Origin of the sequence: Nonomuraea sp. NPDC047529, assembly GCF_040642995.1 — a bacterium.
Lineage (GTDB): Bacteria > Actinomycetota > Actinomycetes > Streptosporangiales > Streptosporangiaceae > Nonomuraea.
The window spans coordinates 76,994-131,813 of sequence record NZ_JBEYTJ010000011.1 but is presented as its reverse complement, the minus strand read 5'-3'; the positions used below and the strand labels follow the sequence as shown (position 1 = coordinate 131,813).

Below are 54,820 nucleotides of genomic sequence, written 5' to 3'. Positions count from 1 at the left end.
CCACAGCAGGCAGTCCTCGCTCTTGAGGCGGCGCAGGGTGGAGGTGATGTGCATGGTGGTGGCCGGGGTCGTGGCGGTGGCCGGAGCCGGGGTGGTCCAGCGCCACGACGACCCGGCGCGCAGCGGGCCGTGGTCGAGGCGCTTGCTGGACAGGACGGGCTTCTGCCAGTCGGGCCACCCCTCCACCCGGGTCTGCAGCCGGAAGATCCTGCTCAGCGGAGCCTTGATCACGATGTCGGCGTGGTAGCGGATGCGGGCCGAGGCGTCCACGCCCTCCCCGCGGCACCGGGACCCGTGAGTGGTGGCCTGGGCGGCCGGGACGTTGCCCGCCAGGACGCCGGCGACGGCCAGCGGGATCAGGAACGAGGCGATACGGATGTTGCTGAACATGGTGGTGTTCCTCTCGTTGAGGGATCGAGATCGAAGGGGGACGCCTCAGCGGCGGCCGGCCCGCAGGACGGCCGCGACCAGGGCGGCGCAGGCGGCGACGATCAGCACGGCGAAGGCGGGGTGCATGTCCTTCGACAGGCTCGGCGCCGCGTCGGACCGGACCAGCCACACGGCCAGCGGCGCCGCGTAGGTGAGGGCGACCAGCACGGCCGCCCATCGCACCACCCGGTCCCGGGCGTGACGCAGGGCGCCGACCAGCACGACCGCGACCGGAACGGCCGCCAGCAGCGCGAACTGGCCGACGACCATGACGGGGACCGCCCAGGCGGCGACGCTCACCGCCACCGGCGTGCCGCGGCCGGTACGGGCGGGCGGTTGGTACGTGCTGGTCATGACGTTTCCCCTTCACCTGGACGGCCACGGGCGGCTAGAAGCTCGTGCGTTCGTTAGAAGTTATAACGGTGCGACGAGAGGAGTGTCAACAACGTTCGTGATAGCCTCTAACTAAATTTCTGAGGTGTAGCGGAAGGCGGCATGACCATGGCCGACACCGGCACGGCGACCCCGCGCGAGCGCTACCGCGCCCAGGTCCGCGCCGAGATCAAGGAACACGCCTGGCGGCAGATCGCCACCACCGGAGCCTCCGCGCTGTCCCTCAACGCGATCGCCAAACAGATGGGCATGAGCGGCCCCGCGCTCTACCGCTACTACGCCAACCGCGACGAGCTGATCACCGAACTCATCCGCGACGCCTACCGCAGCCTCGCCGACACCCTCCGAACAGCCGCAGAAGAAGCCGCCGGGAAAAACGGCGGGACAAGCAGCGAGGAAGGCGGTGGCCTGGCCGTGCTTGCTCACGCCGTACGCGGCTGGGCTCTGCGTGACCCCCAGCGGTACCTGCTCATCTACGGCACCCCCGTCCCCGGCTACCACGCCCCCGACGACATCACCGCCATCTCATCCCAGATCATGACGCTCCTGCTCGACGCCGGCTCGGCCACCCCGCCCGAGCAGCCAGAGCAGCCCGCCAGCCTGCTTGAACGCCACCTGGCCGACCATGGCGACTGGGCCGCCGGCCACCCCGCCCCGCCCGCCGTCCTGCACCAGGCGCTCAGCTTCTGGACCCGGGTCCACGGCGTGCTGTCCCTGGAACTGGCCGGCCACTTCACCGGCATGGGCTTCGACCCCGCCCTGCTCTTCGCCGCCGAAGTGGACGACCTGCTGGCACGCTGACCCGGCACACACCACAGACCCGGCCCGGGCTGGAGCGGCCCGGCCCGAGGCGGGACCGGACACGCCACAGGCCCGATCCCGCCCGAGACGCGCCACAGGCCCGGCCCCGCGCGAGGCGGGACCGGACCTGTGCGACGCGCGTTACCGAGCGTTACCGGACGTCCTGGGGCAGATGGGCCTTGGCGTCGTCGTAGGAGCCCTCGCCCACGGCCGCGGCGGGACGGTAGACCAGGTACAACACGCCCGTGGTGAACGTCTGGGAGCTGACCAGCTCCAGCGGGATCGGGGTGTCCCCCTCGTCGAACAGCCGCTCGCCCTTGCGCACCGCGATCGGGTGCACGAGCAGGTGCAGCTCGTCCAGCAGCCCGGCGGCCAGGAGCCGGCGGACCACCGAGACCGAGCCGCTCATCGCGATCCGGCCGCCCGGCTCGGACTTCAGCTCGGTCACGGCCTTGACCAGGTCGCCCTGCAGCAGCTCGGAGTTGCGCCAGGTGAACTCCAGCGGCTGACGGGACACCACGATCTTGCGCGCGTCGCCGATCGTCCTGGCGAAATCGGCGTCCTCGCCGCCCGCCTCCTCGCGCTGCGGCCACGCCCCGGCGAAGCTGTCGTAGGTCTTGCGGCCCAGCAGCATCGTGTCGGCCATCTGCGACGTCACCGCCGCGCCCATCTCATCGTTGAAGTACGGGAAGTGCCAGTCGGCCGGGTCCTGGATGACACCGTCGAGCGAGATGAACAGGTTTGCGCTGATCGTCCTCATGATGACCCTCCATGCGGGGGCGGGGCCGTCCGGCCACGCCGTGTCGTGATGTGCCCGAAGTCTCGCGGGTCCGGCTTACGGTTCTCCTACGGTCACCCTTTCACCGGCCCAGCCCCGCCACGAGGAACCCGACCAGGCGGCGGGCGTCGTAGCGGGGGTCGGCGCCGGCCCCGATGCACAGGTTCCCCACCCCGCGCATGAGCTCGAAGGCGTCCAGGCCGGCGCGGATCTCACCGGCGGCCGCCGCGGCCTCCAGCAGGCGCGCGCACACCGGCACCAGCCGGTCCAGGAAGTAGGCGTGCAACGTCTGGAAGCCGGTGTTGTCCGGCTGCAGCACCGCGGCCAGCCCGTGCTTGGTGACCAGGAAGTCGACGAACAGGTCGATCCACTGCCCCAGCGCCGCGTACGGGCTCGCGGAGGAGGCCAGCAGCGCCGGACCGGCCTCGGCGCAGGACTCGACCTGGTGACGGTAGACGGCGATGACCAGGTCGGCCCGGGTCGGGAAATGGCGGTAGATCGTGGCGGTCCCGACCCCGGCCTCGGCCGCGATGTCACGGATCGGCGCCTCCACGCCCGAGGTGAGGAACACCGCGGCGGCCGCGCGGAGCAGGTTCTCCTCGTTACGCCGGGCATCAGCCCGTTTCGGACGCGAGTGGTCCACGCCGTTCCCTCCGGATTGCTAAACGGGACACGGTCCCGTATCGTCAAAACGGGACACAGTCCCGCTTGCTCATGATGTCAGAGCGGAGCGCCGGCGGCAAAGCCCTGCCCTCCGCCACGCCCACCTGCCACCACCCACCCGGAAGGCACACCCATGCCCACATCGCCCAGCACCCCGGTCGTCTCGGTCAGGCCGGTCGTCCTGCCCGCACCCGGACGGGGCGAGGACCTCCAGGTCCGCGTCTCGGCCCCCGCCACCGGCGACCGCCTGCCCGTCATCGTCCTGTCCCACGGCCACGGCTGGTCCATGGACGGCTACGCCCCCCTGGCCGACTTCTGGGCCGCCCACGGCTTCGCCGTCGTGCAACCCACCCACCTCGACTCCCGCACCCTCGCCCTGCCCGCCGACGACCCCCGCACCCCCACGATCTGGCGCGTCAGGGTCGAGGACCTCAGGCGCGTCATCGACGACCTGGACGTCCTGGAAGCCGCCCTCCCCGGCCTGGCCGGACGCCTGGACCACGACCGCCTGGCCGTCGCCGGCCACTCCTGGGGAGCCCAGAGCGCCGGCATGCTCCTCGGCGCCCGCGTCCTGGACGCCGACGGCACGCCAGGACAGGACCTGTCCGACCCCCGCGTCAAGGCAGGCGTGCTGCTCGCCCTCCCCGGCCTGGGCGGCCGTGACCTGTCAACGTTCGCCGCCGAGCACTTCCCCTTCATGAACCCCGCCTTCGACGGCATGACCACCCCCGCCCTGCTGGTCGCCGGCGACAAGGACGACTCCCCGCTGTCGAGGCGAGGGCCGGACTGGTTCACCGACGGCTACCACCTCAGCCCCGGCGACAAGAGCCTGCTGACCCTGTTCGGCGCCGAGCACACCCTCGGCGGCGTCGCCGGACACCAAGTCGCCGAGACCACCGACGAGAGCCCCGAACGCCTGGCCCTGCTGCAGCGGCTGACCACGGCCTACCTGCGCACCGCCCTCGACCCCGGCGACACCGCCTGGCCCGACGCCCGCGCCGCCCTGAGAGCCGCCCCCCACCCCCTGGGCCAGATCCAGAGCAAGTAGGCCGCTCAGCCCACCGGGCGGCGGAAGCCGAACGTCTCGTGCCGCCGGACGAAACCCAGCGAACGGTAGAGCTCGCGGGCGGCCACGTTGGTCGCGTCGTGGTTCACCGTCACCACCCCCACGCCCAGCGCCCGCATGCGGCGCATCGCGTGCAGCATCGCCGCCCGCGCCAGGCCCCGCCGCCAGAACGCCGGATGGGTGCCGACCGGCTCGAAATGACCGATCGCGTTGCGCTCGTCGATCCAGCCGACCGCGAAGGCCGCGATCCGCCCGTCCGGCGCCTGGACCACGATCTCGTCGGCCGGGTCGTAGCCGGGCCGCTCCATCACCGCCGCGCGGTAGAGCGGCCCGGTCCAGTCGTCGCCGAACGCCGCGTTGCGCGCCTCGGCCAGCCCATGGGCGTCCTCGGCGACGGCGTGCCGCACCACGAACCCGGCCGGCACGCCCGGCTCGGGCACCGGGTCGCGCAGATCGCGCTCGTTGACGTGGTCCCAGACCCGGAACCGCTCGAAACCGGCCCGTCCCAGCAGGCCGATCCGCGCGGCGTCGCAGTCGAAGACGTCGGTCAGCACGTACGGCTCACCCGGGTCCATCATCCGCGCGGTCGCCCCGGCCGCCTCCTCCAGCATGTCCAGCTCCCGCGGCCCGCCACGCAGCCGCGGCGCGGCGAAGACGTCGAAGGCGCAGCCGAACCGCAGCAGGATCGCGATCCCGGCCAGGCCGTCGCCGTCCTCCCACAGCCGTACCAGCTCGGCGGCCGGACGGCGGTCGCGCAGATTGTCATAGACGCGGTGCGGCAGCTCGCCGACGTGGTCGTAACCGCACCGCCCCGCCTGGCCGATCCACCCCGCCATGACCGACCGCAGGGACGGCAGATCCTCATGACGGAAGACACGCACGCGCACAACGGACCCCTTCAGGACTTCAGGAAGTGCAGGACGGCCAGCACCCGGCGGCTGTACCCGCTGGCGTGCGACAGGCCCAGCTTGTCGAACAGCGAGTTGACGTGCTTTTCCACCGCGCTCTGCGAGACGTGCAACTGCGCGGCGATCGAGGCGTTGGTCATGCCCTGGGCCATGCGCTCCAGCACCTCCCGCTCCCGCGCGGTCAGCCGGGCCAGCGGATCGACCTGCGTGGTACGGGCCAGCAGCTGCCGCACCACCTCCGGATCGAAGGCCGCGCCGCCGGCCGCCACCCGCTCCAGCGCGTCCAGGAAGTCGCCGACCTGCGCCACCCGGTCCTTCAGCAGGTAGCCCACGCCTTCGACGTCGGCGCTCATCAGCTCGGTGGCGTACCGCTTCTCCACGTACTGCGACAGCACCAGAACCTTGACGTGCGGCCAGCGCCGACGGATCTCCAGCGCCGCCCGCAGCCCCTCGTCGGTGTGGGTCGGCGGCATGCGCACGTCGACCACCACGACGTCCGGGGCGTGCTCGGCCACCGCCGCCACCAGGGCCTCGCCGTCGCTCACGGCGGCCGGCACCTGGTGGCCCTCCTCGCCCAGCAGGCGTACCAGGCCCTCGCGCAGCAGCGTGGAGTCCTCGGCCAGGATCACCCGCACGGCAGCACCGCCGACACCGTCGTCGGGCCGCCGGGCGGGCTGACCACCTCGAAGGCGCCGTCGAGCGCCGCCACCCGCCTGGCCAGCCCGGAAAGGCCGCCCCCCGAGGGCCGCGCGCCGCCCGTCCCGTCGTCGCCCACCCGTACGAGCACCCTGTCGTCCTCCTGCCTGACCTCGACCGTCACCAGCGTGGCGGCCGCGTGCTTGGCGGCGTTGGTCACCGCCTCGCTGACCACGAAGTACGCCGCCGTCTCCACCGCCATCGGCGGCCGCAGCGGCAGCTCGCACACCACCGTGACCGGCACGCCCGCGCGCTCGGCCACCCCGGCCAGCGCCTCGCCCAGCCCGAGGGAGTCCAGCCCGCTGGGATAGACCCGCCAGGCCACCTCGCGCAGTTCGGCCAGCGCCTGCTGGGCCTGCTCGTGCGCCTGCCCCAGCAGCTCCGGACGCCCCCGCCGGGACCGCCCGATGAGCATCGACAACGCCACCAGGCGCTGCTGGAGCCCGTCGTGCAGGTCACGCTCGATCCGGCGGCGCTCGGAGTCGACCGCGGCCACGATCCCGGCCCGGCTCTCGGCCAGCTCGGCGATCCTGCGTTCCAGCGCCTCGGTACGGTCGGGCCCCAGCATGCGCCCGGCCAGCCGCCGCTCCAGCGCGTGCACCCCCGCCAGCCCCGACAGGGCGATGAACAGCAGCACGCACCCGCCGACCACGAAGTAGAGCACCAGCGGCGGCGTCGGCGTCATCCCGTCGTAGGGCTCGCCCCGGGCCCAGGCCCCCAGCAGCAGCACCCCGGCGCGCGCGCCCAGCACCAGCAGCGCCACCACCAGCCCGCCCAGCACCCCGGCCGGGATCCTGGCGGCCAGGTAGCGCGCCGGCCGCGTGTCCCACCCGGACAGGGCGTCGAGCGCGGCGGTGTCCAGGCGCAGGCGGCGCGCCTCGAACGCGGCCAGCCGCGCCGCCCGCTCCCGCACCCGCGGCCGGCCCAGCACGGGCAGGGTGAGCAGCAGGAACAGCGCGCCGGCCGGCGCGGTGAGCCCGCCCAGGACCACCGCGCCCAGCACCTTCAGCCCTTCAGCGGCGGTTCGCATGCCGTCCTTTGCGCCGTTCCGTCAGCCGTACCGTGACGAAGACCACGATCGCCAGCGCCACCAGGCCGATCACCACGTTGGTGCCGATGCCCACGTAGGCCTCCACCAGCGACCAGTTCTCGCCGAGAAAGTATCCCGCAAGCACGAAGATGGTGTTCCAGATGGCGCTGCCGGCCGTCGTGAGCAGCGTGAACGTCACCAGCGGCATACGTTCCACACCCGCCGGCACCGAGATCAGGCTGCGGAAGACGGGGATCATCCGGCCGAAGAAGACGCTCTTGCGGCCGTGCCGCAGGAACCACGCCTCGGTCTTCTCGATGTCGGACACCTTGACCAGCGGCAGCTTGGCGGCGATGGCCAGCGTGCGCTCGCGGCCGAGCATCGCGCCCACCCCGTACAGCGCCAGCGCCCCGGCGACGGAGCCGAGCGTCGTCCACACCAGCACCTCCAGCAGGGCCAGCTCGCCCCTGGCGGCGGTGAAGCCGGACAAGGGCAGGATGACCTCGCTGGGCAGCGGCGGGAACAGGTTCTCCAGCATGATCGCCAGCCCGGCCCCGAAGGCGCCGAGGTTCTCCATCAACGCAATCAACCAATCCGTCATGTCCCCCAGGCTACGAATGATCGGGTAGACCGGTAATGAGGCGGACTGCCGGATGTGCTCTGTGGTAAACCACACCCCCACGTACCGTACACTGTACGGTCTATGAGTCCTCTTCCGGATCTGGCACGACACCCAGCGATCTTCCGACCCGGCGATCCCCCCAGGTCCGGTCATTTGGTCTTCCTCGACGACGAAGGCGACGGCACGGCCACTGTGCTCGAAACAGTGATCGAACAGGACGGTGACGGCTCGCCCCGCCCCCGCGAGCGCGCCGTCACCGAGATCCCCGTCGCCGACGCCGTCGCCGTGCTGGCCAGGGCGCGCGCCGACGCCGCCGCCCACCCGGCCACCCGCTTCTGGGGCGCGGTCGCGCTGGTCGCCCTCCAGCTCGTCACCCGCGGCCGCATCCTGCCCGCCGTCTCACCCGACGGCCACGACTCCTGGCGCGCCGGCCCCCTCGACGCCGCCGACGCCCGCCGGGTGCGCGAACTGGCCGAGGCCATGCCCGCCGCCGCCCGCGCCCTCCCCGTGGGCGACCTGCTGCTGCCCGACGCCGAGCCGCTCGTGCGCGCCTTCCTCGACGCCGTGGCCGACGCCATGCCCCGCTCGCCCGGAGCCGTACGCGCCACCGGCACCACCGCCTTCGCCGCCGTCAAACCCGTCAAGGTGCCCCACCTGCGGCCCTGGGCCCAGGAGGTCTCGGCGGGGCTCGACTCCGGCGTCCGGCTCTCGCTCCGGCTGGAGACCGACGACCTGGCCCAAGCCGACTTCCGGGCCGTCGTCCAGGTGCACGGCCTGGCCGACCCCTCGCTCGTCGTGGACGCCGCCGACCTGTGGCAAGGACACGACCCCGGGTTCGGCCCCGGCGCCAGGATCGAGGTCACCCTCGCCCTGCGCCGCGCCGCCCGCGCCTGGCCCCGCCTGGAACGGCTGCTCGACCACGCCGTCCCCGACGAGCTCGCCCTCACCGACGGCGACGTGGAGGACCTGCTGACCGGCGCGGCCGACCGGCTCACCGCCGCCGGCGTCGAGGTCCACTGGCCGCGCTCCCTCGTCCGCGGCCTGAGCGCCCACGCCGTCGTCGGCGAACGCGACAGCGCGCCCTCCGACCTGCCCTCCTTCCTGGGCGGCCGCCACCTGACCAGCTTCAACTGGCGGCTCGCCCTCGGCGGCGCCCCGCTGAGCGCCGCCGAGATGGACCTGCTGGCCGAGTCCCACCGGCCCGTCGTACGGCTGCGCGACCAATGGGTGCTCATCGAACCCGGCCTGGCCCGCAAGGCCCGCCTGCGCGACCTCAAACCCCTCACCGGCCTCCAGGCGCTCGGCGCCGCGCTCACCGGCACGGTCGAGATCGACGCCGAAGGCGAACCGGAACAGATCGCCGTCGAGCCCACCGCCTGGCTCGCCGACCTGCGCGACCGGCTCACCGACCCCGACCCCGTCGACCCGCCGCCTGGCCTGGCCGCCACCCTGCGCGACTACCAGCTCCAAGGGCTGCGCTGGCTGGCCAGGATGACCTCGCTCGGCCTGGGCGGCTGCCTGGCCGACGACATGGGCCTGGGCAAGACCATCACCCTGATCGCGCTCCACCTGCACCGCGCCGGCACCGGGCCCACCCTCGTCGTCTGCCCGGCCTCGCTGCTGGGCAACTGGGAACGCGAGATCACCAGGTTCGCCCCCGGCGTCCCGGTCCGCCGCTACCACGGCGCCGCCCGCACCCTGGCCGACGACGGGTTCGTGCTCACCACGTACGGCACCATGCGCCTGGACGCCGCCACCCTCGGCGCCCACCCCTGGGGCCTGCTGGTCGCCGACGAGGCCCAGCACGTCAAGAACCCCGCCTCCGGCACCGCCAAGGCGCTGCGCGAGATCCCCGCCGCCGCCCGCGTCGCCCTCACCGGCACGCCCGTGGAGAACAACCTGTCCGAACTGTGGGCCGTCCTCGACTGGACCACCCCCGGCCTGCTCGGCCCCCTGACCCGCTTCAGGGCCCGCTGGGCCAAACCGGTCGAGTCCGGCGACGCCGACACCGCCGCCCGGCTGGCCAGGCTCGTCGGCCCGTTCCTGCTGCGCCGCCGCAAGAGCGACCCCGGCATCGCCCCCGAACTGCCGCCCAAGACCGAGACCGACCGGCCCGTCCCCCTCACCACCGAACAGGCCGCCCTGTACGAGGCCGTCGTCCGCGAGAGCATGACCCAGATCGAGAACGCCAAGGGCATGGCCAGACGCGGCCTGATCGTCAAACTGCTGACCGGGCTCAAGCAGATCTGCAACCACCCCGCCCACTACCTGCACGAATCGTCCCCCCGGCTGACCGGCCGCTCCGGCAAGCTCGAACTCCTCGACGAGCTCGTCGACACGATCGTCGCCGAGGACGGCGCCGTGCTGGTCTTCACCCAGTACGTCGCCATGGCCCGGCTCCTGGACAAGCACCTGACCGGCCGCGGCGTCGGCACCCAGCTCCTGCACGGCGGCACCCCGGTCGCCCGCCGCGAGGAGATGGTCGCCCGCTTCCAGGACGGCCACGCCCCCGTCTTCCTGCTCTCCCTCAAGGCCGCCGGCACCGGCCTCAACCTCACCCGCGCCGACCACGTCATCCACTACGACCGCTGGTGGAACCCCGCCGTGGAGGACCAGGCCACCGACCGCGCCTACCGCATCGGCCAGACCCGGCCCGTCCAGGTGCACCGCCTCATCGCCGAAGGCACGATCGAGGACCGCATCGCCGCCATGCTGAGCGCCAAGCGCTCGCTCGCCGACGCCGTCCTGGCCTCCGGCGAGGCCGCCTTCACCGAGCTGACCGACGCCGAACTCGCCGCACTCGTGGAGCTCAGATGACCGCCGTACGCGGATTCGCCGCCTTCCCCCCGCAACGCGCCGGCGCCCGCTTCGCCACCACCTGGTGGGGCCAGGCGTGGATCAAGGCCCTGGAGGACACCTCGCTCGACCAGACCCTGCTGCGCAAGGGCCGCGCCTACGCCAAGACCGGCCAGGTCGGCCCGATCACCGTCAGCCCCGGCAGGCTCGCCGCCGTCATCGAGCACGAGTACGACACCGTCGTCCGCGTCGAACAGCTCACCGACGCCGCCTGGGAACGCTTCCTGGACCAGGTCGCCGCCAAGGCCGGGCACATCGCCGCCCTGCTCGACCGCGACGTCCCGCACGACCTGGTCGAGGCCGCCGAGGACGCCGCCGTGCCGCTGCTGCCCACCGTCGGCGACCTGGAACCCGAATGCTCCTGCCCCGACTGGGGACACCCGTGCAAGCACGCCGCCGCCCTGTGCTACCAGGCGTCCTGGCTGCTGGACGGCGACCCGTTCGTCCTGCTGCTGCTGCGCGGACGCGGCGAGCGGGACCTGATCGAGGCCCTGCAGACCCGCCACCTGCCCCTGGCCCAGCCCCCCGCCGCCGGCGCGGGGACCACTGCCGCGGCCGGTGGCGTGCCCGCGGCGCAGGCGTTCGCGGCCGGCCGGCCGCCGCTGCCCGAACCGCCGCCGCACGAGAGCGCCTTCACCCCCCTGGCCCTGGACCCCGCACCCGGCGTGGACGTGGCCGCCCTGGCCGTGCTGGCCGCCTCCGCCGCCGGCCGCGCCCGCCAGATCCTGCAGCGCGGCCGCCTGGAACCGCTGACCGAACACCAGGACCGCGTCCGCCTGGCCGCCGAGCACGACCTCGACCTCGGCCTGGAACCCGCCGTCCAGGCCTGGCGCTACGGCGGCGCCCCCGGCCTCGACGCCCTCGAAACCCCCTGGACGCCGCCCCGCCAGGACCTGGCCAGAGCGCAGGCGCTGCTGGAGTCCGGCTGGGACGGCGAACCCCCGCCCGGCCTGGAGACCTGGCGCAACCGCTGGACCCTCGGCCCCCGCCAGGTCCGCTACGGCCGCGACGGCCGCTGGTACCCCTTCACCCGGCACGACGGCCACTGGTGGCCCGCGGGCCCCCCGGAACGCGACCCCTCCACCCTCCTCCACTGACTGCGCCGGGGGCGGGCCGGGGTGGGGGCCGGGGTGGGGCCGGTCAGGGGGCGAGCTCCTCGGCCTCGCCCGCCGCCGCCACCGTCGCCACCAGCCGGTCGAGGTCGGCCGGCGTGGCGTACGGGTTGAGCAGAGTCAGCTTGAGCCGCACCCGCCCCGGCCCCGCCCCCGGCAGCTCGGTACGCCCCACCACCGCCCGCCCCTCCCGCAGCAGCCTGCGCCGCAACCCCGCGTTCACCTCATCCGAGCGCGCCGGATCGGCCGGCACGTACCGGAACAGGAACGCGGTCAGCACCGGATCGGCGTGCAGCTCCAGCCGCCGATGGGCGCGCACCGCCGCCGCGCCGTGCCGGGCCAGGTCATGGCAGGCCTCCACCAGGCGGCCCAGCCCCGCCCGGCCCAGCGTGCGCAACGTCACCACGATCTTGAACGCGTCGGCCCGCCGCGTGGTGCGCAGCGAGTACCCCAGCAGGCTCGGATAACCGGCCTCCTCGTCGTCGGCCGGGTTGAGGTAGGCCGCCCGCCGGGCCAGCGACGCGTACGTCTCGGCCCGGCGCACCAGGAAGACCCCCGCCGCGGCCGGCTGCCAGCCGAGCTTGTGCCAGTCCAGCGACACCGAGTCGGCCAGCGCGAGACCGTCCAGGAGCGGCGCGAGCCGGTCCGACAGCAGCGCGCCACCACCGTAGGCGGCATCGACGTGCAGCCAGGCGCCGTGCTCGGCGGCCAGCGCCGCGCACGCCCGCAACGGATCGATCGCCCCGGTGTCCGTCGTGCCCGCCGTGGCCACCACCGCCACCGGCAGCTCCCCACGCCGCACGCTCGCCCCCAGCGCCCCCGCCAGCGTGCCGGCGTCCATCCGCAGCTCCCGGTCGGCCGGGACGGCCACCACCGCCTCCTCCCCGAGCCCGAGCAGCGCCGCGGCCCGCCGGACGGAGAAGTGCGCCGCCTCGGAGGCGAAGATCCGCGGCCGGGCCGAGCCGGCGGGCCCTCGCCCCGGCAGGCCCGCCAGCTCGACCCTGTCGCCCGCCGCCCGGCCCACCACCGCGTCCCTGGCCAGCATCAGGCCCATCAGGTTGGACTCGGTGCCGCCCGAGGTCAGCACGCCGGCCGCCGCCGACCCGAACCCCACCAGATCGGCCAGCTCGGCCAGCAGCGACGTCTCCAGCGCGGTCGCGGCCGGCGCCTGGTCCCAGGAGTCCAGCGACGGGTTGAGCGCCGAGACCGCCAGATCGGCCGCCACCGCCACGGCCAGCGGCGGACAGTGCAGATGCGCCGCGCAGAACGGATCGGCCGGATCGGCGCTCCCGTAGGCCAGCAGCTCGGTCAGCGCCGTCAGGCCGCCGCCCTCCGACGCGAACGCCCGCGCCACCTCGGCGGCCAGCTCACCGGGCGTGCCGGCGGGCAGCGGACCGGCCCGCCGTCGCGCGCCCTCGGCCAGGGCGGCCAGCACGTCACGCAGCAGCGGCTCCAGCGCGGCCGCCCCGCCCACGCCGCCGGACAGGGCCTGATCCGTCGTCACATCGCTCACCCGGCCACTGTGCGGCACCGGCGGCCCCGCGGCCAACACGCACCTCGATGGAACGCCATGGAACGCCCAGACAGATGGACACCCGCAACGACCAGAAGGAGACCCCCATGAGACACCTGCGCCGGATCGGGTACGCGCTGGGCGCCGCGCTCGCCCTCGGCCTGATCCCCGCCACCGCCCACGCCGCGACGCCCGTCCACGTCAAGGAGGCCGAACAGAGCAAATGCCTCGACATCCGGACCGAGGACGACATCTTCGTCCCCGGCGCCCGGCTGCAGCGCTTCACCTGCCACAGCGTCAACGAGCAGCAGTGGGAGATCCTCCCGCTGGCCGGGGACGCGTTCCTGCTGCGCAACCCGCTGACCCGGATGTGCGTGGCGGCCGAATCGGCCGGGTTCGGCGCGCAGGTGGTGGAACGGGCCTGCGGCGAGTCCGACCCCGCCGTCAGATGGTTCACGCTGGGCGGGGTGCCGTTCGTCAAGGGCTCGGGGTTCAACCAGATCCGTTCGGCCCTGGCGTCGGGAAGCTGCCTGGACACCCTGGACACCTTCGTCAAGATCTTCCCGTGCTCGCCGGGGCTGACCAACAAGGCCCAGCTGTGGGCGGCCGTCTGAGCCCGGTTCTCAGGTCGGTTCTCAGGCCGGGGGCCAGTTCCGCAGGACGGCGTCCAGGGCGTCCAGCGTCCTGGACCAGGAGGACTCCACGTCGCGGGGATGACGGCGGAACCCGCCGGCCGTCTCCAGCGTCACGTAACCGTGCAGCGTGCTGCTCATCATGCGCAGCGCGTCGGTCTGGTCGGGCTCGGACAGGCCGTAGGCGCGCAGGACGGCCCGCGTCAGCTCCGCGTGGCGGCGGCCCGCGCTGACGTCCAGCGACTCGGAGTCGAGCTCCAGCTGGGTGGCGGCGTAGCGGCCCGGATGTTCCTTGGCGTAGCCGCGGTAGGCGTTGGCGAAGGGCACCAGCGCCTCCTTGCCCGACCGGCCGGCCAGCGCGGCGGCGGCCCGGTCGGCCATCTCGCCCAAGGCCAGCTCCGCCACCCTGAGCCGCAGCTCCTGGAGGTCCTTGACGTGCGCGTACAGGGCGGCGGGCTTGACGCCGAAGCCGCGGGCGAGCGCGGAGACGGTCACGTTCTGGAAGCCGACCTCGTCGGCCAGGTCCGCGGCCGCCCTGGTCAGACGGTCGACGGTCACTCCGGCGCGGGCCACCACGGCACTCCTTCTTAAAGGCTTTAAGTATTTGCATACTACCGTTAAGAACGGCTAGCCTCCACAACCATGAGACCGCTGACCGAACCCGACATCCGCACATCGTTCATCAACTGCACCAAAGGCGAGGCCAAACGCGTCGGCCTGCCCAGGGAACTGGCCGACCTGCCCTGGGACGACCTCGACTTCCTCGGCTGGCGAGATCCCGGCGCCCCCGAGCGCGCCTACCTGGTCGCCGAACGCGACGACACCCTCGTGGGCGTCGCCCTGCGCGTGACCTCCGGCGCCCCGCGGGCCTTCACCTCGCGCAGCATGTGCTCCTTCTGCCTGACCACCCACACCAGCGGCGGCGTCGCCCTGATGACCGCCCGCCGCACCGGCGAGCCCGGCCGCCAGGGCAACACCGTCGGCCAGTACCTGTGCGCCGACCTGGCCTGCCCCCTCTACCTGCGCGGCAGGAAGCAGGCCGCGGGCGCCGGCGTCGTGGACGAGTCGCTGACGCCGGCGGAGAAGATCGCCCGCACGCACGCCAACGTGCGTTCCTTCCTGGACAAGGTGGCCGCCTGACCCGGCCTCACTCGTCGTCCCAGGCCATCGAGCTCATCCGCCACCCGGCGGGCGTCCGGACGAACTGGGTGGTCTTGCGGCCCCCGCCCTCGAACGGCACCCCGTCCCGTACACCGGACTTGCGGTAGTCGCTGAACCGGTGCGCCACCGACCCGAAGATCTCGGTGCGCTCGGCGACCTCCCACTCGCGGAACTCGGTCAGCGTCCCGTCGGTGAGGATGCGCTGCCGGGGCTCGACGAAGCCGTCCAGGTCGTGGACCACGGGCTCGGGCCCGGTGTTGTTGACGATCATCGCCTGCGGGACGAACAGGTCGCGCACGACGCCGACGTCGGGGCGGCGTCCGCCGGTGTTGGTGAAGGCGCCCATGAACGCCGCCATCAGCCCGTCGAGCTCGGCCTTGACGCCGCAGGGCGGCCCGTCGTCGGCCAGCAGCGACCAGACCTCGCTGTCCTGCCGCTCGCCCCGGTACGGGAAACGCTTGCGCAGCACGCCGTCGCGGGTCATCCCGAGCCGGCGCGCCACCTCGACGCTGCGCGTGTTGCCCGGCGAGACCCACCATTCCACGCGCGCCATGCCGCGCTCGGCGAACGCCCAGTCGATCAGCAGCCGGCAGGCCCGGGTCACCAGCCCACGGCCCGTCCCGGCCGCCTCCAGCCAGCAGCCGATCTCGCACACCCCCGAGACCGCGTCGAACCGGGTGAACATGACGCCGCCGACCAGCGTGCCGGCCAGCCAGATCCCGTAGATGCGGGCGCCGTCGCCGGCCTGGTCGTCGGCATAGCGCTGCAGGACGGCCGTGGCCGAGGCCAGGTCGGTGCTGCGCTCGGCCCACGGGATCCACGGGTCCACCAAGGGGCGGGCGCGGTCGATGTGGTCCAGGAACTCCTGGGCCTGCCAGGGCTCCAGCGGGCGGAGCTCGGCGTCGTCGCCGAGCGGCAGTGTGAACACGGACACCGTCCAAAGGTACGTAACGAGCGTTCGGTATGTAAGGTAGCAGCATGCCACCCGCAGCCGGAGACCGTGAAGCCCGCCGCGAGGACGTCTCACAGGCGGTCTGGCAGGTGCTGGCCGACAAGGGGTTCGGCGGGCTCACCCTGCGCGCCGTCGCCGCCGCCATGGGCGTCTCGACCGGCCTGCTCATGCACTACTTCCCCACCAAGCGGGCCCTGGTCGGGCACGCGCTCGACCTGCTGGAGCGGCGCACGGCCGGCCGCCCCCGGCGCCGGGCCCCCGCCGCCGGCCTGGCCGCCCTGCGGGCCGCGCTGCTCGACATCCTGCCGCTGGCCCCCGCCGACGTCGCCCGCAACCGCATCTGGGTCAGCTCATGGGACCTGGCCCTGGCCGACGACGACCTCGGCGCCGGCCAGGCCGCCCGCTACACCCGGCTGCGCTCGGCGCTGCGCGCCCATCTGGAGGCCGCCCGCGACCTCGGCGAACTGCCTCCGGCGGCCGACCCCGAACGGCTGGCGGCCAGTGCCGTGGCCTTCGTCCACGGGCTCGTCGTCCAGGCGCTGTTCGACCCCGGACGCTTCCCCGAAGAGACCCAGACGGCCCTGCTCGACGACTTCCTGGCCTCGATCGCGGCCTGAAGCCCTGCTACGTGGCCACCGACACGACGTGCCCCGCCGAGGCCGGGTCGGCGGCCAGCTTCAGCATGCAGTCGGCCAGGTCGGCGCGGGTGGTGGAGCGGCCCCCGCGCAGGTTGAGATCCCTGGCCGTGCGGTAACGGCCGGTGAGCCCGCCGTCGAGCAGGCGCGACGGGCGCACGATCGTCCAGTCCAGGCCCGTGGCGCGCAGCAGGCGCTCGGACTCGGCCAGGTCGGTGTAGGAGTTCTTGAGCAGCGGCTGCAGGATGAGGGGCTTGAGCACGTACCGGGTGACCGCGCCGTCACCGGCGTCGGCGACCAGGCCCGCGGCGCTCACCAGCAGCACCCGCCGGGCCGAGACCCGCGCCATCGCCTGGGTGATCGAGCGCATGCTCGACGAGTGCACGGTGGTCGGGCCGCGCCCGCGCGGGCCGAGCGCGATCAGGACGGCGTCCCGGCCCTTGATCGCCGGGGCGATGGCCTGCGGGTCGGCCAGGTCGGCGGTCACGGTCTCGACGCGGCCGCGCAGCCCGTCCGGCAGCCGGGCGGGATCACGGACGACGGCGGTGACCTCGTGGCCCAGGTCGAGCGCCTGACGGACGAGTTCGAGCCCGGTGCGGCCGGTCGCGCCGAAGATGACGAGCCTCATGTCGTGCCCTTCGCGAGAGGGTGGGTGAACACTTACTCACCCTACTCGCCCCACCCTCAGCCGGCGGGGACGGGGACGTGGGCCGCCGCCAGGGCGCGCGCCGCCTCCACGACCGCCGCGCGGCGGCGGGCCAGCGCCCGGTCGGGATCGGGCTCGTCGAGGATGAGCCGGCGCATCTGCGGGGCCGCGAAGTTCCATGCCACCAGACCCAGCACGGTGAACAGCCAGTCCTGGGCGGTGGCCCGGTCGCGCAGGCCGGCCGCCGTCAGGCCCTCGACGTGCCCGACGTAGGACTCCCGGCGCTCACGTTCGCCCTCCACCGGCGCGTCGCCGACCTCCAGCGCCTCCCACATCAGCAACCGGACCAGCTCCGGATGCTCCTGGTACCAGTCGAACAGCTGGCCGACGGCCTCGGGCAGCGTGCGCGGGTCGAGGCTCACGGCGTGGCAGATCTCCTCCAGCTTGGCCCGCACGACCGTGCCGAACAGCTTGTCCTTGCCGCCGAAGTAGAGGTAGATGGCCTGCTTGTTGGCCTGGGCGGCGGTCGCGATGCGGTCGATCCTGGAGCCGGCCAGGCCGTGCTCGGCGTACTCGGCCGTGGCGGCCGCGAGGATCCGCCGCCTGGTCGCTTCGGCGTCGTAGGTCATACCGGCAATTAAACCATCCAGTTGACATTTGGGCGGAAGCGCGCCAGGGTTCTGCCTAAACCAACTGTATGGTTTATTTCTGGAGGAGAGATCGATGACCGTGAACACCCTTGCCCCCGTCCCCATGAGCCCGCCCCTGCCCACCGCGCTGGCCGGCCGCGGCGTGGTGGTCGTCGGAGGCAGCTCCGGCATCGGGCTGGCGGCCGGCGCGCTGCTGGCCTCCGTCGGAGCGCGCGTGACGCTGGTGGCCCGCGACCGCGACCGCCTGGCCGCCGCCGTGGACCGAGTCCGCACCTCCGCCGCCGCGACAGGCACCGTGACGGGCACCGTGACGGGCACCGCCGCGGACGGCAGCGACGAACACGACCTGCGACGCGTGCTGGACGAGGCCGGCCCCGTGGACCACGTCCTGGTCACCGCGGGCGACCTGGCCGGCGGCCCGTTCCTCGACACCCCCGTCGAGCAGCTCCGCCAGGCCGTGGACGGACGCTTCTGGGGCGCCTACGGCGCGGCCCGCGCCGCGGCCCGCGTCCTGCCCCCCGGCGGCTCCATCACCTTCAGCTCCGGCCTCTACCTCCAGCGGCCCATCCCCGGCGCGGCCGCCGCCATCGCGATCCTCGGCGCCGTCGAAGGGCTCACCAGGACCCTGGCCGTCGAGCTCGCGCCGCTGCGGCTGCGCGTCAACACCGTCAGGTACGGCATCGTGGACACCCCGCTCTCGCGCGGCACCTTCGGCCTCGACGGCGAGGAGGCGGTCGCCGCGGCCGGCTCGGGCACGCCGCTGGGCCGGTTCGGCACCGCCCAGGAGGCGGCCTCGGCCTCGCTGTTCCTCATGGCCAACAACTTCGTGACCGGGACCGTCCTGACCGTCGACGGAGGCCAGAGCCTGGCCTGACCTCCGTCGCGGCCGTCAGGCCAGGTTGAGCTGCCAGGACACGCCGAAGCGGTCGTTGACCCAGCCGAACTTGGTGCTGAAGCCGTACGAGCCGATCGGCATCAGCGGCCGGCCGCCCTCCAGCAGCGCCGCGTACAGCCGGTCGATCTCCTCCTCGGTGTCGCACGCGACCCAGATCGACATCGAGGGGGTGAAGCCGAACGCGTGCTGCTCACTGCTGTCGATGCACATGTACTCCTGGCCGGCCAGGGTGAACGTGGCATGCATGACGGTGCCCTCGGGCCCCGGCCCGCCGGGGCCGTAGTGGGAGACGGCCACCACCTTGGAGTCCTCGAACAGCGACACGTAGAAGTTCATCGCCTCCTCGGCGTCGCGGTTCTGGAACATCAGGAACGTCGTGGTCTTCTGGCTCATGACTGGTCCTCCGTCGGTAGGTAGAAGTCGGTGGTGGCGGCGACCGCGGTGGCGGCGGACTCGGGCGAGGCCCCCGCCTGCTCGAACGCCTCGCCCCACGCCCTGCTGCTGGCCGTGATGTAGCTCCGGCCCTCGCCGGTCAGCTCGAAACCGGCCTTGTCGGGCAGCGGCGCACCCGAGAGGTGCAGCCCCAGGCCCAGAAGCGCGAGGTCCCAGCCCACGCCCACCGCCCCGGGCCCGTACCTGCCCCACATCTCCGGCGGCACCTCGGCGGTGTGGCGCAGCTCGAACAGGGTGCCCCCGCCCTCGGGCGACAGGCGCACCTCGACCTCGGAGAAGCCGGGGTCGGGCCCGAACAGCCAGCTCACCCTGAGGTAGGAGGGCGGCTCGCAGTCGAGGATCTCCCCGCCCGCGTTGCCCTCCAGCTGGTACGTGCCCCCCAGCCGCAGGTCGCCCGAGACGGGCATGAACCAGCGGGCGATGCGCTCGCCGTCGGTGCAGGCGTCCCAGACGTCCTCCACCTCCGCGTCGTAGCGGCGGGTCAGTGACACGGTCTTGCGCTCGCCGTCCTTCAGCTCGCGCCTGATCCGGGATATCTCGTCAAGGCTGTCCATCGTGCTTCTTTCTTCTGCCCCGCGCCAGCTCGGTGGCCAGCGCGTCGAGGCGCTGGTCCCAGAACCCGCGGAAACGATCGAGCCAGAGGTCGACCTCGCGCAGCGGCGCGGCCTGCACGGCGTAGAGCCGTCGCGTGCCCTCGGCCCGCACGCTGGCGAACCCGTTGTCGCGCAGCACCTTCAGATGCTGGGAGACCGCCGGCTGCGAGATGCCGAACTCTCGCTGGATGACTGAGGTGACCTCGCCGGAACTCTGCTCGCCGCCGGCCAGCAGCTCCAGGATCCGGCGGCGGACCGGATCCCCGAGGACGTCGAACGCGTGCACGACCTCAGTGTTTCAGGACAGCCTTATATAAGTCAAACCTGGGATAGATGGTGGCGCAGGAACTCCAGCTCCAGCAGCAGCAGGCTCTCGGCCACGTCCTCCTGGGGGGTCATGTGCGTCACGCCGCTCAGCGGCAGAACGGTGTGCGGGCGGCCCGCGGCCAGCAGCGCCGCCGACAGGCGCAGCGTGTGGGCGGCGAAGACGTTGTCGTCGGCCAGCCCGTGCACCAGCATCAGCGGACGGGTCAGCCGGGGCGCGTCGGGCAGCAGCGAGCAGCGGTCGTAGGCCTCGGGATGCTCGTCGGGATGGCCCAGGTAACGCTCCTGCCAGTGGGTGTCGTACAGGCGGGGATCGGTCACCGGCGCGCCCGCCACGGCCACGTGGAAGACGTCGGGATGGCGCAGCACGGCCGCCGCCGACAGATAACCGCCGTAGGACCAGCCGCGGATCGCCACCCGGCCCAGGTCCAGGTCGGGATGGCGGGCGCCGGCGGCCAGCAGCGCGTCGGCCTGGTCCTCCAGCGCGGCGCTCAGCTTGTCGAAGCGCACCGCGCGCTCCCAGGCCGGCCCCCGCCCCGGCGTGCCCCGCCCGTCGGTCACCAGCACGGCGAAGCCCTGCTCGGCGAACCACTGCTCGATCGCGAAGCCGTCCAGGCCGCGCAGCACCCGCGCGGCCATCGGCCCGGCGTACGGCGACAGCAGCACCGGCAGCCGCCCCGACCCCGGCACGTGCCCGGACGGGAACAGCACCGCCGTACGCAGGTCGCGCTTGCCCAGCGACACCAGCTCCACCCGCGGCCGCAGCACCGGCACCGCGCCGTGGGAGGCGATCACCCGATCACCCACGCTCACCCGCACGCCGTGCTCCTCCAGGGCGCGGCGCACCACGACCGTCGCCCCGCCGGCGCGCGTGCCGGTGTGCACGCCCGGCTCGGCGGTCACCCTGACCAGGCCCTCGGCCCTGGACCAGGTGCACAGGTGCCGCTCGGTCGGCTCCTCGCAGCACTGGAAGAGCACGGTGTCGCCGTCGACGGCCAGGATCTGCAGCACCTGGAGGCCGGGCGGGGTCACCACGTCCTGGCCCACCATCAGGCGGCGGGTGTCGTCGCGGTCGACCGTCCAGACCAGCTCGCCCGAGGCCGTGCGTGACGGCACGCCGCCCACCAGCTCCAGCCAGGCGTCGTCGGTGTCCTCGCGCACCAGGGTGGTCGCGCCGGTGGCCGGATCGACCTCCAGGACGCGGGTGGTGCGCTGGTCACGGCTCTGCACCAGCACCAGCAGGCCCTGACCGGTCCACGACACCGCCGCCACGTACTCGAAGGCCGCGCGGTCCCACACCACCCGGGTGCGCCGGCCCTCCAGTGTGACCAGCCACAACGACACGTCGGCGTTGGCCGTGCCGGCCGGCGGGTAGGCCATGGTCCGCGGCGGCCTGCCGGGCTCGGCCGGCTCGGCCAGGCACCACTTCTGCACCGCCGCGTTGTCCACCCGGGCGGCCAGCAGCCTGCTCCCGTCGGGCGCCCACCAGTAGCCGCGGTGGCGGCCCATCGACTCGCCGGCCACGTGCTCGGGCAGCCCCCACGTCACGTCGGTGCCGTCGGGGACGAGCAGCGGCCGCTCACCGACGTGCAGCGCGCCGCCGGAGACGAACGCGACGTGCTCGCCGGTCGGGTCGAGCCGCGGGTCGGAGCCGCTCAGGCCGAGCGCCGTCACCTCGCCGGTCAGCAGGTCGACGGTGTGCAGCGCGCCCTCGGCCGCGTAGACGGCCTTGGTGACGGCCGCGTCGGTGGCGTAGGCCACGATGCCGGAGGCCTGCTCGCGGGTGCGTTCCCTGCGGGCCCGCTCGGCCTCCGACGGCCGCGCGCCGGGCGTCGGCGTGCCCGGGTCGGCCAGCAGGCGCTCCTCCCCCGTGGCCACGCTGAACGACCACAGCCGGTGCACCGGGTCCTCGCCCGAGGAGGACCGCAGGAAGATCACGCGCGCGCCGTCCGGGGAGATCGTGAAGTTCCGCGGGACGCCGTAGGTGAAGCGGGCCGTCCGGGCGTGCTGGCGGGGAAGCGTCAGGGGAGGCATGGCGCGATCATAGACACGGCCCGTCGAGGCGGCGCAAGGCAGGCCAAGGTGGCGGCGCGGGCACGCTCCCGCGCCGCCACGCGAGGTCAGCGATCCTCGAAGTCCGACGGCCGCGGCGACTCCTGGACGCAGCAGCGCGTGACGTACCACAACCGCGACGGCGTCTACGACACGCACGGCTCGTCCGGTTACACCGCGCTGGCCCCCGTCGGCACGAACCGGCTGGTGCAGATCTTCGACAACTGCAAGCTGCCCGGCGTCAACGCCGGCGGGACGCTGAACGAGACCGCCTGCCCGGCGAGCGGCACGTTCGAGAACGGCGGCTGGTACGGCGTCAGGCGCCGCCACCTGGACGTCCTGGCGCCCGGCGCGGGCCGGATCGACCTGGCCGCCAAGCAGCGTGCCAACCACGTCCGCCGCCACCCTGTACGCCGGTGACCGCCAGATCGCCACGCTGCCCCGCACCGCCGCCGTGACCTCGATGGACGGCTACGCCTTCAGCAGCGCGGGCACCGCCCCCACCGGCGACGAGGCGCTGTTCGACGACGTGCGGGAGATCGCCAGCCAGTTGTCCGGACGGCCCGCGCTGAGCACCAGCACGCCGTTGGGCATGAGCAGCAGGCGCGGGGCCACGCCGCGCACCGTGCAGCTCTGCCCGGAAAGCTGCAGATCGCGCACCGCCGACCAGGTGCGGCCCTCGTCGGTGGAGCGGCTCCAGGCCAGCGTGGAGTAGGTGCCGCCGTCCTTGCGCATGACGGCCAGCAGGCTGCCGTCGGCGGTCTGCTCGACGGCCGTCTCGTTGTAGGTCGTCTCCCCGGCCGGGCGGGCGATGACGCCGCGGCGGGCGAAGGTCCTGCCCCGCCGTCGGCACTGGCGTACAGCTCGGCCTGGTTCTTGCCGCCGGTGGCGGTGTAACGGGCGTAGACGGTCACCAGGACGGTCCCGTCGGCGAGCTGCACCGGCACGCCGTGCGCCACGCCGCCGCCGACCAGCTCGTCGGGGCTGGTGAAGGTGGACCTGGCGGTGTCCCAGGTCTGGCCGAGGTCGGTGGAGGTGTGGACGTCCAGCTCGGTGGTGCGGGCGTCGACCTTCGTCAGGTAGTAGGCGGTGCCGAACAGGCGGCCGTCGTGCAGCTGCACCGGGGCCTCGCGCAGCGGGGTGGCGCGCGGCGGGCCGAAGGTCAGGCCGCCGTCGTCGGAGACGGCCATGCCGCTGGTCTGGGCCATGACCGCGTCCACATTGGTGGACCAGGTGGCGATCAGCTTCTGGCCGGGCGTGCCGTCGGGCCTGACGACGTCGACGGCGGTGAGGTTGGGAAGCCGGCGTAGTCGCGGCGCTGGGCCGCCGTCGGCTCCTTGGCCGCCGGGCGCGGGCTTGGGTAGATCCAGTCCACGAAGGCGTCGCTGCCCGATCCGGCCAGGTAGCCCTCACGCGGCCCCGACTCCTGGGCGGTGAGGGCGGGGGTGTCGGGGATCGAGCAGTACGCGGCCGCGTGCGCCGTGCCCGGCAGGACGGCGGGAAGGGGGCCAGCAGGCAGGCGGCGAGCAGTGCTCTTGTGGGCAGCACGGGGGAAGGACTACTTGCGCAACGAACGATCGACGTCCGCTTTGTCGTTTATTTACGCAAGAAGGCTATATTTGCCCAAAAGTGCAGATATAAGTTGCAACTGCCTTATGTCCGCTTTGCGATGAAGTGCGGGCTCAGTCGTCGAGGCCACGGGCCGACAGGGCCTCGCCCAGCGCGTCCGCGTGCCGCAGCGCGCCCACCACCAGCGGCACCGCGAACGCCCGCACGCTGCGCTCCACCCCCCGCGCCCGCTGCGCCTCCCGCACCCGCGTCGCCAGCGACGCCACCACCGGCACGCTGCGCACGGTGAGCGAGAGCAGCAACGACAGCCGGAACGGGTCCAGCCCCACCAACCGGACCGGCGACAGGCCGCGCTCCAGCGTCGCCAGCATGTCGGCCGTCCGCGTGGTCAGCGTCACCAGCCCCGCCAGCGCCACGGCCAGCACCACCCGCAACGTCGAGGACACCGCCGCGTCCAGGTCCGCGAACACCAGCTGCACGACGAACAGCACCACCGCGAACCAGCGCACCGGCCTGACCTGCGCCCACGCCGCCCGGCCCCCCACCCGCGCCGACGCGTACAGCGCCGCCGCCACGACCGCCGCCCCCGCCAGCGCCACAGGCGGCCGCAGCAGCACCAGCGCCGTGCACGACAACGCCAGCCCCGCCAGCTTGACCCCGGCCGGCAGCCGGTGCAGCCACGAACCGCCCGGCACGTACGCGCCGGTGAGCCCGTTCACGCCATCAGCTCGGTGTAGTGGCCGATCGCCTCGGCCGGTGAGCCGTCGGCGACCACCCGGCCCTCGTCCAGCACCAGCACCCGGTCGAACCCGGCCAGCAGCGGCAGATCATGCGTGACCGCCACCACCTGCTGCGGCATCTCCCGCAACAGCTCGGCCACCTGCCGCGAATGGCGCAGGTCGAGCAGCGTCGTGGGCTCGTCCATGACCAGGATGTCGGGTTCGAGCACCATGACCGCGCACAGGGCCAGCAACTGCTTCTGGCCGCCGGACAACTGGTGCGCGGGATGGTCGGCGTGCCCGCCCAGGCCGTGCCGGGCCAGCACGTCGTGCACGCGGCGCTCGACCTCCTCGCGCCGCAGGCCCTTGCTGCGCAGGGAGAAGGCGACGTCCTCGGCCACGGTCGGCATGACGATCTGCGCGTCGGGGTCGGTGAACAGGAACCCCACCCGCCGCCTGATCCGCGCGGCCTGACGACGGGTGTCCAGGCCGAGCACGGTGACCTCGCCCGAGGTGGGCACCGCCAGGCCGTTGATCAGCCGGGCCAGTGTGCTCTTGCCCGAGCCGTTCGCGCCCACCACGCCCACCCGGCGCTCGCTCAGGCTGGCGGTGACGCCGCGCAGCACGTCACGCCCGCCCAGCCGGACGTGCACGTCGGCGAACTCGATCACGCGACCACCTCGAACAGCGCGGCCACGCCCAGCCCGCCGCCCACCGCCGCGGCCGCCAGCCCCAGCGTGCCCGCCGGCGCCCCGGCGCGCACCAGCCTGGAGAAGAGCCTGGTCACCACCACCGCGCCGGTCGCGCCCCACGGATGGCCGAGCGCCAGCGCGCCCCCGCCGGCGCACACCCGCTCACGGTCGGCCTCCAGCGGGTCGAGGCCGAGCGCGTCGGTGACGGCCAGCACCTGCGCCGCGAACGCCTCCACGATCTCCACCGCCGCCACCCGTCCCATGTCCACTCCCGCACGTGCCAGCACCCGGCGGACCGCGGGCACCGGACCCCACCCGGGCAGCGCCGGATCACACCCGACGACGGACCCGGCCACCAGCCGCAACCCCGGCAGGCCGGCCCGCTCATGAACCAGCGCCACGGCGGCCGCGCCGTCGCTGACCGGGGAGGAATTACCGGCCGTCACTGTACCGCCCGGCACGAACGCCGCAGGCAGCCGGGCCAGCGAGGCCGCACGCAGCACCCTGGGCCGCTGGTCCTCCGCCCGCCCGCCGATCGGCACGATCTCCTGGTCGAAGGCGCCCGCGGCGCGGGCGGCCAGCGCCTTGGCGTGGCTGAGGCGGGCGTAGTCGTCCTGGCGGTCGCGGCTGATGCCGTACGCGGCCGCCAGGGCGTCGGCGGCCGGGCCCATGTCGGGGTCGGGATGACCGTCGGGGGCGAAGGGCGCCCGCTCGTAGGGGCGGTCGGCGCCGCGCGGCGTACGCAGCGGCGCGGTCGAGGCGCTCTCGGCTCCCCCGGCGATCACCAGGTCCATCTCGCCCGCGGCCACCGCCTGCCCGGCCACCAGGATCGCCGCCAGCCCGCTGCCGCACTGCCGGTCGACCGTCAGGCCGGGCACGCCGTGGCCGAGCCCGGCCGCCAGCGCCGACACCCGGGCCACGTTGCCGCCGGGGCCCATGCAGTTGCCGAGCACGACGTCGTCCACCGGCCGGCCGGCCTCACCGGTCACGGACTCGGTCACGGCCTGGATCACGGGGGCGGCCAGCCGGTCGACGGTCACGTCCTTGAAGGCGTGCCCGGCCGTGCCGATCGGCGTACGGCGGGCCGCCACGACGACGGGTCGTCCGCCCACGTCAGACCAGCCGCCGGATCTCGGGGTCGCCGCCGGCCAGCCGGTCGGCCACCAGGCCGCGCGCGGGCTTGCCCGACCCGGTGCGCGGCAGCGCGGGGACGGCGTACCAGCGGCGGGGCCGCTGCGCCACGTCCAGCCCGCCGCGGGCGACGGCCTCCAGCAGCGCGCGCGGCGGCGGGCAGGCGCCCTCGACCACCGCGGTCACCACCGAGCCGAGCGACGGGTGCGGCGAGCCGATCACCACGATGTCCCCCACGCCCGGCACCTTCCGCAGCACCGCCTCGACGTCCTCGGGGACGACGGTCGCGCCGCCGGTCTGGATCGCGCCGTCGCCGCGCCCGCGCACCCGCAGCACCTGCCCCGCCCGGTACGGCTCGGCCAGGTCGCCCACCGTCATCCAGCCCTGGCCGTCGCGGCGCAGCGGACCCTTCGCGCCGCCCAGATAGCCTTCGGCCAGCCACGGCGAACGCGCCCACACCTCGCCCAGCGCGCGCCCCGGCTCGGCCCTGACCTCGATCTCGACGCCCGGAAAGGGACGCATCCCGCCCCCGTCGGCGTCGAAGGCCACGAACGACAGCTCGGTCGCGCCGTAGTAGGACACCACGCGCACCCCCGCCCGCCCGGCCAGGTCCCGCGCCCGCGGGCTCAGGGCCGCGCCGCCGACGACGGCCGTACGCAGGCCGGGAGCCTGCTCCAGCACCTCGGGCAGCCGGTGCGGCACCAGGTGGATCGCGGTCGCCACCCGCAGCTCCGCCGACGCCGGCCGCCCGCCCGGCACCAGGGCGGTCGCGCCGACGGCCAGCGTGTGCACCGCGGCGAAGGCGTACAGGGAGGAGACCAGCGGGCCGGGCACCAGGACGACGTCGGCCGGGCCGATCCCGGTCAGCTCGCACAGGTGCGGGAAGGAACGCGTCCAGGAGGCGCGGCTGCGGACGACCGCGCGCGGCCGGCCCGTGCTGCCGGAGGTGAAGCACGCCCACGCCCGGTCATCGGGACGGGGATCGGGCGTCAGCGGCGCGCCCGGAACGCACGGCAGCGGCTCGCCGACCCGCAGGTCGGCCCCGGCCGCCGCCGCCACGCGCGCCCACCGCTCCGGGCTCCAGCCCGGGTCGCCCACCAGCGGCGTCACGCCCGCCAGATCGGCCGCCAGCACGGCGGCCAGCAGCTCGACCGGGTCCTCCAGGGCGATGGCGACCAGCGCGCCCCGCCCTTGAAGCCGCCCCCGCAGATGCCGCGCGCCGCCCTGGACGCGCTCGGCCAGCTCGGCGTAGGTCAGGCTGCCGCGCGGACCGCGCAGCGCGACCCGCGACGGGCTCTCGGCGGCGTGCCGTAGGACGTGCTCGGCGACGGGCATCAGCGCACCCGCTCGCGGTGCACGGCGGGAACGGCGTCGGGATAGGCGCGTTGCGTGCCTCGGGCCACCAGCGCGGCCACCACCGCCTTGAGCGCGTCGCCCGGCAGGAAGAGGGCGGTCAGGCCCATCACCTTGGTCAGCGGCAGCCCGGTCACCAGCGCCTGCACCGGCACCCCGACCAGGTAGACCACCCCGATCCCGCCCACCGCGCAGGCCACCAGCAGGCGCAGGAGGCCCGGCGTCCGGCCCGCCCGCTCCACCAGCAGCCCGGTGACCGCGGCCCCGGGAACCCAGCCGATCAGGAATCCGGCGGAGGCGGCGGTGAACACGCCCAGCCCGCCGCGCCCGCCCGCCAGCAGCGGCAGCCCGGCCGCGACCAGGACCAGCAGCACGACCACCGCCAGCGCCGCCCGCCAGCCCCCGAGCACGGCCCCGGCCAGCATGACGCCGAGCGTCTGCAGCGTGATCGGCACCCCGTTGCCGAAGACGTTGACCGCGCCCGGCGCGCCCAGCACCGCGATCAGCGCGGCGAACACCGCGATCCTGGCCAGGTCGCCGGTGGGGAACCGTCGCTGTCTTCCTGCGTTCGTCATGAGGACGATCCCACACCAGAACGGGTCGATCCCGCATGCAGGGTTCCCACAACGCCGGTGGCTACGCCTTGTCAGAGCCGCTCATGCAGTGCGCCGCCCGGAACGCGTTGCCGATCTTCGTGTGCCAGGAGTCCAGGTCGCCGGCCGACAGGGTGGCGTTCGGGAAGGTCACGTTGACCTGCCGGGACACCCCGCCGATCTTCGCGGCCATCGAGACGTGGATGCGGTCGGGGATTACCGTCGTGCCGTCGGGATAGTGCACCTGGACCCGGTAGTCGGCCACCGCGCCGCCCTTGGCCGCCAGGCAGGCGCGGGCGCCGTTCTCGACGCGCAGCATCAGGCCCTGGTTGATCTGCCTGCCGCGCATCGGGACCAGGTTGTAGCGCATGCTGGAGCCGGAGAAGGAGGAGGCGATGAGATGGCCGCCCTGCCAGTCGCCGCTGCCGCCCCAGTTGCCGACGGTGGCCTCGCACCCGCTGCGCGCGGCCGCCTTCCTGGCCAGTCGTGGGGCCAGGGCCTGGGCGGGCCGTCCGGCGCCGTCGGTGGTGTAGGTGCGGGGGCCGTCCTTGTAGGTGTGGTTCTTGGCCAGTTGCCGGACGCAGGAGGCGGTGTCGGTGTCGGCCGCCTGCGCGGGGCCGGTCAGGGTGGCCAGCGCCAGGGCGGCGGCGCACAGGACAGGGGGAAGCCGGGTCAGGGGCATGAGAAGGGTTTCCTCTCGCGGGGAACGCACGACGGGCCCGCTTTGACGGGTTGCTTCGCGCTATCGGCGACCACGTCGGCTTTGTCGCGAGATTCATGCCCGGAGAAGTTAGTAGCGGAACGTTGCTAGAACGCTACTTTTCGTAGTGATTGCAGGTAGGTCGCCCTGTTCAGGGTTCGACGACGGCCCAGCCGTGCGGGGGCAGGGTCAGCAGCGCGCCGTCCAGCTCGCCGTCCCCGGCGGCGATGCTTCCGGGGAAGGGCAGCGTGACCTGCGACGGCTCGTCGGCGGTGCTCAGCGCGACCGCCAGCGCGTGGTCGCCGGAGCGGCTCTCGTAGGCGTAGAGCTGGTTGGACAGGGTCAGGTCGGTGGTGCGGGCGCGCGACAACCACGGATGGCGGCGGCGCACGGCGACGATCCGCCGGTGCAGGCCGAGGACCGGCAGGCCGTCCGGCGGCATCTCGCGCGGGGAGGCGGGGAAAGCCGGGCGTACGGCGTCGTCGCCGCCCTCGCGCTCCTCCTTGACGCCGCGCAGGGCGTACTCGTCGCCGGCGTACAGCGACGGCGTGCCGGCGACCGTCATCAGCACGGCCAGGGCGTGGGGCAGGTGGCGTTCGTCGGTCAGGCGGCTGGCCAGGCGGGTGACGTCGTGGTTGCCCACGAACGTCATCGGCGTGAAGGACTCGGCGAAGGCGGCGTGCCGCTTGAGCGCCCAGGCCAGCTCGAAGGCGTTGCGGTCGTTGAGCGAGCTCCAGATCGCCTTCCACAGCTCGTACTGGGTGACGGCGTCCATGCCGGTCTCGGCCACGAACGCGGCGTAGTCGCCGTGGATGACCTCCCCCACCACGTACGCCTGCGGCCGCCCGAGGCGCACCCGCGGCAGCACCCGCGCCCAGAACGACGGCGGCACGGCGTAGGCGGCGTCCAGCCGCCAGCCGTCGGCGCCGCGGTCGAGCCAGTGGGCCATCACCGCCGCGACGTGCTCGGCCACCGCCGGCTCGGCGTGGTTCAGCGCGACGAGCGACTGGTGCCCCTCGAAGTCGTCGTGCGCGGGAGCGCCGCCGCCGGCGGGCCAGCGCAGCCGGAACCAGCGCGCGGCCGGCGAGTCCGGCCCCTCGCGCAGGGCCTCCTGGAAGCGCGGGAAGCCCTGGCCCACATGGTTGAAGACGCCGTCGAGGAGCACCCGCAGGCCGCGGTCGTGCGCGGCCGACACCAGCGCGTCGAAGTCGCCGTCGTCGCCCAGGCGCGGATCGACGCGGAAGTGGTCGAGGGTGTCGTAGCCGTGGGTCTCGGCGGCGAAGATCGGGCCGAGCTGCAGCCCGTCGGCGCCCAGGGCGGCGGCGTGGTCCAGCCACGGCACCAGGCCCCCGAGCCGATGGGTGACCTGCGGCACGGCGGCGCGCTCGGCGCCCAGGAAGCCCAGCGGATAGACGTGCCAGAAGATCGCCTGCTCTGCCCAGGACGGCACGTCAACCCCCCGACGAAGATCCGAAGCCCATTCTAGGCGCGGCCCCTCGACGGGCTCAGGCGGGGGTGGTGAGGCGCTTGTAGAAGAAGCTGCAGTCGAGCAGGGTGCCGTCGGGGGCGCCGGCGTAGGCGGGCACGACGCCGTACCGGGTCCAGCCGCCGGTGAGGTAGACGTGCTCGGCGGTGCTGCCGGTCTCGGTGTCGAGCACCAGCAGCCCGGCCCCGGCCGCGACGGCGCCCTCCTCGGCGGCGGCCAGCAGCAGGCGGGACAGGCCGCGCCCGCGCGCCTGGCGGTGCACCAGCAGCTTGACGAGCTCGGCGCGGTGACGCGAGTTGGGCTTGCGGGCCATGACCAGGCTGACCGTGCCGGCCAGGAAGCCGTCCGGGTCGCGGCAGGCCCACACCGCCATGCCGCCCTCGGCCACCGCCACCGCCTGCTCCCGCCACCACGCCGCGGCCTGCGCCGGGCCGAACGGCTTCAGGAAGCCGACCGAGGCGCCGCCGTTCACGGCGTCGGCCAGCAGCGCGGCCAGCTCCTCGACGCAGGCGGCGAACTCCTGCGGCGACATGCGGGTGACGGTGTGCACGAGGGGGCTCCTTCCGAGTTCAGGGCAGGACGACGAACAGGGCGTAACGGACCGGCGAGGGGCCGGGGCAGCGGAACCGCGACCGCCCCCACAGGCGGAAACGCAGGCAGTCGCCCGCCTCCAGCCGGTGGGCCAGGCCGTCGGCGGTGATCTCCACGACGCCTTCCAGCACCCAGACGTGCTGTTCGAGCCCGGGAACCGGCGGCTCGTCGTAGGCGATGTCCGCGCCCGGCCGCAGCCGCCCCTCGACGACCTCGCCGCGCAGCCCGGGATGCGGCGGCGAGACCGAACGGCGCTCGAAGCCCGAGTCCTCGTCCCGCCACGCCGCCTGGGCCGCGGCCCGCACCACCTGCGCCGGCTCGGACTCCACCTCGGCCAGCAGGCGCGACATCGTGCGCCCGTAGACGGCGCAGAGCTTGTTGAGCAGGGCGGCGGTCGGGCTGATCTCCCCGCGCTCCAGCCGGGACAGCGTCGAACGGCTGATCCCGGCGCGCCGCGCCAGGTCGTCGAGCGACCAGTCGCGCTCGACCCGCAGCTCGGCGAGCCGGGCGGCCAGGCGGTCGTCCAAATCATGTCCCATATTTGGGACTATATCCCAGATCCGGGACACGGTAGGATCAGGCGCGGCCCTTGCGGCGGATCTTGATGTCCCGCATGTCCGTCACCGCGACCTGCAACACCTGGTACGGCACCCCGTACGCCTCCAGCGCCGCCACCGCCCGCCCGGTCGCCTCGTGCTCGCCGTCGCCCGGCCCGGCGGCCACCTGGCACCGGAAGGTGAACGCCGACAGGGTCCCGTCGTGGGTGAACGTGCCCGCCTCGGTGAACGCCGTGTCGTGCGCCCCCAGCACCGCGGCCCGTCCCTCCTCGTCGAGTCCGTCGAACTTCCCGCGGATGGTCACCCGGAACAACGCTCAGCCCTCCCGTACGGCATAGGTCAGGAACCGCTCGGCGAGCAGCCCCTCGGTCACATCCAGCAGCTCCAGCACGGCCTCGGCGATGTCGTCGGGCCGCTGCCCGGCCGACACCCGCCTGCCGACCTCGGCGTACACCAGCGAGTGCAGGCAGCCGATCTGCCAGGCGACGGCCCGCGGCAGCGGATCGCCCGGCGCGGCCCCCGTCTCCTGGGCCAGCGCCTCGGCCAGCGCGTCGGTCATCTGCCGGCCCAGCTCCTCCAGGCGCGCCCGCAGCGTGGGGGCGGCGAGCATCATCTCCAGCACCTGGCCGAACCCGGCCGTCAGGCCCAGCCTGCGCTCACGCGCGTGCACCTCCTCGCGCAGCCGGGCCAGCACCGCCCCCGCCGCCGACTCGCCCGGCGCCCGCTCGCGCACGATGTCGGCGAGCCGCTGCGGCGAGGCGTCCTCGGGCGGCAGCACGAGGTCCTCCTTGGAGGTGAAGTAGTTGTAGAGCGTGTTCACCGACACCTCGGCCGCCGCGGCGATCTCGGCGATCGTGACCTGGTCGAACCCGCGGTCCACGAACAGGCCGATCGCCACGTCGGCGAGGTGCCGGCGGGTCTTGCGCTTCTTCCGCTCGCGAAGCCCTTCGGTCATGACAGGACTCTACTGCAAATTTGAAGTGGATTACTGTTTTCCGGCCGTCACCGGGACTCGATGTCGGCGGCGAACCGGTCCCACGCCGCCTGGCGCGTGATGCCGAGGGCCTCGCCGATCCTGGCCCACGTCACGTTGCGGTCGCGCAGGATGCCCACCCAGGCGCGCAGGTCGCGCTCGGCCAGCTCGACGGTGAGCGCCTGGCGCGGCAGCGCGGCCAGCACGTCCTCGTCGGACATGCCGGTCACGTACTGGTCGGACGCATCGGGGCCCCAGTGGGCACGGGGCTCGCGGTCGCCCTCCTGCTCGGCCTTGTCGAGCTCGCCGGTGACGATGTCCTGGCTGAGCTGGATGCAGGCGTCGCAGATGTAGACGCCGGGCCCGGCGACGAGCTTCCTGACCTCCTCGTGCGGCTTGCCGCAGAACGAACACCGCGTCGCCAGCTGGTCGACGGGCGTCACCTCTCGGGTGCTCTTGCTGCGTGTCATCATGCTGTCAGCCTGACCTTGACGGCCCCCCGTGTCAAGGGCAGGCTGACAGCTACAGGGGCCCGGCGGAGAACGCGCGGCGGGCGTGGGGCAGCAGCGCCCGCACCGCCGGGCCGCCGCCCTCCCGCCAGACCAGGGCGAGCAGCGCGGGCGCCGGCACGTCGTCCAGGAGCAGCGCGGTGAGCCGGTCGCGGTGGCGCTCGGCCATCGACTCGCTGAGTATCGCCACCCCGAGGCCGCGCACGGCCAGGTCGGCGATGGCGTCGGCGGCGCCGGCCTGCAACGCGATCCGCGGCCGCAGCCCCCGCGCCGCGCACGCCTCGTCGAACACCGCGCGCAGCCCCGTGCCGCGCGGCATGCACACGATCGAGTGGTCGGCGAGGTCGTCCAGGGCGATCCGCGGCCGGGCGGCCAGCCGATGTCCGGGCGGGACCGCCGCGACCAGCCGCTCGCTGACGACCGTCAACGCCTCCAGCCCCTCGGGGACGGCGTTCGCGGTGCCGATGAGCGCCAGGTCGAGCGCACCACCGCGGACCCCTTCGACGAGCTTGTCGGAGTTGTCCTCCAGCAGGGACAGTTCGACGCCCGGATGCGCCCGGTGGAAGGCGGCCAGCGCGTCGAACAGCGGCGTGACCGTGCAGCCGAGCACCATGCCGACCGTCAGCGTGCCGCGGATCAGGTCGGTCACCTCGCCCACCGCCTGGCCCACCGCCCCGGCGGCGGCCAGCGCCGCACGGGCGTGTTCGAGCGCCGCCTTGCCCGCGACGGTGAGCGTGGCCACCCGGGCCGAACGGTCGAACAGCTCGGCCCCTAGCTCGCGTTCGAGCTGCCGGATCTGGGCGCTGACGCCCGACTGGCTGATGTGCACCCGTTCGGCCGCCCGGGTGAAGCTCCGCTCCTCGGCCACCGCGACGAAGTACTCCAGCTGCCTCAGTTCCATAACCACAGATTCTAGAAGCCATCACAACCATCTGTTGGACTTCTGGAAAGGAGGGCGGCAGGCTGGAACCATGACCACATACGAGAAGGCCATGCGCCCCGAGGACATCACCCGCCTGTTCGTCGAACGGTCCAACGCCGGCGACGCGGCCGGCGTCGCCGCGCTCTACGAGGAGGACGCCGTGCTGGCCTACCCGCCCGGCAGCCAGACCGTCGGGCGGGCCGCCATCCAGGCCCTGTGGGAGAAGGTGCTGGCGGGCCGGCCGCACTTCGAGCCGGAGCAGCCGCTGCCGACGCTGGTCAGCGGGGACCTCGCCCTCACCTCCACCCCGCCCAAGGACGGCTCGGGCGCCCGCGCCCAGGTCGTACGCCGCCAGCCCGACGGAAGCTGGCTGCGCATCCTCGACCAGCCCGAGTTCGTCAACCCGGCGCAGTGAGGGCCCGGAACGGTGGGGTCAGACCGGGACGGTGCCGCTGACGGTCGTGCCCTCACCGGGCACGCCGCGCACCGACAGGCGCCCGCCCAGCTCGGCGAACGCCGCGCGCATGCGGGCCGTGCCGCCGCCCGGGGCCGTGGAGGCGAAGCCGCGGCCGTTGTCGCTGACCGTCAGGCGCAGGCCGTCCGCCCCGGCGGTCACGGCCAGCGAGGCGGTGCTCGCGCCGCTGTGGGCCTCGACGTTGTCCAGCGCCTCGCCCACGACGGCCAGCACGGCCCGCCGCAACGCCGCCGCCACGGGACCGGCGGGCAGCGCCCAGATCTCCACGGCGACGCCCGTGCGCTCGGACCACCGGCCGCAGACGCTCTCCAGCTCCCCGGCCAGAGCCGGCCCGGCCTTGTCCATGATGCCCGTCATCGCATCTCCTCCCGGCCGCCCTCCCCTTGAACGGGTGGGACTGCCCTGAGTATGGAAATCGGGGCGTTGAGCCTGTGTTGAGCCGCTGTTGAGCCCTCACCGGGGCACGGTCGTCGAAGCGTAGCACCGGGATGTCGTGTCAGCGCTTGCGTCGGGAAACCGGGCGCGGCCCGCCGGAAGCGTCCGCGAACGGGTCGAGCCCGGTCAGAGCGGCGCTCACCGCCCACAGACGGCCCGCCAGCTCGGCGTCGGCCATCTGCCCGCGCAGCGGTTCGAGGACCGGCCGGCCGCGCATCCCCAGCACCCGGGGCCCCCAGAGCTGCCCCCCGCGCACGGACGGATCCAGCACGGCCCGCACCGCCGGCCACGCCGCGGCCTCCTTGCCCTGCAACAGCAGCCCGGCGGGCAGGCCGCGCAGCCGCTCGCCCGCGGTGCGCGGACGGACCGGCCGCGAGGGCGTCAGGCAGTCCAGGGCCCCGCCGGGATGCGTGACCACGCTCGCCGTCGTGGCCCCGGCGGCGCGCAGGCGGCGGTCCAGCTCGAAGCCGAAGAGCATCTGCGCCAGCTTCGAGCGTGCGTAGGCGCGCTTGGGCCGGTAGTCGCCGACGCTGTGGAGGTCGTCCAGGTCCAGGGTCTCCGACCGGGCGGTGAGGCTGCCCGTGGTCACCACCCGGGCGGCCGGAGCGGCGGCCAGCAGCGGCGCCAGCCGCGCGACCAGCGCGAAGTGCCCGAGGTGGTTGGTGGCGAACATCAGCTCGTGGCCGTCCGGCGTCTCGCACCGCGGCGGGTGGTCGAGCAGCACGCCGGCGTTGCACACGACCGCGTCCAGGCTCTCCAGCCGCAGCGCCCGGACGCCGGCCTCGACCGAGGCGGGATCGGCCAGGTCCAGCGGCACGTGCCGGACGCGCGCGCCGGGGACCCGGCCGCGGATGGAGAGCGCGGCCGTCTCGGCCTTGGCGGGGTCGCGGCTGCCGAGGATCACGGTGGCGCCGGTGCCGGCGAGTTGCTCGGCCACGAAGTAACCGATGCCCGCGTTGCCGCCGGTGACCAGGAAGTGTTTGCCCGGGGCGGCCGGCAGGCGTCCGACGTCCCAGGGGGCAGGGTGGGAGGACATGTCGTCTCCTTCTGTAATGACTATGAAATCAGAATCATTCTAGTTTTCCGCTACGCTGGAAGCATGACGACAGGACGCCGCGAACGCAAGAAGGCCCAGACCCGCAGGTCCCTGGCCGAGGCCGCCGTCCGGCTGTTCGCCGAGCACGGCTACGACAGCGTCACCGTCGCCCGCATCGCCGAGGAGGCCGACGTCTCCATCGCCACCCTGTTCGCGCACGTGCCCGACGGGAAGGACGCGCTGATCTTCGACGACGGCGACGAGCGGCACGTCTGGCTGGCCGACGCCGTCCGCGAGCGGCCCCCGGGGCAGAGCGTGCTGGAGGCCCTGCGCCGCTGCCTGGCCGAGCGGGGGCCGTTCGCCGGCGACCTGCCGCCCGAGCAGCGGCGCAAGCGCGACCTGATCGTCGGCACGCCCGCTCTGCGGGAGTACTCGCGCCGCCTGTGGATCGCCGCCGAGGGCCCGCTGGCCGAGGCGATCGCGGCCGCCACCGGGCGCGAGCCCGCCGACATGACCGTGCGCGCCCTGGTTCGCTACGTGCTGGAGATCCCCGAGCTGGCCGGCGCCGAGCCCGACCCCCGTGCCGCCCTGGACGCCGTCTTCGACCTCCTGGAATCCGGCTGGAACGAGCGCGCCTGACGCCCGCGGGCGGTTGACGCGACGGCCCCGGCTCTGGTCCGCTGGACCCTCCTGATCATCGACTCCCGGAGCGTGCCCCGTGTGGTTCCCCAGGCGCCTGGCCGCCGCGATCGTCTCATCGGTTCTGGTGGCGTCGGCCGTGCCCGGCGCGGCCCGAGCCGCCACGCCCGCCGTCGTCTGGCATTGGAACGCGGCCGGCAACACCCTGAACCACGGCTCGACCGGCAACGGCATGGTCCGGGCCGCCGTGAGCTCGATCGTGGCGCGCGGCGCGACCCTCGTCTCGTTCAACGAGCTGTGCGCGAGCCAGTACCAGGCGCTGGTCACCGGCCTGCGGGACGCCGGCTGGCCCGCTGACCGGAGCAACTTCGCCCGGTTCGTCGCCACGTACCCCGCCCAGTCCGGCGGCCCGTGCGGCGGCGGCGAGTACGGCAACGCCCTGTTCAGCAAGCAGCCCCTGGGCGCCGCGGAGAGGATCACCCTGCCCGACGACGGCAAGACCGAGAAGCGGAAGATGCTCTGCGCCCCCATGCAGGCCCGTCCCGGCCTCCGGTTCTGCGTCACGCACACCACGTACGTCGACGCCTACCGCGCCGCCCAGCTCAACGCCGTCCTGGCCAAGCTGGAGGCCTACCACGCGGCCGGCGACACCGTGGTCGTCGCGGGCGACCTCAACCTCCCGCCCGACGCCGCCCGGCTGAACGGCTACTACTCCACCACCGTGGACACCGCCAACAACCGCGGCAACACCGGCCGCTACCACGAGCTGGACGACGCCGACGCGGGCAACTGCCCCGGCTACGGCGAGCTGACCGTCAGCACCCCGGACGGCAAGGGCCCCTGCGCCTCCGGGACGAAACTCGACATGATCTTCGCCAGGGAGGACAGGATCAGCGGCGCCTACTCGGCCGACTCGCTCGCCCCCGCGACCACGTGCACGGGCAACCCCGGCGGCCTGTGCTCCGACCACCGCGTGCTGGTCGGGACCGTCACCCTGTCCTGAGCCCGGCCGCCGGCCAGTCGGCGAAGGTGGGCAGGTGGACGTGGACGGGTGGCGTGCACACGCCCTTCACGGAAGCCGCCGCCCGAAGATCACATGAACGTCTCCGGCCCGCTGACAAGGGCATGTCAAACAGCGGCCATCCACCTTGTCGGGCAGGGCGCGCGGGCGCACAGTCAAGGCACGATCGCCCAGCCCAGGAGGATGGATGAACGCAAGACCCGCCCCCCACCGCTACGCGACGACCGCGGTAAGACGTCTCTTATCCGCTGGTCTCGCGGTGTTCGCCGCCGCCTTCCTCGTCGCGACCCCCGCGGGGGCCCTGGCACTGCCGACGGCCAAGGAGTTCGTGTCGAACCTCGACCTGGACTGCTACAAGACCACGACGTACCAGCCGCCCGCCGTCACGCTGTCGCTGCGGCACATCAACCCGGTGCTCGCCAACCAGCCGCCCGTGCAGGTCACGCTCGGCCAGCGCACGCAGGTGTGCGTGCCGGTGGCCAAGAACAACGTCATCCCGCCGGCGTCCGTGCTCGACTACGTCCGGTACGTCGACCTGTCCTGCTACCAGGTGACCGGGCCGCAGATCAACCAGCCGCTGGGGCTGCGTCACCTCAACCCCGTCCTGCAGGGCCTGCCGGGCTTCGACGTCACCCTGAACACGCCCCAGCAGCTGTGCGTGCCGGTGGCCAAGAACGGCGTCGTCCCACCGGCTGACGTGCTGCGCGTCGTCTCGCACATCGACCTGCTGTGCTACGGCCACACGCCGAACCCGTTGATGAACAAGGCGCTCAACCTGACCCAGCTCAACCCGGTGCTGGTCAACCAGATCCCGCCCAGGACCGTGCAGGTCGGCGCCGCCCGTCAGCTCTGCGTCCCGGTGCAGAAGGGCGGCGACCAGATCCCGTCGGACGTGTTCGACATCGTCCGCTGGGTCGACCTGGAGAAGTTCGACGTCACCGGCCCGGCGACGCCCATCGTGGGGCTGAACCTCAAGCACCTGAACCCGGTGCTGGCGAACCTGCCCGCCGAGGACGTGAGGCTCACCGGCGCCACGCAGCTCGCCGTACCCATGTCCAAGAACGGCGCGGTGCCACCCGCCTGACGCCACCGGCGGCTCCGAGGACGGCTCAGCCGAAGAAGTCGCTCAGCCGCCTGACGACGAACTCGGGCTGCTCCTCGGGGATGTAGTGGCCGCTGCCGGGCACGAGCACCACCTCGACGTCGGTGCCCGTGCCCGGCAGCACCGCCCGCAGGCCGAGCCGCCCATGGCGCGCGGATCCACGGCGATCACCCCTTGGCCGTCCCCGCGGGGCTCGCGGCAGTTGACGACGCGCCCGCGCGAGCTGGCCCGTGCGACCCTGCGCGGTCCGAGATTGTCGGTCCGGCCAGGCAGGATGTGACTATGAGCGACGCCCCTCCCTTCACCGCACTCGCCGACGAGACGGCCTACGCCGAGGCCGTGCAACTGGCCGTGGACTCCGCCGCCGCCTACTACGCCGACGGCACCTCCACCCTCGACGACGACGCCTACGACCGGCTGGTGCGCGGCATCCAGGCCTACGAGGAGGCCCATCCCGAGCAGGTGCTGCCGGCCTCGCCGACGGGCAAGGTCGCAGGCGGCGCGGTCGTGGGCGACGTGCCGCACACCGTGCCGATGCTCAGCCTCGACAACGTGTTCGGCGCCGAGCAGCTCACCGACTGGGCCGCCTCGGTCGAGCGCAGGCTCGGCCGTCCGGTCACCGCGTGGAGCGTCGAGCCCAAGCTCGACGGCCTGGCCATCTCCGCCCGCTACCGCGGCGGCCGGCTGGCCCAGCTCGTCACCCGGGGTGACGGCACGGCGGGCGAAGACGTCTCGCACGCCGTCGGCACCATCGTCGGCCTGCCCGAGCGGCTGGCCGAGCCGGTCACCGTCGAGCTGCGCGGCGAGGTGATGATGACGACGTCGCAGTTCGAGGAGGCGTGCGCCAAGCGTTCGGCGCACGACGGCACCACGTTCGCCAACCCGCGCAGCGCCGCCGCCGGCACGCTGCGCGCCCAGGACCGGCCCTACGTGTGCGAGCTGACGTTCTTCGGCTACGGCGCGCTGCCCGCCCCCGGCGACGACTCCGACCTCGCGACGCGGCTGCGCGAGCTGCCGCACAGCCAGGTCATGGAGTGGGTGGCCGGGCAGGGCGTGCAGACCACCGCCGTCACCGCGGTCGCCGGCATCGTCACCGACAGCCTGGAGCGGGTGCAGGAGCGCGTGGGCGAGATCGCCGCGGCCCGCGCCGGGCTGCCGTTCGGCATCGACGGCATCGTGATCAAGTGTGACCTGGCCTCCGACCAGGCCGAGGCCGGGTTCAGCTCGCGCGCGCCGCGCTGGGCGATCGCCTACAAGCTGCCCGCCACGGAGAAGATCACCAAGCTGGTCGGCGTGGAGTGGAACACCGGCCGCACCGGCGTCATAGCCCCGCGCGCCGTGCTGGAGCCGGTCGAGCTCGACGGCAGCGTCGTCACCTACGCCACCCTCCACAACGTCGCCGACATCACCCGCCGCGGCCTGATGCTGGGCGACAGCGTGGTGGTCTACAAGGCGGGCGACGTGATCCCGCGTGTGGAGTCCCCGGTGGTGCACCTGCGCACCGGGGAGGAGCGGCCGATCCCGATCCCGCAGGTCTGTCCGTCCTGCGGCGACGCCATCGACAGCTCGCAGGAGCGGTGGCGGTGCGTGCGCGGCCGCGCCTGCCGGGCGATCGCCTCCATCGTCTACGCCGCCGGACGCGACCAGCTCGACATCGAGGGCCTGGCCGAGAACCGTATCAAGCAGATGCTCGACGCCGGTCTGATCGCCGACTTCGCCGACCTGTTCTACCTGACCCGTGAGCAGCTGCTCGGCCTGGAGCGCATGGGCGAGACCAGCACCGACAACCTGCTGGCCGCCATCGAGCAGGCCAAGACCAAGCCCCTGAGCCGGACCTTCGCCGCGCTCGGGGTGAGGGGCACGGGCCGCTCGATGAGCCGGCGGATCGCCGGCCACTTCGCCACGATGGACGCCGTCCGCGCGGCCGACGCCGAGGCCATCCAGGAGGTGGAGGGCATCGGGCCGGAGAAGGCCCCGGTCGTGGTGGCCGAGTTGATCGAGCTCGCCCCCCTCATCGACAAACTCGTCCAGGCCGGCGTCAACATGGTCGAGCCCGGCGCTCGGCCGCCCGCCCAGGGAACGTCGGAGGAGCACGTGGCGATGGAGCTGCCGCTGGCCTCGATGTCGGTGGTGGTCACCGGCGCGATGTCGGGGCCGTTGGCGGCCCTGACGCGCAACGAGGTCAACGAACTCATCGAGCGGGCGGGCGGGAAGGCGTCCTCCAGCGTGTCCGCCAAGACTTCGCTGCTGGTGGCAGGCGAAAAGGCGGGTTCCAAGCGAGTCAAGGCGGAAAGCCTCGGCGTACGCATCGCCACGCCGGAGGAGTTCGCCGAGCTCGTCGCCGCCCTGCTTTAGCCCAAGGCAGGGGGCGACTGGTGGCCTTCGCGCACAGTCCCTGGGCGACACAGGGGTCGCCCTGGACCATCGGGGTGTCGCGGACCCAGACGCTGTGCAGGCCCAACTCCTCGGCCTGTACGGCGAGATCCTCCACACCGGGGCTTGCGGTGACCACGACGCCTGCACGCATCAAAATCTCCGAGGCCCAAAGGATCGAATCGAACGTACCCAGCCTGACATCAGACGCTCGGCGCCGACGCGGAGCTCACCCTCCGCTCCGAACGTGGCTCCAGGCGGCCCTCGCAGCCCTCCACGCCGAATGCATCGCGCGAGGTCCGTGTTCGTGGTGGCCTGGTGAGTCAGCTTCAGGGCGGGTCGGCGGCGAAGGCCGCGGCTCGGTCCTGCACGGGCGACCCGACCCTCGTGGAGGACGAACAGCGGCTGCCGCTGGTGACCGGGCCGTAGACGATCGTCACCAACCCCGCGGTGACCAGGAGCGGCGCCGGTCACGTCGAGACCCCGTACCTCATGGAGGACGGCCACCACGCGACTCGCGTGGTGGCCGTCAGGGGCGTGTCAGTACACCTCGATCTTGTTGGCGTTGACGTCGTCGAGCACCCCGATGATGTCGCTGTAGCGAGCCGAGGTGCCGGAGTCGATCGGCAGCGCCATCGTCTCCTGGGCGTAGATCATCGCGGCGCGTACGGTGCCCAGGCCCAGCCGCCTGGTCGTCGCCGAGTCGATCGCCGTCCCGGCGTTGACGCGCCTGGTCGCCAGGTTGAAGTACGTGCCCAGGGCGTGCTCGCGGAGCACGGTCTTGGGCCCCTTGGTGTCGTGGAAGGCGGAGTCGATCTCGGCCGCCGACAGGGCGCCGCTCTGGTCGCCGTCGTAGCGCTGGTCGGTGGCCTGGATGCGGGCCAGGTACTCGGCCGTCCACTGTCCTGAATGGTTCGTCCAGTAGCCCTTGGACAGCGGATCCCTGGTGGGCGGAACGGCCGTGACCGTGGTCGTGGCCGAGTCCGAGACCGGGTCGAAGGTGCACGCCCCGCCGGTGTTCTTGTAGGTCACGGACACCTCGCTCGCGTACGCCGTGCCCGCCGTCGCCAGCAGTGTCGGCCGCGCGGTGAAGACGATGTTCCGTTCGCCGGACTTGGCGGGCAGGGCGCCCACGTTCCAGACCAGCGTTCTGGTGCCGTCGGCGTTGAGCGTCACCGAGTCCGGCTTCGGCCCGGCGCCCAGGTCGAGCGCCTTGCTGTAGTAGACGCCGGCGGGCAGCGTGCCGGTGATGACGGCGTCGGAGGCGCCGCCACCGCCGGTGTTCGCGTAGGCGATGGTGTACGTGATCGCCTCACCGGCGTTGACCGTGGCCGTCGCCGTCTCGTTCACCGTCAGCACCGGGGCGCGCACCGTGGTCGTGGCGCGGGCGGTGTTGTCGCTGGTGTACGGGTCGGGCACGCCGTTCGTGTCCTTGCCGGTCACCGTGACGGTGTTGGTGAGCACCGTGCCGTCGGTCGTGTCGCACGGCACCCGGTAGGTGAACTTCGGCGTGACGGTGTGCACGTCGTCCTTGTTCAGGTCGGGCACTGGGCGTTGCCGGGTGGTGCCGTCGGGCAGAGTGTCGGTGAGCGAGACGGCGGTGGCCTTGCCGGGCCCGAGGTCGGTGACGTCGACGGTGTAGGTCACGGTGTCCCCGCCGTCGGCTTCGGCCTGGTCGGCGGACTTGGTGACCTTCAGGTCGGCCTGCTGCGACAGGGCCAGAACCATCTCCTCCGTCATCTCGTCGGGCATGCTCCGCGGCACCCCGTCGTTGAAGCCGTCGGCGTTGAGCCTGGGGTTGTACTGCAGGTGGGCCCAGTCGTCGTAGCCGTGCAGCGTCTGGGTGTCATCGGTGATGTTGCATCCCTTGCCCGGGAGGCCGATGGACTCGATGTAGTTGATGTCGGCGGGGATGTCGCCTTCTGTGTTGCCCTTTTCTCCGTTCCAGTCGATCGGGCCGCTGTTGGCGGGCTCGACGTGGGGTTTGCCCTTGATCCCGTACACGGTGTGGCGGTCGGGGTGCGGCGTTCCGCGCACGCCGAGGTTCTCGTTGAGATGTCTCTCCACGAGCCGGGTGGCGTCGGTGGTGCCGAGCGCGGTGCCGGTGGCCGTGCTGCTGTAGTCCATGGGCCGGGTGAAGTTGATGTCGGGGAACTGGAGCGCGTAGTTCATCACGCTCAGATAATTGGGTTTGCAGTTGACCGCGTCGTCGCCGCCGTGGCCCAGGCTGAGCGTGTGCCCGAGCTCGTGCATGAAGGTCGACGCCTGGGCGACCCTCAGTCCGCCGACGTCGTTGATCGCCTTGGCGCCCCACGTGCCGAGCGTCACGATGAAGTCGTTGCCGCCCTGGGGGCCGACGGCGTACCACTCGGAGTTGCCCGAGGAGTCGGGATCTTCGAGGTAGCTCTCGGCGAAGATCATGTAGCGGTACACGTCACGTTTGGCCTTCAGGATGTTCGCGCAGTTCCCGTCGTTGCGGTCGGCGAGGGTGCCGAAGTGTCCTGTGCAGGGGCCGGCCGGTTCGCCGTTCTTCAGCTCGTTGAAGTCCACGAGTACCGGATCGGACCTCTCGAACCGGATGTTGGACGTCTTCGGCAGTTCCTCATCCTTCAGCACGTGGAGAGTGACGCCCAGATATTTGGTCGCCGCCGGATGGGCCGGGTCGGGGTGATAGGGGTCGACCGGTGCTCTGGCGAAGGCGTCCACGACGTCGCCGAGCCCGAACCAGTCGGGCTCGTTGTCCTTCATGTAGTCCGCTTCGACGAACAGGTCCTTGCGGTAGGGCAGCGCGTTGTACGGCGGGTCGCCCAGGGCCAGATCGACGTGATTGTCGTTGTTGACGTCGTAGCCCACGCCCGGCGTCTCCCAGGCGTTCATGATGCCGTCGCCGTCGCTGTCGGCGGCGCCGCCCGCGGTCCTGGCCAGCGTGATGCAGGCGGGTGTGGTGATGGTGAAGAAGCCGCGGGCCGAGTCGGGGCCGGTGGTCTCGCTCTCCCCCGACAGGGTCAGGGCGCCGGCGCCCTGCTCGGCGGTCAGGCCGCCGCCGGTGAAGACGCACGTGTCCAGGTCGAACTTGAGATCCAGGTAATCGCCGTTCTTGGCCCAGTGAATGACGTTGTTCTGGCTCAGGTCGTCCTGGTCCCACAGTTCCAGGTGGATGTCGACGGGATTCTGGCTGGTGTCGACCGTGGCCTTGTGGACCCAGTTGGTCCGGAAGTCGGGACCGTGGGCACAGCAGTAATCGTCCTCACCGTCGTACAGGTCCTCGTTCCCGATCTTGAATTTGGGGTAGTAGTCGTTGCCGCAGGACTCGCCCGCGCCCTCGTCGCACGACAGCTCGACCACCCGGTACAGGCTGACGGTGACCTCCACGGTCGCCGCCTGGGCCGGGCTCGGACCGAGATACGCCAACCACGCCAGCACCAGTAACGATGCGGCTAACGCACGAATGCTCCTCATGCCGCGTCCCCTCCAGACTGTGTATCCAGCTCAGTATGCGAAGGCGCGAAACAATGCGCGTGAGTAACCGGGTACTCAAAGCCGCGCGTCTTTATCATCGTGAACGTGCCTGGCATCCGCGGGACTTCGACGCCGATTCCGTACGACTCCTTCATCTCCTACAGCCGGGCCGCCGACGGGCTGCTCGGCCCAGCTCTGCGTGATGGGCTGCACCAGTTCGCCCGTCCCTGGTACAAACTGCGGGCGTTACGGGTCTTCTGCGACGCCCGCAGCCTGTCGGCGTCACCGGGACTGTGGACGACGATCGAGGCCGCGCTCGATGCCTCGCGTTGTTTCGTCCTGCTGGCCTCCCCCGAGTCGGCGCGTTCGGTGTGGGTGCGGCGGGAGATCGAGCACTGGAGCTCGCTCGAACCGGGACGGCCCATCTTCCTCATGCTCACCGGCGGCGACCTCGTCTGGGACCACGCGGCCGGGCACTTCGACCAGACCCTGACCACGGCGCTGCCCGAGTCGCTGCTCACGTCGTTCACCGAGGTCCCCCTGTGGGCGGACCTGCGCTCGATCCGCAGCCAGAGCGACCTCTCGCTCAGCAACCCGGCCTTCCTCGACGCCGTCGCGACGCTCGCCGCCACCCTGCACGGCCGGGCCAAGGACGAACTCGTCGGCGAAGACGTCCGGCAGCACCGGCTGGTCCGGCGCTTCCGGCGGCTCTCCTGGACCGGGCTGTCCGTCCTCACCACGGCGGCGGTCGTCGCGGCCGCTGTGGCCGTCCACGCGGCCGACGTCGCCGACGCCCAACGCGTCAGAGCCGACGCCGAGCGCGATCAGGCCCTGTCGTACCTGGCCAGTGATCGCGGCATCCAGATCGGCGAGAGTGATCCGGTCGTCTCCGGCCTGTTGTCGGCCACCGCCTGGCACTTCGCCAGGACCCCCGAGGCCCGCTACGGCATGGTGGCCGCCCTGGCCTCCCCGGTGCGCGCCATCCTGGACAGTGGCTCCTACCACGGCGGCGCGGTGGCCTTCAGCCCGGACGGCCGGACCCTGGCCACCGGCGGCACGGACGGCGCCACCCGCCTCTGGGATCCGGCGACCGGCCGGCCCGCCGGGAATCCGATCAAGGACGGCGGCCTCGCCCTGGCCTTCAGCCCGGACGGCCGGACCCTCGCCGTGGCCGGCCTCGACGGGACGATCAGGCTGTGGGACCTCTCGACCAGGACAGCGGTCCCGCTCACGGGTCATCGGTCCGTCGTGTGGGCCCTGGCCTTCAGCCCGGACGGCCGGACCCTGGCCAGCGCGGGCCAGGATCACACCGCCCGGTTGTGGGACCCCGCCACCGGGAAACCCGTCGGACGACCTCTCAAGGGCCACACCGACCAGGTCAGCGGGGTGGCGTTCAGCCCGGACGGCAGAGTCCTCGCCACCGCCGGCCGCGACAAGATCGCCCGCTTGTGGAACCCCGCCACGGGAAGACCCGTCGGAAAGCCCCTCAAGGGCCACACCGACGAGATCTGGGCCGTCGCGTTCAGCCCGGACGGCCGGACGCTGGCCACCGGCGGCTTCGAAGGAGACATCCGGCTGTGGGACCCCGCCACCGGGAAACCCGTCGGACGACCTGTCACAGGTCACACCGACGCCGTCACCGGACTCGCGTTCAGCAAGGACGGCCGGACTCTGGCCTCCGGCAGCCGGGACGGGACCGCCCGGCTGTGGAACCTGGTGACCCGGCGCCCGGCCGGCGACGCGTTCACCGGCCACAGCGGCTACGTCTTCGGCGTGGCTCTCAGCCCTGACGGCGGAACCCTGGCCACCGTCAGCGGGGACGGGACCACCCGGCTCTGGCGCGCCGCCGCCCGGCGGCCGGTCACCGACCCGCTCACCGGTCACGAGGACGAAGTCTCGCAGCTGGCGTACAGCAAGAACGGCAACATCCTGGTCAGCAGCGGAGCGGACGGAACCATCCGCGTCTGGGACCGGCTGACCGGCAGGCAACTCGGCCCGCCGATCCGCGGCAGGTACCCGTACACATGGCCGGTGGCCATCAGCCCGGACGACAGGACGCTGGCCGTCGGTGACGACGAGGGCGGTCTTCACCTGTGGGACCTGGCCACCCGGCAGCGGATCGGCGCCCCCGTCAAGGTCGCGGCCGGCACCATCGACGTGCTGACGTTCAGTCCGGACGGCAGGACCCTGGCCATCGCCTCCGGCCAGGGACTCCTCCAGTTATGGGACCCCGCCACCCGCCGTCCGGTCACCGGTCCGACCAGGGCACACAGCGACATCCTCCACCGGATCGTCTTCAGCCGGGACGGCAGGATCATGGCCACCACGGGAGGCGGCACGGCCAGGCTCTGGGACACCGCCACCTGGCGGCCGATCGGTGCCCCGATCGGGGGCTCCAGCGTCACCTGGCTGGCGTTGAGCCCGGACAGCAAGCTCCTGGCCACCGTGGGAGAGCAGGGAACGGTCAGGATCTGGGACACGGCGGGCCGCCGCCCCATGGGCGCCTTCAAGGACCGCACGGGCACGATCTCCACGGTCGAGTTCAGCCCGGACGGCAGAACGCTGGCCACCGACGCCGCCGCAGGCGTCCAGCTCTGGGACGCGGCCACGGCGAAGCCGATCGGGAATCCGTTCCAGCGCGACGAGGGAGCTGTCTCGTCGCTGGCCTTCAGCCCGGACGGCCGGACGCTGGCCGGCTCCTACGACAAGGGAACGATCCTGCAATGGAAGGTGAACGTCCCGGCGGATCCGTTCCCCTCGCTCTGCGCGGCGGCCGGTCGCTCACTCACCGAGCAGGAGTGGGGCCGTTACCTGCCGTCCGGCACCCCCTTCGAGAAGGTCTGCTGAAACCACGGCCGACCCCCTACAGCCGGAGGGCGGATCACACGTAAAGTCTGATCGTCGCAGTCGGCCGAGGAATGGACCCCCCGGATGAAGGCACGTGTCGTCGCGATCATGCAGGTTCGGTGGGTGCGGCTGCTCGCGTCGGCGCTCGTCGGCGCCGTCGTGGGTCTGGCGATCTTCGAGATGACCGAGGCGGGCGGCCGGTGGATCTTCGTCGTCACCGGTGCGGTCGCCGGCATGGCCGCCGTGATCATGGTCCAGTTCTATGCCAGGACGGCCAGGCTGACCGAGGTGAAGGTCACCGTGCCGCAGCTCAGCGAGCTCACCTTCCTGGTGAACAACGAGAGCCGCCAAGTGGCCTGGCACCTGTTCGTCGAGACCGTCACCCGGGTCTCCGTTCAGTCGCTCGACGACGAGGAGGGCCTGGTCAGGGAGGCCATGAACTCTCTGTATGGCCTGTTCGCCACCACCCGCGACGCCCTCAAGACCAGCCGCCCCTCAGCCCCCGTGCCAGGCGGGCAGACCGTGGAGTACTTCGCGATCTCGATGCTCAACAAGGAACTGCGCCCGTTCCTGTCCAAGTGGCACCCGCTGCTGACCGCCTGGGAACGGGCGCATCCAAGCGAACCGGAGTCGGCCTGGCCCGGCGACCAGGAGTGCCGCGCCCATCTGCGCCTGCTCCAGTCCGCCATCTCCGCGTACGCGGAGGGCTTCGGCCACCTCGCCGGCATCCGTGACCCCCAGACGCTGATCGTGGGCATGATGCCCGCCGGGTCGCAGGTCCCTCCGACTGCCGGATGACCTGAACCCCACGGCCTCATGCCCAAAGCTCAGGTCCATGAAGTTGAGGACGGGGTCTTCGACGGCAAGACCGTCTCGGTGAGCGGACTGCTGTGGAACGAAGAAGCGGAACTCCGGTAGATGGGCTTTCGACCAAGATCGCTCTTCGTGCGGAGTTCCGCTGTCTGAGCAGTGTGTCATCACCCGGCAGATCACGGTGGCCCGGGGCCTGTTCACGCCCGGCCATCTGGGTGCGCTGACCTGGCTAGCCGCGGGAGCGGGGCATCCGCTGAGGTTGTGCGGGAATCGTCGTGATTCTGTGCATCTCGGAGTTGTGGCGTCGCGGGGCTGTCATGATCCTTCGTGGCACCTCTACCGATGGGATCCCATGTCGCCTGTCCGCTCGCTCGTACTGGTGGGCGCCTCGCTCTGCGCGGGAGGCCTCGCCGCCCTGGTGTACTTCCAGGAGTCCGACCTGGTGCTTCTGAGGGAACATCTGAACCATCCGTTCGCGCTCGGTGCGCTGGCCTGCCTCCTGATGGCGTGGGCCGCCGCCGGGCTGCGATGGAGGTGGCTGCGCCTCCTCATCGGCATCGTCGCCGGGCTGGTCGCGACCGTCGCGATGCTCGGGGGGCTGTTGATCCTGTCGTTCACCTCCACCGAGGAGGCCGGCTTCGTCGACGGGCCGGATCCGTACCGGATCAGGCTGCAGAAGTCGATGGCGGGGCTCGGGCCCGACACGGTGACATGGCTCAGCGTGCGCAGGGACGGCGGGTTGCTGAGCAGGGAGTGGGATCTCGGCTGCCTCAACGACGACGACGACCCCGACGACGGCTTCGACTCGGTCAGCTGGACGGGGCCGAATTCGATCGAGATCCGGGTGGGCGACGGGCGCACGTTCCCCGTGGCCCTGGATCCCGGCTCGGGCAGGCCCCGGTCCACCGTCGCCCTCAACTGCTGACGCAGGCGCCGCGTCCTCGACAGCTCACACGGGCGCGTCGCCGCCAGGGTGTCCGGCACCCTGGCAGCAAGATCATCGGCTCATGGCATCACGGTCAGGGTGACGGTGGCCGTGTGGTCGACGGCGACGCCGTCGGCCAGCACCGTGATCGTGTAGGTTCCGGGCGCGGTGCTCGCGGCGACCGTGAAGGTCAGCGTGGACGTCGCGCCGGTGGTGATGCTCGCCGGGCTGAAGGAGGCCGTCATACCTGCCGGAAGCCCCTTGGCGACCAGTGAGATCTGCTGCGGAGCGCGCGAGACGGTGCTGCTGCTGACGGTGACGCTCACCTGCTGGCCGGGCTGTACGGTCACCGTATCGGGGGCGACCCCGACCGAGAACTCGCACGTGTACGGCTCGCCGCCGTGGGCGGGCACGCGCACGGCGTTCCACGCGGCCTTGACCGTGTTGTACTCCAGGCACGAGCCGGGGAACAGGTCCAGCGCCGCCTGCATCGAGGCTCGGCGGGCCGCGGTGTGCGGCCAGGAAGTGGTCTTGCGCAGCAGCGTGCCCATGTAGATCTGGCCGGCCTTGCGCGCGCCGAGCCCGACGATGGTGGAGGAGTTGCAGGTCGGGCTGGGCGGCTGGCCGTTGGTCGGGTTGGTGCCCTCGGCCAGGAGGTAGAACCAGTGGTTCTGGACCCCGGCCCCGATCTGGGGAAGCATCGTCGGCACCGCGCTGGTGAAGCAGTCGGGGTCACCGGGCATCAGCGACGGCTTGTACATGTAGCGGAGCGGGCCGCTTCCCGTGATGTTGATCTCCTCGCCGACGATGTAGTCGGGCGGGTCGAAGGCGGCGGGCTCGTTGGCGTACTGCTCGGTCAGCGCGGCGAGAATGTCGCCGGTGGACTCGTTGAGTATGGCCTTCTCGTTGTCGCCTAGGTCGATGCCGGGCGTGGTGGCGAAGACGATGTGTCCGTACTCGTGCGCCACGACGTCCATCGAGGTGAGCTGGCGCTGGTAGTCGGAGGTGTGGCCGAAGGAGGCGTAGGAGCCGGTCCAATAGGCGTTGACGTCGTTCAGGCCGACGCGGGCGGGGTAGCCGTCGCCGAGGCCGTTGAAGCCGACGCGTCCCAGCCAGTTCTTCAGCATGTCCCACTCGGTGTCGATCGCGAAGAGCACGTCGACACAGGCGGTCTCGAAGCTGGTGCCGGAGCCGTTGCCCCAGAAGTCGTCGGGCCCGGTGTAGGCGGCGCCGTTCTGGCCGCCGCAGCGCACGCCCCGCCGTACCGGATCCACCATGGAGAAGGTGGCGCCGGACCCGGTGGTGCCGATGGTGACCGGGTTGCCGTTGTAGTAGCTGTTGCCCACCCCCGCCCGGACCTCGTCGGACTTCTCGGCGACCGCGCCGGTCAGCGCGTCGACGAAGACGTGCAGCTTGCTCTCCCTGCCGTTGGCGGCGCCCTGGACGACCACCTCGTAGGCCAGCCGGCCGCGTCCTTGGGCCATGACCAGCAGCCGGGGCGTGGTGACCGAGGAGACTTGGGGCAGCTGGCTCCGGGCCACCCGGATCGCGTCGGCGGGGCCGAGCCTGGGCGTGGTGGCCAGGTCCAGGGGGCTGTCCTGGGAGACGGAGGTGCTCAGGACCTCGCCGGTGGCGCCGCTGACCACGACGAAGTCGCCGCCGTAGACGGGCAGCCCCGCGTACGTGCGGGTGTAGGTCGTGTAGCGCAGGCCGCCCTGCCCCTCGATCACACCCTGCCGTACGTAGGTGTCCTTGGGTGAGCTGTGGAGCAGCGCGGGCCTGGCCTTCACCAGGAGGTCGGCGGGATCGCTCCTGGAGGCGTTCGCCGGGACGGGGACCGAAGTGGCCACGAGCACACATACGGCACTCGTGACCAGGGCTAACGCGGCGTTGCGTCTCATCTGGTCGCTCCTTTGCGCAGGCGGGCGGTGAATGGGGTCACCTGCATTTGAGTTGATGAACCACAAGAGGTCAATAACGTGGTAAACAGCAGAAAGTCAGTATTTATCGCCATAGGGCAGGCGGCCGGCCGAGCCGCTGCGGCAGGCGGCACAGGGCGTGCGTCCGGCAGGGAACGGCGGCCGCGACGCCGTCGCGGCCGCCGTTCCCCGTACCGGGTCAGTAGCGTGGGCTGAGGTTGAGGTTGATCGAGGTCAGCAGAGCCTCGGCCGTGGCGTGGGCGGGCAGGCTGCGCGGGGTGACTCCGTCGGGCGCGTCCAGGGTGAGGATCACGCCGGTCGCCGGGGCGGAGCCGGTGTTGCGGTAGGTGACGGTGTAGGTGAGCGTCTCACCCGCGCCGGCCGACGGCGTGCCCTCCACGGCGAGCGACAGGCGGGGGGTGTGGGCGGTGGTGACCGCGCACGGCACGGTGTAGGTCACCTTCTGCTCGGCTGAGTAGGCCGATGCTCAAATGTCAGGCCATGTCCAGGCGCTACTCCTGGAGTCTCATGAGCTGCCACTGCGCGAACGAGCTGACCTCCTCGTCACCCACCCTGGCGGCGAGACGCAGCAGCGCCGCGTCGTCCTCGGCCATGCGCGTCGCGATCGCCGCGGCGAACAGGCGGGCCATCGGGTCGTCGCCCTCCAGCGCGGCGACGACCTCGCCCGGGTCGGGATCCTCGATGTCGGACGCGATCAGCCCGGCCGTGAGCCGCCCGACCTCGGGGTCGGCCAGCCGGGACAGCCCCGCCATGAGCTGATCGGTCGAGGCCGCCGCCAGGAAGCTCAGGAGCTTCCAGCGGATGGAGGTGTCGGAGGCCCGGCTCAGGGTGAGGGTCTGGGCGATGAGGTCGGCGTGCCGCTCGTCCGCGGCCAGCAGCACGAACTCCACGGCGTGGAAGCGCACCTGGTGCCGCGGGTGGGCCAGCAGGCGGGGGACCTCGTCCAGCAGCGGCGCGGCCTGCTCGCCCAGCTCCGACAGCAGCCAGGCCCCGGTCTGCACGGCGTCGTCGTCGCCGCTGCGCAGCAGGATGCGCAGGTTCTCGACGGGATAGCCGCCGAACAGCTCGTCGAGCAGGTCGTTGGCGGCCTGGCCGAGAGCCTCGTCGTCGATGGGGCGGGCGAGGATGCGCGCCATCAGGTCGTCGCCCGTCTGTGTCTGCATCTCGCGTTATTTCCCCTCGTTGGCCTTGCGCTCAAGGTCGTTCAGGAGCTTCTGCTCGTTCTCCAGCCGGGCGGCGTGGCCGGGGTCCCGGCCGAGCCGGGCCTCGTTCATCTTCCGCGTCAGGATGCTGTCCTTGACCTCCGCCGCCGCCTGCCTGGCCTGCTCCGGTGTCATCTTGCTGACGTCGCTGCTGTCGGGCAACCTGCCGTGCATGCGCTGCGCGGCCGAGTCGTAGCTCGCCGAGGCGTTCGGGTCGTAGCCGCCGCCCTTCCCGCCCTTGTTGCCACCGCCACCGCCGCCGCGTCTGCGCCGGATCTGGAGCATGCCGTCGCGGGCGTGCGGCCGCCTCTCCATCTCCTTCATGATGCGGCGCATCTTCTCGGTCACCCGGCCACTCAGCACCGGGGCCAGCCCCCTGGCGGTGCCCTCGGCGCCTTCGATCGCCACCTTGCCCACGGCGTGGCGGGTCATCTGCATGCGTGCCAGGGCGAGCATGCCGCCCGCCGCGCCGCCGAACAGCAACGCCTGGGTGGCGACGGTCAGTCCGTAGGCGGCCTGCGTGCCCACGGCCAGCTTGACCGCGCTGACCACGTTCGCGGTGCCGTCGAGGACGGCCGGAGCGACCTTCGCCGCGGAGGCGGCCTGGGAGATGTGGCCGCCGCCGTCGCCGACCTGGTTCCAGTGGCTCGCCAGGTGTGTGGCCGAGTCGCCCTGGTAGACCTGTTGCGCGCTGCGCATCGTCTCGCCGGCCGCCGCCCCCTGGCTGTCCGACGCGGCGATGACGACGCGCCAGTCGTCCGCCTCAAGACGCCACTCGTCCTCGTTGTCGTTCGGCCAGGGGAAACCGATGAGGTTGAGGAAGCCCGCCACCTGCGGGTCGAGAGTCACCGCCATGCAGGGCTCTCGAGGCTCTCGATGGTGGCGCTCTCCGCCGCCTGGGTGTTCCTCGACACCGTACGCAGTCCTTCGCCCGTCTCGGCGATCTGCCCGCCGATCCCCGTCAGCGCGTCGAGCGAGGTCTGCAGGCATTCGTTGTAGGAGGCGATGATGGTGGCGAACAGCCCGTCGCCGCCGAAGGTGCGGGCGCCGCTCCCCCGCTGCCGCAGCCGCATGACCGCGGCGTCGTAGTTCGCCCCATGACCGGTGACGTACGTGCCGTCCCGTCCCAGCGCCCCCGTGGCGATCTCAAATCCCGTCATGTCCAGAAAGCATATCCAGTCAATTCCGTCACAGACGTTTACCTCTACACTGAACGTTCACTCGATTGGCTGTCGGAGGTCGACATGCGTTCACCAGCGCCGGAGGACGACGCCGAGTACCTGCACCAGTACGTCGCCCAGAGCCGCCGCGCCATCCAGGCGCTGCACGACGCCCGCGCGTCCATCGATCAGGTGGAGGGCCGCGCGGAGAGCGACGACGGCCTGGTCGAGGCGTCCGCCGACGGCCACGGCGTCCCCACCCGCCTGCGCATCGACCCGCGGGCGCTGCGGCTCGACGAGGCCGCGCTCGGCAGGAAGACCGCCGAGGTGCTGCGGGCCGCGCAGGACGACGCCGCGCGGCAGGCACGGCAGATCGCCGACGGGGTGCGGGACACCACCGTCGCCGTGCCGGCGCCTCTGGACGAGACCTTCGTACGTGCGCGGGTCGAGCAGGCAATCAACGACCTTTACTAGGAGGCCGAGCGTGTTCGGGCCGGAGATCGACCCCGCCAACATCAGCGAACGCGAGCTGGACGAGGCCGCCCGACGAGGCGAGCGCATGCTGGCCTGGCTGGAGTCGGCGCAGGAGGAGTTGCGGGCCGTCATCGGCACCGGCGAGGGGCCGTCGGGCCATGTGCGGGTGACCGTCGACGCGGACGGACGCGTCCTCGACGTGCGCTACGACCAGCGCGCCCTGCGGCTGGGCGGCCACGACCTGGCCGAGGAGACGCTCGCGGCGGTACGGGCGGCGGCCGCCGACGGCCGGCGGCGCACCCACGACCTCATGCGCGAGGCCGTCCCCGGCTACGACCCGGGCCGGACGCAGGCCGAGCTGGAACGGCTGCTCGGCAGCGAGTGGGCGTGAACAGCCGGTCCTGAGCGCGGCGGAGCAGGTCAGGGTGCGAGGGCGGCCGCGACCCGACTGTCCTCCCGGCGCAGAGCGAACGCCGGGATCCCGTCGACTCCGGACCGGCCGTCTCGGCACGAAGCCGGAGTGCTCAGCGGACGGTCCCGGCTTCCACCGCACCCTGCGGGCGGCGACCGGCACGAGCCCGATGACGTGGCTGCCGCACCGCGCCTTCCCCTGCCCTTCCACGGAACCGGCACCGCCGACACCTCACCCCGAACTGCCCACGCCTCACCTGAGCCTGCGCCAGTCCGGACGGGTCAGCGGGTGAGGGTGATCTCCGCCAGTTCGCGGAGGTCTCGTCGGCGGCCGTCGAGGGTGGCCTCGGCGAACGCGGTCTCGCCGAGGTGTTCGCGTGTCTCCTCGGCGATGCGGGCGGCGTCCGGCAGGGAGCGGTCCGGGGTGCCGCGTACCGCGTCGCTCGCCGCGATCAGCCGCGCGGCCTGCTCGTACCGGCCTTCGCGCAGCGCGACGTCGGCGATCCCGACCAGCGACTCGGCGATCGTGGGCGGGTACATGTTCTCCATCGCCGCCTCGAACGCCTGCCGCCGGTGCGCGCGGGCCTGCTCGACGTCGTCGGTGAGGTAGCCGTACAGGTCCATGATCTTGGCGCGTACCGAGCTGACCATCTCCGTGCCCCCCAGCAGCTCCTGCACCGAGGCCAGGTGCTCGCGCACCTTGTCCGGCTCGCCGCGCCAGTGGGCGAGCTGCGCCTGCTTGAGCGCCAGCTCGGCCAGGGAGTCCGGCCAGACGATCCCGTCGGCGTGCCGCTGCGCCGCGGCCCTGGGCCCGGCGCAGCGGCGCGCGGCGCCGAGCATCCACGGGGGCAGG

The 54,820-nt window shown here is 72.7% G+C and carries 59 protein-coding genes and 2 pseudogenes (1 of these 61 only partly in view); 20 read left to right on the top strand and 41 right to left on the bottom strand.

The genetic code is table 11. From position 1 onward, the window contains the following. Together ABZ815_RS19710 and ABZ815_RS19705 are read right to left on the bottom strand one after the other, a co-directional pair. Positions 1-390, bottom strand: the 5' portion of a protein-coding gene (locus ABZ815_RS19710; protein ID WP_357699731.1) for an SRPBCC family protein. It extends 210 nt beyond the left edge of the window; only the first 390 of its 600 coding nucleotides appear in the window; it begins with the start codon at positions 388-390; the stop codon falls past the left edge of the window. A 45-nt stretch (positions 391-435) separates the two neighbouring features. Next, positions 436-783: a hypothetical protein gene (locus ABZ815_RS19705; RefSeq protein ID WP_357699729.1), complete on the bottom strand. Its 348-nt coding sequence runs from the start codon at positions 781-783 to the stop codon at positions 436-438. Positions 784-924: 141 nt separating this feature from the next. Between ABZ815_RS19705 and ABZ815_RS19700 the strand changes: the two genes are divergently transcribed. Continuing rightward, positions 925-1,623: a TetR/AcrR family transcriptional regulator gene (locus tag ABZ815_RS19700; RefSeq protein WP_357699727.1), complete on the top strand. Its 699-nt coding sequence runs from the start codon at positions 925-927 to the stop codon at positions 1,621-1,623. A gap of 151 nt (positions 1,624-1,774) precedes the next feature. On the opposite strand, the gene ABZ815_RS19695 is transcribed toward ABZ815_RS19700, so the two are convergent. Both ABZ815_RS19695 and ABZ815_RS19690 read right to left on the bottom strand, forming a co-directional pair. Continuing rightward, complete coding sequence (locus ABZ815_RS19695) at positions 1,775-2,383, bottom strand: dihydrofolate reductase family protein (protein ID WP_357699725.1); 609 nt, start codon at positions 2,381-2,383, stop codon at positions 1,775-1,777. 100 nt (positions 2,384-2,483) lie between these two features. Next, positions 2,484-3,044 carry a TetR/AcrR family transcriptional regulator gene (locus ABZ815_RS19690; RefSeq protein WP_357699724.1) on the bottom strand — a complete coding sequence of 187 codons (561 nt, stop codon included), beginning with the start codon at positions 3,042-3,044 and terminating at the stop codon, positions 2,484-2,486. Positions 3,045-3,197: 153 nt separating this feature from the next. Here ABZ815_RS19690 and ABZ815_RS19685 point away from each other — a divergent pair, with 153 nt between their 5' ends. Continuing rightward, a complete protein-coding gene (locus tag ABZ815_RS19685) occupies positions 3,198-4,112 on the top strand; it encodes a chlorophyllase (RefSeq protein ID WP_357699722.1) in 915 nt (304 codons plus the stop codon). Positions 4,113-4,117: 5 nt separating this feature from the next. Here the strand turns inward: ABZ815_RS19685 and ABZ815_RS19680 are convergent, their stop codons facing one another. Genes ABZ815_RS19680 through ABZ815_RS19665 form a run of 4 tightly spaced genes read right to left on the bottom strand, consistent with a single transcriptional unit; the run spans position 4,118 to position 7,365 of the window. Next, a complete protein-coding gene (locus tag ABZ815_RS19680; protein ID WP_357699720.1) occupies positions 4,118-5,017 on the bottom strand; it encodes a GNAT family N-acetyltransferase in 900 nt (299 codons plus the stop codon). A gap of 11 nt (positions 5,018-5,028) precedes the next feature. Continuing rightward, positions 5,029-5,673 (bottom strand): response regulator transcription factor, encoded by a 645-nt coding sequence (locus ABZ815_RS19675; RefSeq protein WP_357699718.1) that lies wholly within the window; start codon positions 5,671-5,673, stop codon positions 5,029-5,031. Continuing rightward, positions 5,664-6,764, bottom strand: a complete 1,101-nt coding sequence (locus ABZ815_RS19670) for a histidine kinase (RefSeq protein ID WP_357699716.1) — start codon at positions 6,762-6,764, stop codon at positions 5,664-5,666. Before ABZ815_RS19670 ends, ABZ815_RS19675 begins: the two co-directional genes overlap by 10 nt. Further along, complete coding sequence (locus ABZ815_RS19665) at positions 6,748-7,365, bottom strand: DedA family protein (RefSeq protein WP_357699714.1); 618 nt, start codon at positions 7,363-7,365, stop codon at positions 6,748-6,750. Before ABZ815_RS19665 ends, ABZ815_RS19670 begins: the two co-directional genes overlap by 17 nt. 225 nt (positions 7,366-7,590) lie before the next feature. Between ABZ815_RS19665 and ABZ815_RS19660 the strand changes: the two genes are divergently transcribed. Beyond that, positions 7,591-10,203: a DEAD/DEAH box helicase gene (locus ABZ815_RS19660; RefSeq protein WP_357699712.1), complete on the top strand. Its 2,613-nt coding sequence runs from the start codon at positions 7,591-7,593 to the stop codon at positions 10,201-10,203. Beyond that, positions 10,200-11,339, top strand: coding sequence for an SWIM zinc finger family protein (locus tag ABZ815_RS19655; RefSeq protein WP_357699710.1), 1,140 nt, complete (start codon positions 10,200-10,202; stop codon positions 11,337-11,339). The genes ABZ815_RS19660 and ABZ815_RS19655 overlap by 4 nt, the downstream gene beginning before the upstream one ends. A gap of 43 nt (positions 11,340-11,382) precedes the next feature. Here the strand turns inward: ABZ815_RS19655 and ABZ815_RS19650 are convergent, their stop codons facing one another. Continuing rightward, a complete protein-coding gene (locus ABZ815_RS19650) occupies positions 11,383-12,867 on the bottom strand; it encodes a pyridoxal-dependent decarboxylase (RefSeq protein ID WP_357699708.1) in 1,485 nt (494 codons plus the stop codon). A gap of 107 nt (positions 12,868-12,974) precedes the next feature. Between ABZ815_RS19650 and ABZ815_RS19645 the strand changes: the two genes are divergently transcribed. Continuing rightward, positions 12,975-13,481: a ricin-type beta-trefoil lectin domain protein gene (locus tag ABZ815_RS19645; protein WP_357699706.1), complete on the top strand. Its 507-nt coding sequence runs from the start codon at positions 12,975-12,977 to the stop codon at positions 13,479-13,481. Positions 13,482-13,502: 21 nt separating this feature from the next. Here the strand turns inward: ABZ815_RS19645 and ABZ815_RS19640 are convergent, their stop codons facing one another. Beyond that, positions 13,503-14,072, bottom strand: coding sequence for a WHG domain-containing protein (locus ABZ815_RS19640; protein WP_357699704.1), 570 nt, complete (start codon positions 14,070-14,072; stop codon positions 13,503-13,505). Positions 14,073-14,141: 69 nt separating this feature from the next. On the opposite strand from ABZ815_RS19640, the gene ABZ815_RS19635 reads away from it, so the two are divergent. Then, a complete protein-coding gene (locus ABZ815_RS19635; protein ID WP_357699702.1) occupies positions 14,142-14,639 on the top strand; it encodes an FBP domain-containing protein in 498 nt (165 codons plus the stop codon). 7 nt (positions 14,640-14,646) lie between these two features. On the opposite strand, the gene ABZ815_RS19630 is transcribed toward ABZ815_RS19635, so the two are convergent. After that, complete coding sequence (locus tag ABZ815_RS19630) at positions 14,647-15,594, bottom strand: GNAT family protein (protein WP_357699700.1); 948 nt, start codon at positions 15,592-15,594, stop codon at positions 14,647-14,649. 44 nt (positions 15,595-15,638) lie between these two features. Here ABZ815_RS19630 and ABZ815_RS19625 point away from each other — a divergent pair, with 44 nt between their 5' ends. Continuing rightward, a complete protein-coding gene (locus ABZ815_RS19625; RefSeq protein ID WP_357699698.1) occupies positions 15,639-16,229 on the top strand; it encodes a TetR/AcrR family transcriptional regulator in 591 nt (196 codons plus the stop codon). 7 nt (positions 16,230-16,236) lie between these two features. Here the strand turns inward: ABZ815_RS19625 and ABZ815_RS19620 are convergent, their stop codons facing one another. Together ABZ815_RS19620 and ABZ815_RS19615 are read right to left on the bottom strand one after the other, a co-directional pair. Further along, a complete protein-coding gene (locus ABZ815_RS19620) occupies positions 16,237-16,875 on the bottom strand; it encodes an SDR family oxidoreductase (RefSeq protein WP_357699697.1) in 639 nt (212 codons plus the stop codon). 56 nt (positions 16,876-16,931) lie between these two features. After that, positions 16,932-17,522, bottom strand: a complete 591-nt coding sequence (locus ABZ815_RS19615) for a TetR family transcriptional regulator (protein ID WP_357699695.1) — start codon at positions 17,520-17,522, stop codon at positions 16,932-16,934. Between the two features lie 94 nt (positions 17,523-17,616). Here ABZ815_RS19615 and ABZ815_RS19610 point away from each other — a divergent pair, with 94 nt between their 5' ends. After that, on the top strand, positions 17,617-18,417 hold the full coding sequence (locus tag ABZ815_RS19610) for an SDR family oxidoreductase (protein WP_357699693.1): 801 nt from the start codon (positions 17,617-17,619) through the stop codon (positions 18,415-18,417). Between the two features lie 15 nt (positions 18,418-18,432). Here the strand turns inward: ABZ815_RS19610 and ABZ815_RS19605 are convergent, their stop codons facing one another. Genes ABZ815_RS19605 through ABZ815_RS19590 form a run of 4 tightly spaced genes read right to left on the bottom strand, consistent with a single transcriptional unit; the run spans position 18,433 to position 21,842 of the window. After that, positions 18,433-18,831, bottom strand: a complete 399-nt coding sequence (locus ABZ815_RS19605; RefSeq protein ID WP_357699691.1) for a VOC family protein — start codon at positions 18,829-18,831, stop codon at positions 18,433-18,435. After that, positions 18,828-19,445 carry an SRPBCC family protein gene (locus tag ABZ815_RS19600; protein WP_357699689.1) on the bottom strand — a complete coding sequence of 206 codons (618 nt, stop codon included), beginning with the start codon at positions 19,443-19,445 and terminating at the stop codon, positions 18,828-18,830. The genes ABZ815_RS19605 and ABZ815_RS19600 overlap by 4 nt, the downstream gene beginning before the upstream one ends. After that, on the bottom strand, positions 19,432-19,770 hold the full coding sequence (locus ABZ815_RS19595; protein ID WP_357699687.1) for a metalloregulator ArsR/SmtB family transcription factor: 339 nt from the start codon (positions 19,768-19,770) through the stop codon (positions 19,432-19,434). Before ABZ815_RS19595 ends, ABZ815_RS19600 begins: the two co-directional genes overlap by 14 nt. Before the next feature lie 32 nt (positions 19,771-19,802). Further along, positions 19,803-21,842, bottom strand: coding sequence for a prolyl oligopeptidase family serine peptidase (locus ABZ815_RS19590; RefSeq protein WP_357699685.1), 2,040 nt, complete (start codon positions 21,840-21,842; stop codon positions 19,803-19,805). Positions 21,843-21,980: 138 nt separating this feature from the next. Here ABZ815_RS19590 and ABZ815_RS19585 point away from each other — a divergent pair, with 138 nt between their 5' ends. Continuing rightward, complete coding sequence (locus ABZ815_RS19585) at positions 21,981-22,280, top strand: hypothetical protein (protein ID WP_357699683.1); 300 nt, start codon at positions 21,981-21,983, stop codon at positions 22,278-22,280. 51 nt (positions 22,281-22,331) lie between these two features. On the opposite strand, the gene ABZ815_RS19580 is transcribed toward ABZ815_RS19585, so the two are convergent. After that, positions 22,332-22,595, bottom strand: a complete 264-nt coding sequence (locus tag ABZ815_RS19580) for a hypothetical protein (protein WP_357699681.1) — start codon at positions 22,593-22,595, stop codon at positions 22,332-22,334. Between the two features lie 302 nt (positions 22,596-22,897). On the opposite strand from ABZ815_RS19580, the gene ABZ815_RS19575 reads away from it, so the two are divergent. Further along, positions 22,898-23,170, top strand: a complete 273-nt coding sequence (locus ABZ815_RS19575; RefSeq protein ID WP_357699679.1) for a hypothetical protein — start codon at positions 22,898-22,900, stop codon at positions 23,168-23,170. Between the two features lie 372 nt (positions 23,171-23,542). Here the strand turns inward: ABZ815_RS19575 and ABZ815_RS19570 are convergent, their stop codons facing one another. From ABZ815_RS19570 to ABZ815_RS19510, 13 genes and pseudogenes are all read right to left on the bottom strand, one after another. Next, complete coding sequence (locus ABZ815_RS19570) at positions 23,543-24,148, bottom strand: energy-coupling factor transporter transmembrane protein EcfT (protein WP_357699677.1); 606 nt, start codon at positions 24,146-24,148, stop codon at positions 23,543-23,545. Beyond that, positions 24,145-24,819 (bottom strand): ABC transporter ATP-binding protein, encoded by a 675-nt coding sequence (locus tag ABZ815_RS19565; RefSeq protein ID WP_357699675.1) that lies wholly within the window; start codon positions 24,817-24,819, stop codon positions 24,145-24,147. The genes ABZ815_RS19570 and ABZ815_RS19565 overlap by 4 nt, the downstream gene beginning before the upstream one ends. Then, the gene (locus ABZ815_RS19560; RefSeq protein ID WP_357699674.1) at positions 24,816-25,952 is read right to left on the bottom strand and encodes a thiolase family protein; all 1,137 of its coding nucleotides are present in this window, start codon (positions 25,950-25,952) and stop codon (positions 24,816-24,818) included. Before ABZ815_RS19560 ends, ABZ815_RS19565 begins: the two co-directional genes overlap by 4 nt. Before the next feature lies 1 nt (position 25,953). Further along, the gene (locus tag ABZ815_RS19555) at positions 25,954-27,306 is read right to left on the bottom strand and encodes an AMP-binding protein (protein ID WP_357699672.1); all 1,353 of its coding nucleotides are present in this window, start codon (positions 27,304-27,306) and stop codon (positions 25,954-25,956) included. Beyond that, complete coding sequence (locus ABZ815_RS19550; RefSeq protein ID WP_357699670.1) at positions 27,306-27,899, bottom strand: biotin transporter BioY; 594 nt, start codon at positions 27,897-27,899, stop codon at positions 27,306-27,308. The genes ABZ815_RS19555 and ABZ815_RS19550 overlap by 1 nt, the downstream gene beginning before the upstream one ends. A 61-nt stretch (positions 27,900-27,960) precedes the next feature. Next, positions 27,961-28,599 carry a DNA/RNA non-specific endonuclease gene (locus ABZ815_RS19545; protein ID WP_357699668.1) on the bottom strand — a complete coding sequence of 213 codons (639 nt, stop codon included), beginning with the start codon at positions 28,597-28,599 and terminating at the stop codon, positions 27,961-27,963. Positions 28,600-28,768: 169 nt separating this feature from the next. Then, positions 28,769-30,067, bottom strand: coding sequence for an alpha-amylase family protein (locus ABZ815_RS19540; protein ID WP_357699666.1), 1,299 nt, complete (start codon positions 30,065-30,067; stop codon positions 28,769-28,771). A 55-nt stretch (positions 30,068-30,122) separates the two neighbouring features. After that, entirely contained in the window at positions 30,123-30,653 is a 531-nt protein-coding gene (locus tag ABZ815_RS19535) for a GNAT family N-acetyltransferase (RefSeq protein ID WP_357699664.1), read from the bottom strand. A 19-nt stretch (positions 30,654-30,672) separates the two neighbouring features. Beyond that, complete coding sequence (locus ABZ815_RS19530; RefSeq protein WP_357699662.1) at positions 30,673-31,233, bottom strand: XRE family transcriptional regulator; 561 nt, start codon at positions 31,231-31,233, stop codon at positions 30,673-30,675. Positions 31,234-31,270: 37 nt separating this feature from the next. Beyond that, entirely contained in the window at positions 31,271-31,555 is a 285-nt protein-coding gene (locus ABZ815_RS19525; RefSeq protein WP_357699660.1) for a DUF6204 family protein, read from the bottom strand. Positions 31,556-31,567: 12 nt separating this feature from the next. Next, positions 31,568-32,206 (bottom strand): TetR family transcriptional regulator, encoded by a 639-nt coding sequence (locus ABZ815_RS19520; protein ID WP_357699658.1) that lies wholly within the window; start codon positions 32,204-32,206, stop codon positions 31,568-31,570. A 305-nt stretch (positions 32,207-32,511) separates the two neighbouring features. Beyond that, positions 32,512-32,694 (bottom strand): annotated as a pseudogene (locus ABZ815_RS19515) (ClpX C4-type zinc finger protein); the annotation flags it as partial. 52 nt (positions 32,695-32,746) lie between these two features. Continuing rightward, positions 32,747-33,634, bottom strand: a complete 888-nt coding sequence (locus tag ABZ815_RS19510; protein WP_357699656.1) for a LysR family transcriptional regulator — start codon at positions 33,632-33,634, stop codon at positions 32,747-32,749. Between the two features lie 70 nt (positions 33,635-33,704). On the opposite strand from ABZ815_RS19510, the gene ABZ815_RS19505 reads away from it, so the two are divergent. Continuing rightward, the gene (locus tag ABZ815_RS19505; protein ID WP_357699654.1) at positions 33,705-34,070 is read left to right on the top strand and encodes a nuclear transport factor 2 family protein; all 366 of its coding nucleotides are present in this window, start codon (positions 33,705-33,707) and stop codon (positions 34,068-34,070) included. Positions 34,071-34,088: 18 nt separating this feature from the next. Here the strand turns inward: ABZ815_RS19505 and ABZ815_RS19500 are convergent, their stop codons facing one another. After that, entirely contained in the window at positions 34,089-34,487 is a 399-nt protein-coding gene (locus ABZ815_RS19500) for an ATP-binding protein (protein ID WP_357699652.1), read from the bottom strand. 139 nt (positions 34,488-34,626) lie between these two features. Continuing rightward, entirely contained in the window at positions 34,627-35,601 is a 975-nt protein-coding gene (locus ABZ815_RS19495) for an SDR family NAD(P)-dependent oxidoreductase (protein WP_357699650.1), read from the bottom strand. A gap of 63 nt (positions 35,602-35,664) precedes the next feature. On the opposite strand from ABZ815_RS19495, the gene ABZ815_RS19490 reads away from it, so the two are divergent. The 3 genes from ABZ815_RS19490 to ABZ815_RS19480 all read left to right on the top strand — a co-directional run bounded on the left by ABZ815_RS19490 (position 35,665) and on the right by ABZ815_RS19480 (position 38,345). Then, positions 35,665-36,240 carry a TetR family transcriptional regulator gene (locus tag ABZ815_RS19490; RefSeq protein WP_357699648.1) on the top strand — a complete coding sequence of 192 codons (576 nt, stop codon included), beginning with the start codon at positions 35,665-35,667 and terminating at the stop codon, positions 36,238-36,240. A 79-nt stretch (positions 36,241-36,319) separates the two neighbouring features. Next, the gene (locus ABZ815_RS19485) at positions 36,320-37,243 is read left to right on the top strand and encodes an endonuclease/exonuclease/phosphatase family protein (RefSeq protein WP_357699646.1); all 924 of its coding nucleotides are present in this window, start codon (positions 36,320-36,322) and stop codon (positions 37,241-37,243) included. A gap of 205 nt (positions 37,244-37,448) precedes the next feature. Next, entirely contained in the window at positions 37,449-38,345 is an 897-nt protein-coding gene (locus ABZ815_RS19480) for a hypothetical protein (protein WP_357699644.1), read from the top strand. A 25-nt stretch (positions 38,346-38,370) separates the two neighbouring features. Here the strand turns inward: ABZ815_RS19480 and ABZ815_RS19475 are convergent, their stop codons facing one another. After that, positions 38,371-38,487, bottom strand: a complete 117-nt coding sequence (locus tag ABZ815_RS19475) for an alpha/beta hydrolase (protein ID WP_357699642.1) — start codon at positions 38,485-38,487, stop codon at positions 38,371-38,373. A gap of 158 nt (positions 38,488-38,645) precedes the next feature. Between ABZ815_RS19475 and ligA the strand changes: the two genes are divergently transcribed. Further along, complete coding sequence (gene ligA, locus ABZ815_RS19470) at positions 38,646-40,718, top strand: NAD-dependent DNA ligase LigA (RefSeq protein WP_357699640.1); 2,073 nt, start codon at positions 38,646-38,648, stop codon at positions 40,716-40,718. Between the two features lie 558 nt (positions 40,719-41,276). Here the strand turns inward: ligA and ABZ815_RS19465 are convergent. Then, positions 41,277-44,147: a hypothetical protein gene (locus ABZ815_RS19465; protein WP_357699638.1), complete on the bottom strand. Its 2,871-nt coding sequence runs from the start codon at positions 44,145-44,147 to the stop codon at positions 41,277-41,279. Between the two features lie 153 nt (positions 44,148-44,300). On the opposite strand from ABZ815_RS19465, the gene ABZ815_RS19460 reads away from it, so the two are divergent. From ABZ815_RS19460 to ABZ815_RS19450, 3 genes are all read left to right on the top strand, one after another. Beyond that, a complete protein-coding gene (locus ABZ815_RS19460) occupies positions 44,301-47,042 on the top strand; it encodes a hypothetical protein (protein ID WP_357699636.1) in 2,742 nt (913 codons plus the stop codon). A gap of 84 nt (positions 47,043-47,126) precedes the next feature. Continuing rightward, a complete protein-coding gene (locus ABZ815_RS19455) occupies positions 47,127-47,840 on the top strand; it encodes a hypothetical protein (protein ID WP_357699634.1) in 714 nt (237 codons plus the stop codon). A gap of 367 nt (positions 47,841-48,207) precedes the next feature. Continuing rightward, complete coding sequence (locus ABZ815_RS19450; RefSeq protein WP_357699632.1) at positions 48,208-48,780, top strand: hypothetical protein; 573 nt, start codon at positions 48,208-48,210, stop codon at positions 48,778-48,780. Between the two features lie 80 nt (positions 48,781-48,860). On the opposite strand, the gene ABZ815_RS19445 is transcribed toward ABZ815_RS19450, so the two are convergent. The 5 genes from ABZ815_RS19445 to ABZ815_RS19425 all read right to left on the bottom strand — a co-directional run bounded on the left by ABZ815_RS19445 (position 48,861) and on the right by ABZ815_RS19425 (position 53,082). Then, complete coding sequence (locus ABZ815_RS19445) at positions 48,861-50,681, bottom strand: M4 family metallopeptidase (RefSeq protein WP_357699630.1); 1,821 nt, start codon at positions 50,679-50,681, stop codon at positions 48,861-48,863. 217 nt (positions 50,682-50,898) lie between these two features. Continuing rightward, positions 50,899-51,159: a hypothetical protein gene (locus ABZ815_RS19440; RefSeq protein WP_357699628.1), complete on the bottom strand. Its 261-nt coding sequence runs from the start codon at positions 51,157-51,159 to the stop codon at positions 50,899-50,901. Between the two features lie 52 nt (positions 51,160-51,211). After that, positions 51,212-51,883, bottom strand: coding sequence for a hypothetical protein (locus tag ABZ815_RS19435; protein WP_357699626.1), 672 nt, complete (start codon positions 51,881-51,883; stop codon positions 51,212-51,214). A gap of 6 nt (positions 51,884-51,889) precedes the next feature. After that, the gene (locus ABZ815_RS19430; protein WP_357699624.1) at positions 51,890-52,777 is read right to left on the bottom strand and encodes a hypothetical protein; all 888 of its coding nucleotides are present in this window, start codon (positions 52,775-52,777) and stop codon (positions 51,890-51,892) included. Continuing rightward, on the bottom strand, positions 52,768-53,082 hold the full coding sequence (locus ABZ815_RS19425) for a hypothetical protein (protein ID WP_357699622.1): 315 nt from the start codon (positions 53,080-53,082) through the stop codon (positions 52,768-52,770). Before ABZ815_RS19425 ends, ABZ815_RS19430 begins: the two co-directional genes overlap by 10 nt. 84 nt (positions 53,083-53,166) lie before the next feature. Between ABZ815_RS19425 and ABZ815_RS19420 the strand changes: the two genes are divergently transcribed. Together ABZ815_RS19420 and ABZ815_RS19415 are read left to right on the top strand one after the other, a co-directional pair. After that, positions 53,167-53,556, top strand: coding sequence for a YbaB/EbfC family nucleoid-associated protein (locus ABZ815_RS19420; protein WP_357699621.1), 390 nt, complete (start codon positions 53,167-53,169; stop codon positions 53,554-53,556). Positions 53,557-53,566: 10 nt separating this feature from the next. Continuing rightward, entirely contained in the window at positions 53,567-53,947 is a 381-nt protein-coding gene (locus tag ABZ815_RS19415) for a YbaB/EbfC family nucleoid-associated protein (RefSeq protein WP_357699619.1), read from the top strand. A 302-nt stretch (positions 53,948-54,249) separates the two neighbouring features. On the opposite strand, the pseudogene ABZ815_RS19410 reads toward ABZ815_RS19415, so the two are convergent. Then, a pseudogene (locus ABZ815_RS19410) lies at positions 54,250-54,820 on the bottom strand (AfsR/SARP family transcriptional regulator); the annotation flags it as partial.

Coding starts and splice junctions, on each gene's coding strand:
- ABZ815_RS19705 (WP_357699729.1), bottom strand. CDS start 783: ATGACCAGCACGTACCAACCGCCCGCCCGTACCGGCCGCGGCACGCCG.
- ABZ815_RS19700 (WP_357699727.1), top strand. CDS start 925: ATGACCATGGCCGACACCGGCACGGCGACCCCGCGCGAGCGCTACCGC.
- ABZ815_RS19695 (WP_357699725.1), bottom strand. CDS start 2,383: ATGAGGACGATCAGCGCAAACCTGTTCATCTCGCTCGACGGTGTCATC.
- ABZ815_RS19685 (WP_357699722.1), top strand. CDS start 3,198: ATGCCCACATCGCCCAGCACCCCGGTCGTCTCGGTCAGGCCGGTCGTC.
- ABZ815_RS19670 (WP_357699716.1), bottom strand. CDS start 6,764: ATGCGAACCGCCGCTGAAGGGCTGAAGGTGCTGGGCGCGGTGGTCCTG.
- ABZ815_RS19665 (WP_357699714.1), bottom strand. CDS start 7,365: ATGACGGATTGGTTGATTGCGTTGATGGAGAACCTCGGCGCCTTCGGG.
- ABZ815_RS19655 (WP_357699710.1), top strand. CDS start 10,200: ATGACCGCCGTACGCGGATTCGCCGCCTTCCCCCCGCAACGCGCCGGC.
- ABZ815_RS19645 (WP_357699706.1), top strand. CDS start 12,975: ATGAGACACCTGCGCCGGATCGGGTACGCGCTGGGCGCCGCGCTCGCC.
- ABZ815_RS19635 (WP_357699702.1), top strand. CDS start 14,142: ATGAGACCGCTGACCGAACCCGACATCCGCACATCGTTCATCAACTGC.
- ABZ815_RS19625 (WP_357699698.1), top strand. CDS start 15,639: ATGCCACCCGCAGCCGGAGACCGTGAAGCCCGCCGCGAGGACGTCTCA.
- ABZ815_RS19620 (WP_357699697.1), bottom strand. CDS start 16,875: ATGAGGCTCGTCATCTTCGGCGCGACCGGCCGCACCGGGCTCGAACTC.
- ABZ815_RS19615 (WP_357699695.1), bottom strand. CDS start 17,522: ATGACCTACGACGCCGAAGCGACCAGGCGGCGGATCCTCGCGGCCGCC.
- ABZ815_RS19610 (WP_357699693.1), top strand. CDS start 17,617: ATGACCGTGAACACCCTTGCCCCCGTCCCCATGAGCCCGCCCCTGCCC.
- ABZ815_RS19605 (WP_357699691.1), bottom strand. CDS start 18,831: ATGAGCCAGAAGACCACGACGTTCCTGATGTTCCAGAACCGCGACGCC.
- ABZ815_RS19600 (WP_357699689.1), bottom strand. CDS start 19,445: ATGGACAGCCTTGACGAGATATCCCGGATCAGGCGCGAGCTGAAGGAC.
- ABZ815_RS19590 (WP_357699685.1), bottom strand. CDS start 21,842: ATGCCTCCCCTGACGCTTCCCCGCCAGCACGCCCGGACGGCCCGCTTC.
- ABZ815_RS19580 (WP_357699681.1), bottom strand. CDS start 22,595: ATGCGCAAGGACGGCGGCACCTACTCCACGCTGGCCTGGAGCCGCTCC.
- ABZ815_RS19555 (WP_357699672.1), bottom strand. CDS start 27,306: ATGCCCGTCGCCGAGCACGTCCTACGGCACGCCGCCGAGAGCCCGTCG.
- ABZ815_RS19550 (WP_357699670.1), bottom strand. CDS start 27,899: ATGACGAACGCAGGAAGACAGCGACGGTTCCCCACCGGCGACCTGGCC.
- ABZ815_RS19545 (WP_357699668.1), bottom strand. CDS start 28,599: ATGCCCCTGACCCGGCTTCCCCCTGTCCTGTGCGCCGCCGCCCTGGCG.
- ABZ815_RS19530 (WP_357699662.1), bottom strand. CDS start 31,233: ATGGGACATGATTTGGACGACCGCCTGGCCGCCCGGCTCGCCGAGCTG.
- ABZ815_RS19520 (WP_357699658.1), bottom strand. CDS start 32,206: ATGACCGAAGGGCTTCGCGAGCGGAAGAAGCGCAAGACCCGCCGGCAC.
- ABZ815_RS19510 (WP_357699656.1), bottom strand. CDS start 33,634: ATGGAACTGAGGCAGCTGGAGTACTTCGTCGCGGTGGCCGAGGAGCGG.
- ABZ815_RS19505 (WP_357699654.1), top strand. CDS start 33,705: ATGACCACATACGAGAAGGCCATGCGCCCCGAGGACATCACCCGCCTG.
- ABZ815_RS19500 (WP_357699652.1), bottom strand. CDS start 34,487: ATGACGGGCATCATGGACAAGGCCGGGCCGGCTCTGGCCGGGGAGCTG.
- ABZ815_RS19495 (WP_357699650.1), bottom strand. CDS start 35,601: ATGTCCTCCCACCCTGCCCCCTGGGACGTCGGACGCCTGCCGGCCGCC.
- ABZ815_RS19490 (WP_357699648.1), top strand. CDS start 35,665: ATGACGACAGGACGCCGCGAACGCAAGAAGGCCCAGACCCGCAGGTCC.
- ABZ815_RS19480 (WP_357699644.1), top strand. CDS start 37,449: ATGAACGCAAGACCCGCCCCCCACCGCTACGCGACGACCGCGGTAAGA.
- ligA (WP_357699640.1), top strand. CDS start 38,646: ATGAGCGACGCCCCTCCCTTCACCGCACTCGCCGACGAGACGGCCTAC.
- ABZ815_RS19455 (WP_357699634.1), top strand. CDS start 47,127: ATGAAGGCACGTGTCGTCGCGATCATGCAGGTTCGGTGGGTGCGGCTG.
- ABZ815_RS19450 (WP_357699632.1), top strand. CDS start 48,208: ATGTCGCCTGTCCGCTCGCTCGTACTGGTGGGCGCCTCGCTCTGCGCG.
- ABZ815_RS19445 (WP_357699630.1), bottom strand. CDS start 50,681: ATGAGACGCAACGCCGCGTTAGCCCTGGTCACGAGTGCCGTATGTGTG.
- ABZ815_RS19435 (WP_357699626.1), bottom strand. CDS start 51,883: ATGCAGACACAGACGGGCGACGACCTGATGGCGCGCATCCTCGCCCGC.
- ABZ815_RS19430 (WP_357699624.1), bottom strand. CDS start 52,777: ATGGCGGTGACTCTCGACCCGCAGGTGGCGGGCTTCCTCAACCTCATC.
- ABZ815_RS19425 (WP_357699622.1), bottom strand. CDS start 53,082: ATGACGGGATTTGAGATCGCCACGGGGGCGCTGGGACGGGACGGCACG.
- ABZ815_RS19420 (WP_357699621.1), top strand. CDS start 53,167: ATGCGTTCACCAGCGCCGGAGGACGACGCCGAGTACCTGCACCAGTAC.